Origin of the sequence: Mycobacterium sp. GA-1841 (genome assembly GCF_001954135.1) — a bacterium.
In the GTDB taxonomy this organism is placed as follows: domain Bacteria; phylum Actinomycetota; class Actinomycetes; order Mycobacteriales; family Mycobacteriaceae; genus Mycobacterium.
In genome coordinates, this window is record NZ_MBEQ01000034.1 from 1 (window position 1) to 52,284 (window position 52,284).

Below are 52,284 nucleotides of genomic sequence, written 5' to 3' on the forward strand. Positions count from 1 at the left end.
ACCACCACCACCCCGACAACGCCGGCGGATTCGACATCTTCGACTGAGTTCTGCCCTCCCGCGATGAGCGCACGACCCAAGTGGTCGTGCGCTCATCGCGTTTACCTGCGTAAACATGGGCGTCCCCGGTAAGCCCCTAGGTATCCCCTAATCCCCTATTGGGGTGGCCGAGTGCATCCCGGGTGGGGGTGATGAGGGGAGGGGAACCGACCCCATTTCCGGTGGGCTTGCCAATCCATAACGTTGTCTTCAGATCGCCGGAGAGCCCGGCAGAAACATCCGAAAGGTTGGAGAAATGACCACTCTGATCGACTTCATCCTGGACCTGTTCCGCAGCCCCGCCTCGGCAGCTTCGTTCATCGCCGACCCGGACGGCAGCCTGCGCGACGCCGGCCTGCCGAATGTGACCGCGGCTCAGCTGCACGCCGTCGCGGCCACCGCGGCCCCGGCCGGCGTCCTGCTCGGCGGCGGCAATCCGGTGCTCGGCCTGCAGCGCGCGGTCGCCGACCACCACAGCATCCCCGCCTCGTTCGGCAACCAGGTAGCTTCGCCCTTCTCCCCGCAGACGCAGTTCGCGCCGGAGGTGGCCAGCAACAACGACACCGAGTGGGCCAGCCACAACAACGTCCCCGTGATGAGCCCCAACCAGGACGCCGGCGCCAACGCCCAGCAGGGTGCATTCAACCTCGGCTTCGGTGACATCACCCTCGGCGACAAGAGCACCAACACCGCCACCAACGGTGGCGTGGTGGTCGACGGGGACAACAAGGGCGACATCGTCAGCGGCGACGGAGCGGTGCTCGGTGACGGCAACACCATGAACAACGGCGACATCTGGGCCGGCTCCGGCTCGCACGTCGCGGTGGGCAAGGACAACGCCATCGAGGACAACTCTCAGCACGCCGGTGGCGACCTGATCTCCGGCAACGACGGCCCGGTGATCAGCGACGTCGACATGAGCGGCGGCCACGGCGGTGGTGCGTCCGGCGGCGACAGCCTGATCGGCATCGGCAGCGGTGGCGCCTCCGGTGGCGACGGCGGCAACGCCGGTTCGATCATCCTGACCGATGCCTCGACCCACGCGGTCGGCGGAAACCAGACCACGGTCGACGGTGATTACGGCAGCCGCAACACCCAGGACAACTCGGTGAACACCTCGGTGCAGACCGAGACCACGCACAGTGTCGAGGACAACTCGTCGAGCTACACGTCGAACATCGGCTCGGGCAACGACACCGCGTTCGCGTCGAACAACGACACCCTGTCACACAACGACACGTCCTTCGGGTCGCACAACGACACCAGCTCCGCGCTGGGCTCGGGCAACAGCTACGAGTCCCACACGCAGTCGCACACCGATATCGCGTCCCACAACCCGATCGACACCGGGTTCGACGCCTTCTGATCCGATTCACACCGGGGCGGGGGCCATCCGTTATGCGGGTGGTCCCCGTCCCATTGGCGCGCCTACCGTTGAGCCGGGCAGGAGGGATTTCCATGACGCAGCCGAGTGCAGAAGCCAGACCGGCCGGCACGCCGGCCAGACCGGTCAAGGTGATCGTCGAACTCATCGACCACACCAGCACGATCGCCGCCACCTATGACCGCACCGACCTGGTCGAGCGGTTGCGGGTGGCCAAGGTGCGCATCAGCGACCCGCAGATCCGGGTGGTGATCGCCGGTCAGCTCAAACAGGGCAAGAGCCAGCTGCTCAACTCATTGCTGAACATCCCGGTCGCCCGGGTCGGGGACGACGAATCCACCGTGCTGGCCACCGTCGTCGGCTATGGCGAGCAACCGTCGGCCCGCCTCGTGGTGGCCCGGCCCGACGGTGCCGAACCCGAACTGATCGAGATCCCGCCGTCCGAGGTGACCAACGATCTGCGTCGCGCCCCGCAGGTCGGCGGTCGTGAGGTGCTGCGGGTCGAGGTGACCGCGCCCAGCCCACTGCTCAAAGGTGGATTGGCATTCGTCGACACCCCTGGTGTCGGTGGCCATGGTCAGCCGCATCTTTCGGCCACCTTGGGCTTGTTGCCCGACGCCGATGCCCTGCTGATGGTCAGCGACACCAGTCAGGAATTCACCGAGCCGGAGATGACCTTCATCCGCCAGGCGATCGAAATCTGCCCGGTGGCAACCATTGTCGCGACCAAGACCGACCTCTACCCGCGCTGGCGCGAGATCGTCGGCGCCAACACCGCCCACCTGCAGCGGGCCGGTATTTCGACCCCCGTCACTCCCGTCTCCAGTGTGCTGCGCAGCCACGCGATCCAGCTCAACGACAAAGAACTCAACGAGGAATCGAACTTCCCGGCCATCGTCAAGTTCCTGTCCGAAAAGGTGCTGACGCGTGAGACCGACCGCATCCGCGACCAGGTGGTCGCCGAAATCCATTCGGCAGCAGAGCATTTGCTACTGGCAGTGAACTCCGAGCTGTCGGCGTTCACCGATCCGAACGAACGTGAGCGGCTCACCGCCGACCTGGAACGGCGTAAGCAAGAGGCCCAGGATGCGTTGCAGCACACCGCGTTGTGGCAGCAGGTACTCAACGACGGCATCGCCGATCTGACCGCCGACGTCGATCACGATCTGCGTCACCGGTTTCGCAACATCACCACCCACGCCGAAAAGGTGATCGACTCCGGGGATCCGACCTTGCACTGGGCCGAGATCGGCTCCGAACTCGAGGAAGCGGTGGCCACCGCGGTCGGGGACAACTTCGTCTGGGCGTATCAGCGTGCGGAGGCCCTGGCGGCCGAGGTGGCCCGGACCTTCACCGAGGCGGGCCTGGAGGCGGTGCAGTTGCCGCAGATCGACGCCCGGGACATGGGCGCCGGATTCGGGGAGATGAAATCGCTGGCCCGGCTGGAGGCCAAACCGATCAAGGCCGGCCACAAGGTGATCACCGGTATGCGCGGTTCCTACGGTGGCGTGCTGATGTTCGGCATGCTCACCTCGTTCGCCGGGCTCGGCATGTTCAACCCACTGTCGCTGGGGGCGGGCCTGGTGCTGGGCCGCAAGGCGTACAAGGAGGACATGGAGAACCGCATGCTGCGGGTGCGTAGCGAGGCCAAGGCCAACATGCGGAGATTCATCGACGACGTCGCCTTCGTCGTCGGCAAGGAATCCCGGGATCGGCTCAAGGGCATCCAGCGTCAACTGCGGGACCACTACCGGGATATCGCCAACCAGACCACCCGCTCCCTCAACGAGTCGCTGCAGGCCACCCTCGCCGCGGCGAAGACCGAAGAGGCCGAGCGCACCACCCGGGTCCGGGAACTGGAACGTCAGAAGAACATCCTGACCCAGGTCGTCGACCACGCCCAGAAACTGGCCGCAGCCGGCAACTAAGCTCCAAGAGTTGACCGTCGGTAGGGAAAGGTACGGGACTCCGCAGCGTGAGCACGGCCGATCAGGTGCGCTCGATTCTGGGCGGCACCATCAAGGCGTACCGGGGTGACCCGGCCTATCGCAATCGGCCCGACGTGCACAACGAGCTCGACCGCATCGGGCGTCGGCTCAACCAGCCGATCCGCATCGCCCTGGCCGGCACACTCAAGGCAGGCAAGTCGACGCTCGTCAACGCCCTGGTCGGAGAGGACATCGCGCCCACCGACGCCACCGAGGCAACTCGCATCGTCACCTGGTTCCGGCACGGGCCCACCCCGAAAGTCACCGCCAATCACCGCGGCGGCCGCCGGTCGAATGTCCCGATCGCCCGGGGTGCCGGCGACCAGCCGGAAAACAGAGGTCTGACCTTCAGCTTCGCCGGGCTCGACGCCGAAGACGTGGTGGATCTCGATGTCGAGTGGCCGGCCGCCGAGCTCATCGACAGCACGATCATCGACACCCCGGGCACCTCGTCGCTGTCGCGGGACGTCTCGCTACGCACCCACCGGCTGCTGGTCCCCGAAGACGGTGTGCCGCGCGTCGACGCCGTGGTGTTCCTGCTGCGCACCCTCAACGCCGCCGACATCGCCTTGCTCAAGCAGATCGGCGAACTGGTCGGCGGTTCCTCCGGGGCGCTCGGCGTGATCGGGGTGGCCTCACGGGCCGACGAGATCGGCGCCGGGCGGATCGACGCGATGATGTCGGCCAAGGACGTGGCCAAGCGGTTCACCGAGGAGATGGACAAGACCGGCATCTGCCAGGCCGTCGTCCCGGTGTCCGGATTGCTCGCGCTGACCGCCCGCACCCTGCGGCAGAGCGAGTTCGTCGCGCTGCAGAAGCTCGCCTCGGTCGAGCCTGCCGTGCTGACCAAGGCGATGCTGTCGGTGGACCGCTTCGTCCGTGAGGACAGCGCACTGCCGGTCGATTCGGCCACCCGTGCGGCGTTGCTGGACCGCTTCGGCATGTTCGGGATCCGCATCTCGATCGCGGTGCTGCATGCCGGGGTGTCCGACTCCGTCGCGCTGGCCGACGAGCTGCTGGAGCGCAGTGGATTGATCGCGCTGCGTGACGTGATCGACCAGCAATTCGCGCAACGCTCCGAGCTGCTCAAGGCGCACACCGCGCTGCTGTCGTTGCGGCAGTTCGTGCAGCACAACCCGATCTACGCGACGCCCTACATCCTCGCCGACATCGACCCGCTGCTGGCCGACACGCACGCCTTCGAGGAACTGCGTCTGCTCAGCCTGCTGCGTTCCCGTCCCACGACCTTGAACTCCGACGAGATGGCCTCGTTGCGTCGCCTCATCGGCGGCTCGGGCACCGATGCGGCCAGCCGGCTCGGGTTGCAGCCCGACGCGCCGTTCGACGGGCCACGGGCCGCCTTCGCGGCGGCGCAACGCTGGCGTCGGCGGGCCGATCATCCGCTCAACGATCCGTTCACCACGCGGGCCTGCCGGGCCGCGGTGCGCAGTGCGGAGGCGCTGGTGGCCGCTTACTCGTCGCGCCACTAACGAATCGGGCCTCGCCGCCGACATACAGGTATGCGTGATTGCCTGGGGTTGTCCGTGGGGACGACCACTCTGGTGGCGATCGCCGGCCAGGCACCGCTCGTGCGTCCGGCGGTACTGCCCAACGGGTTGGCGTTCAGCGATGCCGTCGGGCGGGTGGGTGACCCGGTGCCGTTGATCGCAGCCGACGGTTCGGCGCACCGGGCCGAGCGGTTGTTGGCCGGGGCGATCGAAGCGTTGACCCGTGAGGCGCGCCCTGCACGCCGTCCGGACGAGTCGGTGGTGGCGGTGCCCGCGCATTGGAGCCCGGTGGCATTCGATGCGCTGCGCACGGTGTTGCCCGGCACCCGGGTGGTCCCGGATTCGGTTGCGGCACTGACGGCCATCCAGTCCCATCCCGGTCTACCGGCCCGCGGGGTCGTCGCTCTCTGCGATTCCGGTGCGTCCGGCACCAGCCTGACCCTGGCCGACGCTTCGGCAGGATTTGCCACCATCGGTCAGACGGTGCGATACGACGACTTCTCCGGCGACGTGATCGACCAGGAACTGCTGCGGCATGTATTGAACAATCTCGACGCCGAACCGAGCGGCACCGCCGCCGTGACCGCGCTGTCCCGCCTGCGTGATCAGTGCCGCGCCGCCAAAGAAAGGCTCAGCGACCAGAGCGCCACCAGCGTGGGCGGCCCCGGTTACGCGATCCGGCTCACCCGCGCCGAACTGGACGCTGCGGTGGACCAATCCTTCGGCGGCGTCATCGAAGCTCTCTTCGACTTGTTGCGCCGCAACGGTGTTCACCCGGCCCAGCTGGCCGCCCTGGTCACCGTTGGCGGCGGGGCACGGATACCTCTTGTCACACAACGACTCTCATCTGCCTTCCGGCTTCCGGTCACCACCGTGGCGCAGGCACAGGTGATCGCGGCGGTCGGTGCCGCGCTGCTGGCCCGCCGCGGCGCCGAGGAGACCGCGACGCAGGTGACGGTTGCGCCGACTTCCGGTCCCGTGCTTGGAACCGCCACGGTCGCGGCCTCGGCGCTGGCGTGGTCGGTGGAAGACTCGGTGGCCGACGTCGCCGCGTTCGTGCCGGAATCGGTGACTGACGATTCGGCCCGACCGGAATTCGTGTTCGCCGAGGCCCCTGTGCCGCCGGCGCCCGCGCGTCGCCCCTGGTATCGGCGCGGCGGCATCGTGGTCTACGCGGGGGTGTTCCTGGCCGTGGTCGGCACCGTCGGGATGGTGTTGTCAGCACGAGCTGACCGCCTCGATGCGTCGGCGGCCGGATCCAGTCTCATGGCGCCGCAGAACGTTCCGGCCGAATCGCCCTTGGCGCAGGACCTGCCGGCTCCACCGACCCGCACCGTGGTCGTGCGTGATCCGTCGTGGCCGGGGCCCGGCACGCGGGCCGCTGCTCCCCGGCCTGCGGCTGCGCCATGGTTGGTGCAGAGCGGCCAGAGCGCACCGCTTGCCCCGGCCCCGCAGGCGCCCCGCCCTCGACCGGCCGCTCCTGCGCCGGCTCCTGCGCCGGCTCCTGCGCCTGCGATGATTCCGCCGGCTGCGGTCCCAGCGATTCCGGTGCCGCCGTTGGTGTTTCCGCCGGTGACGCTCCCGCAGTTGCCGATCCCGACGTTCAAACCGCCGGTGTCCGAGCCGTCGCCTGCACCTGTGCCCAGCCCGACGCCTGCTCCGAGTCCCACGCCCACGCCCGAGCCCAACCCGCCGTCGACTCCTTCACCTCCGCCTTCACCTTCGCCTGAGCCCACGCACTCGCCTGATCCCACAGCAGCACCGGAGCCCACGCCCACCTCAGTTGCGCCGACACCCTGAGTTGCACTTACGCCGCGGATTACTGCTCGATAGTGGCTGCAATCCGAGGCTTTGATGTCTATGCAGCGCGGTGGAGCCCGGTGAACTCACACCCCGACCCACACGGATGACCGCCTACGGCAATCCCGTGCCGGTGCAACACCAGAGCGATCTTGCTCGCGGTCCGGCACGGCCGGCCAAAGACCTGGCCGTAGGACAGTCTGACGGTCGACCGGCCGTCGACCGCGGCGTCGAGATCGCGATCGAAATCCGCGTCCCGCCGCATCACTGAATCGTGATACATCTTGCCGTCGAGTTCGACGACGAGCTGTTCGTCGTACTCGGCGTCGCGATAGCAGACGCCGACGGATGAGGTGGACCGCTTTTGCCGAGTGGCCCGAGGCAAACCGTGCGGCCGCTCGACGCGAACAAGATAGCCGTGCTCAAGGACCGAGCAGGTGCCGTCGGCGATATCGACCAATACCGAGCGCAACCACCGGCGACGGCGGACCCGTCCACGAGAATCGAGCGCCTGCAGCAGCCGCCGCGCGGTCGTGCATCGCGATTGGCACGCATTGGCCAAGACGGCGATGGCGTTGACCTCGGAGGCGGCGCGACATGCGACGTCCAGCGCGGCTTCGTCATAGCGCATTCGCGGTGGGCCGACGTTCCACAGCACCCGCTCCTTCAGATGGGCGAGATGGTGAATGCGCACTCCTACCGGCTCAGCCAATGTCGTTCGTTGTCGCTCGACGGCGACATGGATGACAGACGTTTCAGTGCCCATGGCCGATTCGAAGCAGAGTGCTGCCGGGGCCGCGTAAAGCACTGCAGCCCAAGCCCGTTGTGACCAGGTCAACGGCCCGGTGTGGCCGACGTACACGCCCGCGTGAACCCGTGCCCACTCGTTGCGTCGAAGCAACCGCCGGATCTCGTGCTCCTGCACACCCGCGTCCAACGCCTGACGACGCGCGATCACCCCGTCCTGCTGCCGAAGCATCTCGATGACGTCCACCATTTCGATGTTCGTCGACCAGCGCGCCGGTGACCAGAAGCACTTCGAGCACCTGTGGATAACCGCCTACGCCGCGGATTACTGCTCGATAGTGACTGCAATCCGCGGCTTACCGTGCTCAGCCCTCTGTGGGCTCGGGCGCCGTCGTTGTCGTCGTCACCGGTGCGCTCGTGGTCTCGGTCGTCGTTGTCGTCGTCGTGGTGGTCTCGGTCGTCGTCGCCGGCTCGGTTGTCGTGGTGGTCGTCGGCTCAACCGTCGTGGTGGTCGGGGCCACGGTCTCGGTGACGGTTTGCGTCGGTGCCGGGACGACGGGCGCACTGGTCGCGATCGACGTCGTCGTAGTGGGGGTGGTCGAGGTGGTGGTCGTTGTCGTCGATGACGAGTCCGACGAGAACAGCTGGATCAACGCATAAATGACCAGCGCGGCGATGACGGCTCCAAGAGCGCCGAGCCCGATCAGCGCAGCCGGTCTGCGGTACCAGGGGACCGGCTCGGGTTCGGGCTGCAGCGGCGACTCCGAGTATTCGCCATAGCTGGGGGCGTACTGGGTCGGCTCGTCATCGTCGTAATAGTTCGACACGCGCCGATGGTAGGCGTGCTCAGCCGCCCGGTGCGGGATACACGGTGCGTGTCACGTTTGTGCGCGGCCGGTTGCGGGTCGTCGAGTATTCGTCGTCGTAGGGACTGCTCGTCTGAGTGTGTGGGGGATACGTCGTCGTCGATGTCTCGGAAGTCTCGGTGGGTTCCGATGTCCCCGTCGTCGTCGAGGTGGTGGAGGTGCCGGACGTGTCGGACACATCCGGCAGGCCGAACTCCGTGGTCTCCAACGGGCGGGTGGTCGTGGACCGGGTGGTGGTGGTCGTCGTCGTGGTCTTGGCCGACGTCGACGTGTAGGCGGGCGGAACAAAATCGATCGGTGCGTCCTCGGACTCCGGGCTCGTCAGCGCAATCGCGGCCCACACGACCAGGCCGATCACGGCCAGCGCGGCCGCACTGGCTCCCGCGACCGCCGGCGTCGAGTGATGCCACGGCGCCTCAGGAGGCTCCTGGTCATCCTTGTCAGCGGTCACGGGCACCGATAGTAGTGCCGAGCCTCGTCAGCGCAGCTGACGGATGACTTCACTGGCGAAGAGCTCGAGATGATCGAGATCCGACTGGTCGAGCAGCTGCAGGTAGACCCGCTGTACGCCGGCTTCCCGGAACGGGCCCAGCTTGTCCACGATCTCGGCGGGCGTGCCGACCAGCGGCGAATTGCTGCGAAGTTCGTCCACCTCGCGGTTGATCGCTGCTGCTCGCTTGGCGATCTCTGCCTCATCGCGGCCAGCGCAGAGAACGAACGCCGCGGAGTAGGTCACGGCGTCGGCCGGGCGTCCCGCGTCGGCGACCGCAGCGGCCACCCGGGCGAACTGTGTCTTGACGGTGTCCAGCGGCACGAACGGCACGTTGAATTCTGAGGCGAACTCGGCGGCCAGTGCGGGCGTGCGATTGGCGCCTTGCCCGCCGATGATGATCGGCAGGTTCGACTGGGTGGGCTTGGGCAGCGCCGGTGAGTCGACGACGGCGTAGTGCGTGCCGGTGAAATCGAACTTCTCGCCGACGGGTGTGTCCCACAGCCCGGTGAGGATCCGCAGCTGTTCTTCGAGCCGGTCGAACCGTTCGCCCAGCGGCGGGAACGGGATGGCGTAAGCCTGGTGCTCCTCCTCGAACCAGCCGGCGCCCAATCCGAGTTCGACGCGGCCACCGCTCATTTCGTCGACCTGCGCCACCGCGATCGCCAGCGGGCCGGGGTAGCGGAACGTGGCCGAGGTGACCATGGTGCCGAGTCGGATGGTCGAGGTTTCCCTGGCGATGCCGGCCAGCGTCACCCAGGAGTCGGTCGGCCCAGGCAGGCCGTCACCGCTCATCGCAAGGTAATGGTCTGACCGGAAGAAGGCCGAGTAGTCGAGGGCTTCGGCGGCCCGGGCCACTCCGAGCTGGTCTGAGTACGTTGCACCTTGCTGGGGTTCGACGAAAACACGGAAATCCACGGAGCCAGCCTAGAGCGCTACAGCCCGCGGTGTGCGGCGCGCAGAGCAGCCACGGCGTCGTCGTCTCCGGAGAATGTGACCTGAGCCGGTTCACGGCCGGCGGCGAACAGGAGCAACTCTCCGGGTTCGCCGGTGACCGTCACCTCGGGTCCAGAGCCGACGGTGGCCAGTGTCTTGCCCTGCGGGGTCGTCAGGGCCACCCTGGCCGGCGATTTGCCCATGGCCATCCGGGCCATGTTCGACACCTGCTTCGTCAGTGACGAGACCGTGTCCTGATCGAGAACCCTTGGTTCCCAATGAGGTTGGGCCCGACGCACGTCTTCGTTGTGGATGAACATCTCGGCCACGTTGACCAACGGGTCCAGCAGCTTGAACGGGGAGTACAGCGGGGGTCCCGCGGCGATCTGATCCACCAACTCGGTCCAGTCGGTGCCCTCGGTCACCTTCTGCTGCACGCGCTCGGTATAGCCGGCGAGCTGCGGTATCAGGATGCCAGGGGCGGCGTCGAGGCGACGCTCACGCACCACCAGGTGGGCGGCCAGGTCGCGCGCGTTCCAGCCCTCGCACAGCGTGGGCGCATCCGGACCGGCGGCCCGCATGGTCTCGACCAGGGCGGCACGTTCGCGCTGCGAGATGCTCATGCCCCAACTCTAGAAGGTTTCCACTCCTTCGACAGCGATGGACATTCCATGGCCCGTCTTGTCGTTACTGATCCTGGTGCCCTCGCTGCTCGCGTCGATGGTCCAGCCGACCGCGCGGTACCGGCGGTAATCGAGCGTGACGGCCGGAATGTCGCCGAGATTGCCCAGAACCCAGGAGATCTGACCGTCCGGGGTGAGCCTGACCCCGTTCGCATGCGCACCGTCGATCATCGGGGAGTTGCTGAAATCCGACTCACATCCCACTTCCGGGGTGGACAGCTGGCAGCGGGTCTTACCGGATTTGGTCTCGATGAAGACGTATCCGTTCTGCGGCTGGAGTTCGGTGGTGCCGCCAGGTGGGGCGGTGCGAGAGGAGCTGGGCGGAGCGGGGGCGGTGGTGCTCGGGGCCGGGCTGGAACGGCTGGGCCGCTGTGTCGGATAGCTCGGTTCGGTCGGCGATTGCGGGCTGGTCTGCGGCGTGCCGTCGACATTCGATTGGCAGCCGGACAACAGCGCACCCGCAACCAGCAGAGCGCCTAGTGATTGCCACGCCTTCACCGCGACAAGGCTACGCATCGGACGTGGTCAGAGTCGGTCATGACGCGCCGATCGGCGCAGCTGACGCAATCTTGGGAGATTCCCAGCTGTGTTCCCTACATTCGTCGCGTGATCGGCAAAGCCCTGGATGCGTTTCTGGACTCCCCGTTGTCCGGCGTCATGCCGTGGGCGTTGATGGCGATCCTGGCCGGTCCGGGGCGCTACGAGATCGCGGTATTGGGTGCGCTCGGTGTCACCGTGCTGGTACTGCTGCTCGCGTGGCGGCGCAACATTCCCGTCCACGTCCTGGAGGGGCTGGGCGTGACGTATTTCGTGGGGCTGGCGGCCGTCGGATTGGTGGCTTCCAGCGGTCAGAAGGCGTGGCTGGAAATGTGGTCCGGGGAGATCACCAATGCTTTGCTGGCCTTGTTCGCTCTCGTCAGCCTGATGATCGGGCGGCCCTACACCACCGCGTACGCCCGTGACGTCCATCCGCCCGAGCATTGGGACACGCCGCTGTTCAAGCGCACCAACATGGTGTTGACGGCGGTGTGGGCGGCGGCCTTCGGCTTCTCCGCGTCGGTCGGGTTTCTCGGTGACGTGCTCTTCGGCAGTACCGACAACTTCTGGACCGGGTGGATTCTGCAGCTGGCCTCGCTGTTCTTCGCGGTGGCCGTCACGGAGTTCTACCCCGAATACGCCCGGGCCAAGGCCCACACATCGCACCCGGCGCCATCGTGGTCACAGGTGTTCGAATGGCTACCACCGTTCGTACTGGCCACCGGTGTGGCCGGCTGGCTGTTGGCCGCGGTCAGCAGCGGCGTGGCGGCCGATCTGGTGGTCATCGGAGCGTTCGGCACGGCCCTGCTGCGGCTTCGGGGCCAGCGGGCCCGGGCGATATAGCCAGGTCCATGTGGCCAAGGCCATATAGCCGTCACGACGGGCTGGGTTGTGGCAGGAATTGGTTGTCGAGGAACCCGGCGTAGTCGGGCAGCTGTGTGTTCGGGTCGATGGACTTCTGCGTCTTCGCCCACGCCCCGAGGTCGGCCAGCTTCTCGGCCAGGTCAGGCTTCAGCTGAATGGTGAAGTCGAATTCGCCGAGCACGGTACGCAGCAGCCCGGGATCGAGCTGGGTGGCCTTGGCAACGGCGTCGGTGGCGGCGTCGTCGTGCCGGGACAGGGCAGTGCCGGCGTCGTCGAGCGCGGCCAGGAAGGCGGTGATCGCCTTGCCCTTGGTCGAGACGGCCGACTCGGTGGCGACGAACAGGCTGTGCTGGTTGTAGGTGCCGCCGGTCAGTGTCACGGCGTCGTCCCCGAGGGCCTGGATGGTCTGTGCCTGATAAGGCTGGAAAATCGACACCGCGTCGACGTTGTGTTGGGTGGCGGCGGTGACGATCGCCGACGGGGCGATCTGCACAAGGTTTGCCTTGATGGTGTTTTGTGCCAGAGCATTTGAGACGAAATAGGCGGCGCTGGTGCCCAGCGGTGTGCCGATCGACTTGCCGGCCAGATCGGCGACGGTGTTGATGCCGGCGCTGCGGCGGGCGACGATTCGTGAGCCCTCCCAACGTGAACCGTCGGCGATGACCCGCAGGCTCGGTGTGCGCGTCAGGGTTGCCGCCGTCGGCACGTCGGCCGCGGTGGTGATGTCGACCTGTCCGGCCGCGGCGGCCTGCAACGCTTCGACACCGGATTGGAAGTTCACCACCTTGACGTTCACGTCGTGCTTGCCGAACAGGGTGGTGTCAGCGGCGACGGGGATCTGCGCCCAGGACGGGTCGACGACGAATCCGACGGTGAGCTGATCGGGGTCTGTGGTGCTCGAGTCTGTGCATGCGGTGCCGGACACGGTGAGGGTGGCAGCGGCGACTGTGGCGGCGGCGAGGCGCCGAAGAGAAATTCTCACGGTGTGAGGTTCCTTTGGTCGATGCCGAGCTGGTGGTGCAGGGTTTTACGAATCTCGCTGTAGCCGAGCTGATCTGCCAGCGCGTCAGCCGGTCGGGGTCGGCTGAGTGGATTGCTGATCTGGTCGACGATTTTCCCGTCGCGCAGCACGCTGACCGTGTCGCCGAGCCGGATCGCCTCATCGATGTCATGCGTGACGAACACGATCGTGCGGTTCAGCCGGGTCCACAGGTCGATCAACAGATCCTGCATCCGTAGCCGGGTCAGCGCATCCAACGCGGCGAACGGTTCATCCATCAGCATCACGGTCGGTTCCCCGGCCAGCACGCGAGCGATGCTGACGCGTTGTCGCATACCGCCGGACAGTTCCCCGGGGCGCTGGATGGCCACGTCGTCGCGCAGCCCGACCAGATCGAGCAATTCGTGGATCATATTCCGCCGCTGGGCTTTCGGTAGTCGTCGCGCAGCCAGGGCGAAGTCGATGTTGTCGGCGACGGTCATCCACGGGAACAGCACGTCGCGTTGGAAGGCGACACCTCGGCGGGGATCTGGTGACGTGACCGTCTCTCCATTGTCGGTGACCGAGCCCGCCGTGGCGGTGATGAGACCGGCCAGGCAGTGCAGCAGTGTGGACTTGCCGCTGCCGGACGCGCCGACCAGCACCGAGAAAGAGCCGTCGGGAATGGTCAGGGAGATGCCCTTCAGCGTCGGCTCGTACCTGCCGGGGAATTTGACCACGAGATCATGGGTTTGGATGGCCATCTCAACGCTCCTCGTGAGCCCAGCGGGTGAACGGGGAGGTGGCGGAGGCCACCAGCAGGTCGCACACGGCGCCGATGACGCCCAGGACGATCAGGCAGAAGATGAGCCGATCCGCTTGGGAGAACAGCTGTGCCTGTGAAATCCGGTAGCCGATGCCGGCGGTGGTGCCCGTCATCTCGGCCACCACGATGAGCACGAACGCCATCGCCGCACCGACCCTCAGGCCCGACGCGATATCGGGAGCGGCTTCGGGCAGGACCACCTTCGTGAGCGTCTGCACACGGGTGGCGCCCAGGCAGCGTGCGGCCTTCAGATAGTCGATCGGTGTACTCGCCAGTCCGGAATGACTGTTGATCCACACCGGCACGAAAACGCCGAGCGCGATCACCAGGGTCTTGCTGTTCTCGCCCAACCCGAACCACAGAATGGCCAGTGGGACAAGCCCGATCGTCGGGATCGGCGAGAACACTCGAAGCACCGGTTGCAGCAGGTTTCGGCCGGCCGCCGTGGTCGCGGTGAGGACCGCGACGACGATGCCGACGGCTGCGCCGATCGCGAAACCGACTGCTGCCCTGCGCAAGCTGGCGACGATGTCGTCGGCGAGCAGGCCTTCGGCCCATAGGGTATGCCCCGCGGCCAGAATCTCGGGAACGCTGGGGAACAGCTGACGCGGGAACCGCCCGGTCGCCACCATCGCCGACCATGCGGCCGCGGCGATTCCCAGGCCGGCGAGTGTCCAGCCCAGGACGCCCAAGCGCGCCAGTGCCGACCGCAGACGAGGCGGGGTGGCGCGACCGGACGCGCTCGACGACGTCGTCGAGACAGCCAAATCGGTGGTCACGGAGAGGTTTCCGGCTCGGGCCCGACCACGCGCAGCGGGGATCTCGGGGTGTCCTCAGGGGCCCAGTCGAACGGGACAGCCTGGGACCGGTAGACCAGGGTGGTGAGAGTGAGCCGGTCGACCCCGGGCACCCTGGTTTGCTTGACTTCGGGTTCACCGGCCACGCCGTAGCCCTGGTAGGGGCTGTGGTACTCCCACACCACATCACCGTCGGAGGTCACCTGGAACAGCCGCCCGTGCATCCCTTCGGTGATCAGGGTGTTGCCGTTGGGCAGCCGTTGGGCATTGCTGACGAACGAGCTGAAAAAGGTCCAGGTGGGAAGGCCGGAATCCTCAGCGGTGTACTGCCAGACGATTTCCTTGGTGGTCGGGTCGATCTCGAGCACCCGAGAACCGGCGTAGATACCGAGCGGCGCGGCCGGATAGCCGGCACCGCCCTGATTGTCGAACACCAGGATGTTGCCCGCGCCCGGTAGACCCGCGGCGATCATGTGGGGATTGTGTTGACCTGAGGTCTGATCAACGGGACGCGGCACCTTGTGCACGTTGATCCGCTGATGCTGTGCGCCGTACTCGGCGTCGTAGTAGGGTCCCAGCTTCCACACGACCGCGCCGGATGACTTGTCGATCAGTGCGATGATGTTGGCCTTGCGGAAGCTGATCAAGATGTTGTCGGGATGGAAGGCCGAGTCGGGATCGTCGAGGTACCACCGGTTGGGGCCGAGAGTCTTGGCGCTGTTCATTTCCAGGTAGCCCCACGGGTCGTCGGGGTCGCGGGCAACCGCCTGGCGCAAGCCATCCCATCCGGTCGGTGAGAATCCGAACTCCTCGAGATGATCTCCGGCCAGCCACTGCCAGACGATCTCTCCCGCCGGCGTGACCTCGTAGAGTCCCTGGTCTCCGGCCGTGTATTCGCCCAGGCCTGGTACGACGCGGGGAACCGTCACCAGGATCAGGCGGTTGCCGTTGGGCAACAGCTCCCAATCATGGTTTTGGCGAGCCGCTCCATCCGGCGCCTGCCGGCCCCACTCCCAGATGACCTCCCCGTCCCAATCGAGTTGCCCGATCGTGCCGTTGGCGTAGATGCCACCGCGGGCATCGCCGCTGTCGGACAGCTGTACCCCGACATCGCCGAGGCGGCCGCCGTTGAGCGCTGGGTCCAGGATCCGCGGTGGCACACCGGCATACGGCCATTCGTGTACCACGGTGCCGTTGAGGTCGATCAGTCGGGTGATGCCGTCGGCGCCGGTGAACAGGACATAACTGTCAAAGGCGAGGCCGGGGTCCAGATGACTGACCCCGGTGGGCCGTACGAATGCCATGTCAGCTACTCCACCAATCTCCTGTTACCAGCACGGGTCCTCCTCGTTACGGTTCTAATCGATTAGCGTAGGCAGGCCAGCCGTGCGCGGAACCGTCACAATCGGGGTGATTCGAACTCTTTCGAGCAGTCGACGACGAGCGGAGGGTCCACCCGTTGTGAGTGCGAAACGACCGACACTTGCCGACGTGGCAAGCCACGCCGGCACCTCGACCGCGGTGGTGAGCTACGTGCTCAACAACGGCCCCCGGCCGGTGTCGGAGGTGTTGCGCGCCAAGGTGATCAACGCGATCGACGAGCTGGGCTATCGGCCCGACGGCCGGGCCCGCGCGTTGCGCCGACCGCGGCGTTGGCGACAGATCGGCCTGTTGGTCCCCGATGTCACCTTGCCGTTGTTCGGTCAGTTCGTAGAGCAGATCGAGGTGCAAGCCCGCGCCCGTGAGCACCTCATCCTCATCGGCAACACCGGGTACGACCCGGAACGGGAGATCGAGTTCGCCGCGGCCTTTGCCGAGGTCGGTGTCGACGGCCTACTGGTGATCGGCGCCGCAAACGCACCGCAGACGGCGAAACTGTGTCGGCAGGAACGTATTCCGGTGGTGTGGATGCACAGCGTCCGTGGTGACGTTCCCGCCGACATCGTGGGTGTCGACCATTCCCATGCCGGCGAACTGATCACTCGGCATCTGATCGAGGGCCACGGGTGCCGAGACATCGTCTTCGTGGGTGGTATCGCCGAGGCCGATGTGCGCCTCGGTGACCGTGAAGCAGTGCAGCAGCGGCACGCCGGGGCGCAGGTGGCCGTCGGGGGGCGGGTGCCGGTCATCCGAACCGATCTCACCCCGGCCGCTGCCTATGCCGCCGTCGGCGACTTCCTGCGTCACTCCGCTCGCCGGCCGAAGGCGTTCGTGGTGGGCACCTATGGGCAGACCGCGGCGACCATTCGTGCGGTGCTCGACGCCGGGCTGGAGATTCCCGCTGACATCCGCGTGGTCGGGTTCGACGGCACCGTCAACGACTTCCGTGGTTACGGGCAGTTCCGGCTCACCGCGGCGCAGCAACCCGTCGGCACGATCGCGTGTCAGGCGCTGAGCCGGCTGATGGGGGATCCGCAACCGCTCGAGGTTCTGGAGCCGACACTTCAGATCGGCAACTCGTGCGGCTGTTGACCCTCACAGACAGGCGTGTGCCCATACCTGTTTGATCGATTCAGATACATCCGAGCCGCCGGGAATATTCGTGGTTTTCAGCGGGAACAAATTCCCCGAAGCCCAACGTTGACCACATCGACAGCAAGTTGAGTGAACATGACTCAAGTCTAGGTTGACAATCCGGGCTCCCCAGGAGCAGGCTTGAGCGCAGTCCGCTCAGACCCCATCTCTATCAGGAGGCATCACTATGGCTCGTGCGGTCGGTATCGACCTCGGGACCACCAACTCGTGCGTCGCGGTTCTGGAGGGCGGCGACCCCGTTGTCGTCGCGAACTCAGAGGGCTCCCGGACCACCCCGTCCGTTGTCGCGTTTGCGCGCAACGGTGAGGTGTTGGTCGGTCAGCCCGCCAAGAACCAGGCGGTCACCAACGTCGACCGGACCATCCGTTCGGTCAAGCGCCACATCGGCACCGATTGGACCGTCGAGATCGACGGCAAGAATTACACGTCGCAGGAGATCAGCGCGCGCACGCTGCAGAAGCTGAAGCGCGACGCCGAGGCGTACCTCGGTGAGGACATCACCGACGCGGTCATCACCGTGCCCGCGTACTTCAACGACGCCCAGCGTCAGGCCACCAAGGAAGCCGGTCAGATCGCCGGCCTCAACGTCCTGCGCATCGTCAACGAGCCCACCGCGGCGGCCCTGGCCTACGGCCTGGACAAGGGCAGCAAGGAACAGACCATCCTGGTCTTCGACCTCGGTGGCGGCACGTTCGACGTCTCGCTGCTGGAGATCGGCGACGGTGTCGTCGAGGTGCGGGCCACCTCCGGTGACAACCACCTCGGTGGCGACGACTGGGACGACCGGATCGTCGATTGGCTGGTCGACAAGTTCAAGAGCACCTCGGGCATCGACCTGACCAAGGACAAGATGGCCATGCAGCGGCTGCGTGAAGCCGCCGAGAAGGCCAAGATCGAACTGAGCTCCTCGCAGAGCACCTCGATCAACCTGCCCTACATCACCGTCGACGCCGACAAGAACCCGCTGTTCCTCGACGAGCAGCTGACCCGCGCCGAGTTCCAGAAGATCACGCAGGATCTGCTGGACCGCACCCGTCAGCCGTTCCAGTCGGTGATCAAGGACGCCGGCATCTCGGTTTCCGAGATCGACCACGTCGTGCTCGTCGGTGGCTCGACCCGTATGCCCGCCGTCACCGATCTGGTCAAGGAACTGACCGGTGGCAAGGAGCCCAACAAGGGCGTCAACCCCGACGAGGTTGTCGCCGTGGGTGCCGCGCTGCAGGCCGGTGTGCTCAAGGGCGAGGTGAAAGACGTTCTGCTGCTCGACGTCACCCCGCTGTCCCTCGGTATCGAAACCAAGGGTGGCGTGATGACGAAGCTGATCGAGCGCAACACCACCATTCCGACCAAGCGGTCGGAGACCTTCACCACCGCTGACGACAACCAGCCGTCGGTGCAGATCCAGGTCTTCCAGGGTGAGCGCGAGATCGCTTCGCACAACAAGCTGCTCGGCTCCTTCGAGCTGACCGGTATCCCGCCGGCCCCGCGCGGCGTGCCGCAGATCGAGGTCACCTTCGACATCGACGCCAACGGCATCGTGCACGTCACCGCCAAGGACAAGGGCACCGGCAAGGAAAACACGATCAAGATCCAGGAAGGCTCCGGCCTGTCCAAGGAAGAGATCGACCGGATGATCAAGGACGCCGAGGCACACGCCGAGGAGGACAAGAAGCGTCGCGAAGAGGCCGATGTCCGCAACCAGGCCGAATCGTTGGTCTACCAGACGGAGAAGTTCGTCAAGGAGCAGCGTGAGGCCGAAGGCGGGTCGAAGGTTCCCGAGGAGACGCTGTCGAAGGTCGACGGGGCCATCGCCGAGGCGAAGTCGGCTCTGGAAGGCACCGACATCTCGGCGATCAAGGACGCCATGGAGAAGCTCGGCGTCGAGTCGCAGGGTCTGGGCCAGGCGATCTACGAGGCCACCCAGGCCGAGCAGGCTGCCGGCGGAGCAGACGGCGGTGCGCCGGCTGACGACAACGTGGTGGACGCCGAAGTCGTCGACGATGACCGGGAGAACAAGTGACGCAACCTCAAAACGGCGGCGACGATCCGCAGGAGCCGGTGACCATCACCGACAAACGGCGCATCGATCCCGACACCGGTGAGGTGCGTGAGCAGGCGCCGGCCCCTAGCGGGCCGGCGTCGGCCGCATCGCCTGCCGGAGAGTCGGGGAGCGAAACCGACGAGGTCGCCGAACTCAAGGCCACCCTGCAGCGCGTCAAGGCCGAATACGACAACTACCGCAAACGGGCGCTGCGCGACCAGCAGGTCACCGCAGACCGTGCCAAGGTCGCGGTCATCACCCAGCTCCTGGGCATCCTCGATGACCTCGACCGGGCCCGCGCTCACGGTGACCTGGAATCCGGGCCGCTCAAGTCGGTTGCCGACAAGCTCGTCAGTGTTCTTGAGGGCCAAGGGCTTTCCGGCTTCGGTGAAGAGGGTGACGAGTTCGACCCGTCGCTGCACGAGGCTGTGCAGCACGAGGGCGAAGGCAACCACCCGGTGGTCGGGACCGTGATGCGCCGGGGTTACCGGGTCGGTGAGCAGGTGGTCAGGCACGCCATGGTGGGCGTGGTCGACACCGTCTCCGATGCCGACGGCAGTGCGGATAACGCTGACGCCGCAGATGATCAGGCCGCAGAATCAGACAACTAGACACAACGACTAAAGAGAAGAGGTAAGGAGGTGGCGCAGCATGGCCCAACGCGAGTGGGTCGAAAAGGACTTCTACAAAGAACTCGGCGTCTCCTCTGACGCCAGCGCCGACGAGATCAAGAAGGCCTACCGGAAGCTGGCCTCTGAACTGCACCCCGACCGCAATCCCGATGCGGGAGCGGCCGAGCGGTTCAAGGCGGTTTCCGAGGCGAACAGCGTCCTGTCGGACCCCGCGAAGCGCAAGGAGTATGACGAGACCCGGCGGTTGTTCGCCGGTGGTGGGCGCCGGTTCAACCCGGGTGGGAACTTCAGTGGCGGATTCGGTTCTGACGGAGCCGAATTCAACCTGGGAGACCTGTTCGACGCGGCCGGCCAGAGCGGCGGCGCCAATATCGGTGACCTCTTCGGCGGGCTGTTCGGCCGCGGTGCACAACCGCGGCCGAGCCGGCCTCGTCGAGGCAACGACCTGGAAACCGAGACCGAGCTTTCGTTCCTCGAAGCCACCAAGGGCGTGGCCATGCCGCTGCGGCTGACCAGTCCGGCACCCTGCACCAACTGCCACGGCAGTGGTGCGCGGCCGGGCACCAGCCCCAAGGTGTGCCCGAACTGCAACGGCTCCGGTGTGGTCAACCGCAACCAGGGGGCGTTCGGATTCTCCGAGCCCTGTACCGAATGCCGGGGCAGCGGCTCGATCATCGAGCACCCCTGCGAGGAGTGCAAGGGCACCGGCGTCACCACCCGGACCCGCACCATCAACGTGCGGATCCCTCCGGGCGTCGAGGACGGTCAGCGCATCCGGCTGGCCGGCCAGGGCGAAGCCGGGTTGCGGGGCGCACCCTCCGGTGACCTCTACGTCACCGTGCATGTGCGCCCGGACAAGGTGTTCGGGCGTGACGGCGACGACCTGACGGTCAGCGTTCCGGTCAGCTTCCACGAATTGGCTCTTGGCACAACGCTTTCCGTTCCCACCCTGGAGGGCAAGGTCGGGGTGCGGGTGCCCAAGGGTACCTCTGACGGCCGTATCCTGCGGGTACGTGGGCGCGGGGTGCCGAAACGCTCCGGCGGGCACGGCGATCTGCTGGTGACGGTGAAGGTCGCGGTGCCGCCGAACCTGGAAGGCGAAGCGGCCGAGGCGTTGGAGGCGTACGCGAAAGCCGAACGGGACAGCGGGTTTGACCCGCGGGCCGGATGGGCTGGCAACGTATGAGCCGGCGTCAAGAGGAAGCCCGCACGTTCCTGATTTCCGTGGCCGCCGAGCTGGCCGGTATGCATGCGCAGACCCTGCGCACATACGACCGGCTCGGTCTGGTCAGCCCACAACGCAGTTCCGGTGGTGGGCGCCGTTATTCCGAACGTGATGTCGATCTGCTCCGCGAGGTGCAACGGTTGTCACAGGACGAGGGCGTCAACCTGGCCGGCATCAAACGCATCATCGAACTCACCAATCAGGTGGATGCGTTGCGCACCAGGGTGTCCGAGTTGACGCAGCAGGTCGAACAACTCAGCGACCAGCGCCGCGACGTTTCGGCGGCGTCGAAGGCTGTGGTGTTGTGGCAGCCCGGAGCCGCTCGGCGGCGACATTCGCAGTAGTCGAGGTGCCCGCTAACCAACTCTGATCGAAAAGATGGCCGTCTCCGGTTTTCCGGGGGCGGCCATCGTGTAATTGCCCTGGCGCAGAGCGTTAGTGGGTGCGGCCATCGGCTCGATCCCCACCACGGCGTCGTTGCCCGGTGCGAACAGTTGCGCTGCGGCGTAGCCCTTTTCGAAGGTGACCTCGACCCGGTGTCGCCCGCCGGAGAGGGCAAAAACCGCACCTGCATCGACCTCGTCGAATCCTTCGTCGAGTTCGGTGTTGCCCAATTGTGTTGTCCCGCCTGGCCACTCTCCGCACTCCCCGGTGGGCAACCCGTGGTCGTCCACCAGCCGGTGCCGCATGGCCGGAGTCTCTAGGCGCCAGTCCTCCCGGGGCACACCGGGAATCGTCAGATACGGATGGTAGCCGTAACACAGGGGCACGGGTTGCGTCCCGGTCGACGTTACCGTGGTGGCCACGCTGAGGGTCCGGTCGGCCAGCGTCGCCGTCAACGTCAACCGGTGCGGGAACGGGAACGTCGCCAGCAATGTCGGCTCGGCAGCCCAGTCCAGCGAGGCCACCAGCATGTTCCCGGAACGTTCGATCACCTGCCAGTCCGGGTTCGCGGCGAGCACACCATGGATGGGTGCGCCGTGGGGGTCGGCACGTACACCGTCGGCACCGGGAGTCAAATTCACGCGCGTGTCGCCCACGTGGTATTCGTTGGCGCTCAATCTGTTTGCCCACGGATAGAGGATCGGGATGCCCATCGTCTTGCCGTCGGAAATGTATGCCTGAAGGCCACGTCGCTGGCCCAGATATTCGACATCGCCGTCAGCGCGGTTGTCGGCCAGGGAGCTGCACACCATCCCGGCACCCGGAACGTAGGTGGCAGTCAGCGACGACGACGGATCCTGCAGGGTGACTGGTTGAACGTCGGCCATGGCGCCAGTGTGGCACGCGTCAGCGGGTCAGCGGATCGTGCTGGATGCGATCGGCGGGCGCACCCCGCTCGATCAGGGCGGATTTGGTGGCGGTGACCATCTCGGGGCCGCCGCAGACGAGAATCTGGCGATCGCCCCAGTTGCCGTATCGGGTCACCACCTCGGCCAGCGTTCCGGTTTGGCGCACGTGCAGGCCACGTGGGGGTTGCACGTCGGGGTACTGGCCGGCCCACGGCGGATCGGTGCTGTACTCCGACACCGGCGTCACCGACAACCACGGGTTGGTCGAGGCGATGTGCCACAAGGTTTTCAGGTCGTACAGATCGCACGGGTAGCGGCCACCGAAGAACAGGTGTACGCGCGGGTTTTCACCGTGCAGCGTCATGTCCATGATGATGTTGCGCAGCGGAGCCAGACCCGTGCTGCCGGCCACCATCAGCACGTCTTCGCCGTCACGGTCGACGTGCAGCCCGCCGTGCGGGCTGGACAGCCGCCAGCGGTCACCGATCCGGGTCTCGGCGACGATGGCGGGGCTCACCATGCCGCCGGTGACCGAGCGGACGTGGAACTCGATGGCCCCGGATCGGTCCGAGGGAATGGCCGGGCTCAGATAGCGCCATCGCCGCGGCCATTGCGGCACCTCGACGGTGACGTACTGGCCGGGGTGATAGAACAGCGCCTGGTCGAGTTGGAGCCGGATCACCGAGACGTCGCGGGTGACCCGGTGATGTTCGATGACGGTGCCGTCGCAATAGGCGGGGGAGTCCTCGGCGTCGGCGGCGCCCCGCATCACGCCGATGATCAGGGCCACCGCATCGCGGGCGGCTTCGGCCAGCCGGTCGTCCCACTGGGCTTCCAGATGATCGCGCAATGCGTTGTACAGAGCGTCCTGCATCGAGTCGTAATGGCTCTGGACCACGCCGTACTTGCGGTGATCTCTGCCCAGCTGGGCCAGGAATGCCACCGGCTCCTCGGCGCGCTGGGCGATCAGCTCCCCGAACAACCAGGTCAGGGCGCGGCCGAAGACCTCGCGTTGGCTGGTCATGTCGGGAGGAAACAGGTCGCGGGCCGAGAGGTCGGTGGCAAACCACCGGGTGTAGAAGTCCAGGATCAGGGCGTGCGAGCCGTGCTCAGGGTCGACGGCCCTCTGCAGTGTCTGCAGCGCTTCACGGTCATCGAGTCCCACGGAGCTGCATCATAGGCGTGGTTCGCGTGGGCTGCCGCAAACCCCCGATGACCACCAACGATGCATGGGAGCTGCGATTGCCTGACCCCCAAAGCGTCAGTGGTGCTGCTCGGAGTGGCGGGCGACGAGTGCAAGTTCTGCCTCGCCGGCCTGTTCCGGGGTGGCGAACGGCATGTTGGTCTCCACGAAGTTCCTGGCCTCCTGAAGACCAACACCCTGTTCGACCATCATGTTGACGACACCTACGTGCACCACCGCTGTCGCTTTCTTGGCGGCGACGCCAGCCACAAACCTAATTTCGTCAGCCAGTTGAGCCTCGGTCAAAGTGGTGACCTTCGGATCCAGATCCACCTGGGCGACCGAGCCGTTCAGGTACGCCGTAACGGCGACCGTGCCCGGTGGGTTGACGGCCTGCACCACCGAGGTCTGCTCGCCATCTTCGACCCCGTCATCCGTATCAGCGACGCCAAAGTCGTCGTGCCCGTCGTCGGGTGACTCTGCGTTATCGGTGAAGGTGCTGTGCATGACGTCGTCGTAGTCGCCGCCCAGTTCGGCGATGTCGTCGTCGCTGCTGTCCTCGACGAATTCCGAAAGCGCGTCCAGACCGGATTGATCTTCGTGGATCTCAGGGGTTGCGAAATCTAGAGCATTCAAGTCGTTGCCGGAACCGAAGAACTCGTCGTCCGGATCGTGAGGGATCACGTTTCAGCACTTCCGATTTCTGTGTGCGGCGCGCATGAGCCTGTGCGGTTGTTTCGATGCGAAGGTTATCGCCGACAGTGACGCACCGTCGACTGGCATTTAGCGTGGATGCATTTCTTTGTCGAGCTTGCCGGCACCTTGAGCATCTGCACGGTCGTATTGTGACGCGGCGGACCCCAGTTTTGTGGAGAGGGACGCGGACACTGAGTTCAGCTTGGCACAGGCAGCGGCCCTTGCTTGCTCAGCAATCAGTACGGCTGTGTTGGACGTCATGCACACCATGCCGTGATTGGCCATCATCGATGTGCCGACACCTTGTGCCGCGGCGGCGGCCGCGAGTAGTTGCTGCGCTGCTTTTTCTTGCAATTCAGCAAGTTCCAGCACATGGGAAGTATTCACCTTCAAGAAACCGGACATGGACATTTCCCTCGGTCAGCGTGCGGTAGTGGAAACTCGGTTGTACATACCGGTCGCCTTGGCAACTTCGAGGCCGTTCATCGCTGCCTCGATGCCCAGTTTTGTCATGGCTGCCATCGCGATCGGTACCGAACCTGCGACGGCGCCGATCTGGATCGACATCGAGATCGCCGGTCCCGCGGGAACGAGGGGGTAGGCGGCCATTGCGGGTGCCACCATGATTCCCAGCGCTACGGAGCAGGCGTCCAGCACCGTGCGCGTATTTGTGACCTGTCCCGCTTGCTTCTTGACTACGGATTCGATGATGCTGTCGGCCTGAGCCATGAGCTGAGAGCGATCCTGCTGTTTCACATCCTGTGCGGTATAGGCATTCGAAGCGCTGCCCTGCCAGTGTTGGCTTGGCATAGCCGATTTGAGGATTTCACCGACGTTACCGAATTCCTTGTTACCGTTTCCGAACCGGTCGCCGCTGTCGGGCGTTCCGATCCCGCAGTGCAGTGTCATCGCTGCAATGGCCAGCAGGCCGCCTTGGATCACGGGGGTCTGTGGACATTTGGGGATCAAGTTGGGAGAAAATTTGTTGGCTATCGCGGGACCTACGGTCCCGGCCAGCTGTGTAATCCCTATCGCATCGGATGCGGTGGTCAAGACATTCGTGACCGGATGTACGTCTGTGTCTTGCGCAGTCTCCACATGGCTCTTTGCGGACCACACTGTGTTTATCCCGCCGAGGATATCGTCGAGTCTTGCCACCATGACCTCCTGTCCTGGGGGAGCCTAACAGCGCTCTACAGCCTCCCTCTGCGGCAATTTCGGGTGTCCGGCACGCGACTCAGCGTTGGGCAAGGTTGCCTCCGCTCAGTTGCTGGGCGACTTCCAACGCGGTCCTCCGAGCGGACCACCCATCTGAATTCGGTCGTACATGTAGTGAGCAAAAGCGACAGTCAACATCAGAACCGGAAGTGGACGTGAGGTTGGGGTGGCGCAATCGAGGGTGTAGTCGTAATGCGGATTGCGTGATCCGGTGTTTGGGTGCCACTGACGATGGACGTGGCCGATCACTGAGCCGGTCGCGTCGTAGATGGGTTCGTGTACCTTCTTGTCCATCTGCATGATGGTGGTGCCCACGTTGGACGATCCGAGAGTTGTTCCGTGGGACTCCATCGCCATGGTCAGGGTGTAAATTCGCCAGCGCGACCCACCTCGACGCAGACGGCCCAGGTCCTGCCCGTTGGGGTCCTGAACCTGAATGGTCGCTCTGAATCCCCCTGAGCTGGTGAAGTACAACAACGGCGCCCCATCGGGGCGCATCATGACGAACGACATCGCCTCCGCACCCCGTGTGAGCCAGCCAATTTTCGTCGTCGGTTGGATCAACCCGATCTGCTTGCCGTCCTCGGCCTCAACCCCGCACATGATGCTGGCATCGTGTGGGGTCGCAATTGCCCTGAGGATCAGGACCTTTTGTCCAAACGGATAACCCGAATCCCATGCGTAGTCGGAAGGTGACACCGGGCTGGGCGAAGCCTCAGGAGATGTGTGGTCAGTCCACTGCCAGCCGTCAAAGTAGCGCAGTTGCTGAGCGTTCCATGGATCAGTGAACCAGCCGGGTGGCCCGGTCGGTGGAACATTGTTGTCGATGATTGCCCCTTCGGATCCGCCACAGAGATTCGCTCAAGGCTGCGCCAGGTCTGTCGATGCTATCGGGACCGCTGAATTTCCTTGCGCGTAGAACCCGTCTCACCTGCCCTCGAAATGATTGTGTCCGAGCGTGTCCACAAACGAAGGCCCGCGCCGGTCGAGCTCGCCCAGATAGTCGTCGGCCCACGTACCGAATGGCTTGTGCGCCAGGTATTCGTTGCGGAACCGGTCGTCTTCGGAGACCTCGGAAACGCAGAATGACGGAATTGCGAGATCGACCACGGGTCCGCCCCGCTCGACTTCGGAGAGCAGTAGCGGTGCGTTTCGGCCGAGGAACTGGTCGATGATCCAGCCGTCTTCACCCAGCCACATCGAGTATCGAACTTTGGCGACCACATGCTCAGATCGGCCGACGATCTGAGCGGCGACCAACGGATCGAGTTCGCGTTCGGCCTCATAGCGGGTACCGCCGACGGCGGGGCCTTTGGCGGTCATGGTTCCCAGTGATTCCTCGCCCAATGCCTCGACGAGTTCGGCCGCCGTGGCGTCCAATTCGGCGGGCGCCGGCCCTTGCACGCGCACTCGGACCGCATAACCGTCGGATGCGAACAGATACGCCTGCACGATCAGGGCGGGCGTCGGGTCGGAGGCCGCCGCCGCGGGCAATTCGCGGACAAAGAACTTCCGCTCGAATTCGAAATCACCGAAGCCGGATTCGGACATGGCCACACCGTAGCCCGAATTGCGTCGAATGCGTTACCTATAGCGCGTGAATTCCCTTGTAGAGCACAAGCAGGCCGATCACCACCAGAATTCCCGCGACCAGCACGGCGTGTTGGCGTTCCATCCAGTCCTTGAGCCGGGCCAGTGCGGGGTCGAGACGGTTGCCGGATACCGCGTAGGCGAGGATCGGCAATGCGACCGTCGAACCCGCCGCCGCCACGTAGTACAGCCCGGCGGCCCAGACCCCGGGCTGGCCGAGGCCGGCACTGCCGATCGCCAATCCGGCTGCTGCACAGATGAACAGCACTTTGGGGTTCACCACGGTGAGCACCGCGCCGGCGGCCCCGGCCCGGACCGTGGTGAGCGTGCTCAGCCTGGTCATCCATCCCGGCATGTGTTCTGACTTGGTTCGGGTAAGGAAGCGGTAGCCGCCGAAGATGACGAGCGCGGTACCCACCAGGATGCGAAACCACGACGCCCACGTCGGCGGTTTGTCGAGCCCGCCGAGCAGCCCGGAGACGCCGACGAAGATCGCGGTCAACCCGGCCAGACCGATCAGCCAACCTGCCAGAAACGCCAGACCGGTGGAACGCGGCTGAGCCGTGTGCAACACGAGAATCGCCGGAATGATGGACAGCGGTGACAACGCCACCACCATTGCCAGCGGAATGAGTTCGGTGAAAACCGAGCTCCAGTTCTCCGTCATCGCCAAAACCTAGCAACGCCGAAACCCGGGCGCCGGCACTTACCACCCACCGGCTGCGATGTCTTCGACGGCGTCGGCGGCATACTGTGGCCCACCGTGGGCACGGATCTCTGCCCTGATGGCATCGAGCCGCAATCGGATCTGTTGATCGGCCGCCACGCCGAGCACGGCGTCGCGGATCTGCGCCACGCTCGGCACTGGGTCTGACAAATGCCTGCCGACGCCGATGGTTTCCAGCCGGGCCGCATTCGCGGGTTGATCGACCGCCTGAGGAATGGCCACCATCGGCACCCCGAACCACAATCCCTCGGTGCACGAGCCCATCCCGGCGTGGGTGATGAAGCAGTCGGCCTGCGCCAGCACCGCCGGCTGGGGAACCGACTCGCGCAGTTGGACCCACGGCGGAACGGGCCCCACCTCAGCGCGTCCGCGCGACAGCACCAGTCGCCAGCCGTGCCCGCCCAGCGCCTCGATCACGTTGCGGTACACGTCAGCCCGTTCGGTATAGGCAGTACCGAAGGCCAGCAGGGCCAGCGGGCCGTCCCCGGCCGGCGGACGCCACCCACCCGCATCGAGCCGCCGAGGGTCGATGCAGGGCCCGACGAAGCGGTATCGGTCACCGACGCGGTCGGCGTGACGTTGCATGACCCGCGGGATCAACACCAGGCAGCGTCGCGGTGCGCCGGTCACCTCGTCGAAAGTCAGGCCTGATCCGGAATCGGCGAGCCAGGCGTCGAACGCCTCGCGATAGGCCAGTCCGCTCGGACTGTTGAGGATGGGGCCCAAGATCTCGGCCATGTCGTCGTGATAGCCGTCCCACGCCACCTCGCTGGGCGACAACTGCGCGGCGGGCACACCCCAGTGGGCAGCGGCGACCGGACCGGCCATCCCGCCGATGTCGTACAACACCAGATCGGGGCGGTCAGCGTCGAGGGCGTTGCGCACCTGCGGCAGAACGTGAATTGCCTCGTCGAGGAAGATCCGCATGCCTGCGGCCGGGTCGGTCTCGTCGAATGTCTCCGGGGCGCCGGGAGCGCCCGGTAACACCGAGGTGCACGGGATCACGTCGGCGCCGGTGGGTTGGACCAGATTGGTCAGGTGACCCCCGACCAGATAGCTGACCCGGTGCCCGCGGCGCACCAGTTCGTGGATAACCGCGAGATGTGGGTACATGTGGCTGGGAGCGGAAGCAGCGACGACGGCAACGTGTAGGGCGGAGTCCACCTGATCGAGTCTGCCGATCGAAAAATTTTAAACTTGAGCGGAACAGACTCAACCTTGACTACGTTGTACATCGCGACAAGCATTTTCTCTATCGGAAAAGGGAGGTGTCGTGGACTCGTTCAACCCGACGACCAAGACTCAGGCGGCGCTGACCTCAGCGTTGCAGGCGGCCAGTTCTGCCGGCAACCCGGAGATCCGTCCCGCCCACCTGTTGATGGCACTGCTCACTCAGAATGAAGGCATTGCCGCACCCCTGCTCGAGGCCGTCGGCGTGGACCCCGCGACGATCCGGACCGAGGCGCAGCGGTTGCTCGACCGGCTGCCCAGCGCCAGTGGCGCCAGCAGCCAACCCCAACTGAGCCGGGAATCGCTCGCCGCGATCACCACGGCCCAGCATCTGGCCACCGAGATGGACGACGAGTACGTCTCCACCGAACATCTGATGGTCGGGCTGGCCACCGGCGACTCCGAGGTCGCGAAACTGCTGACCGGCCACGGCGCTTCACCCGAGGCGCTTCGGGAGGCGTTCACCAAGGTGCGTGGCAGTGCCCGGGTGACCAGTGCCGATCCCGAGGGCACGTATCAGGCGTTGGAGAAGTACTCCACCGATCTGACCGCGCGCGCCCGGGAAGGCAAACTGGACCCGGTCATCGGGCGTGACAACGAGATTCGTCGCGTCGTGCAGGTGCTCTCGAGGCGTACCAAGAACAACCCGGTGCTCATCGGTGAGCCCGGCGTCGGCAAGACTGCGATCGTCGAGGGCCTGGCCCAGCGCATCGTGGCCGGCGACGTGCCGGAAAGCTTGCGGGACAAAACCGTCATCAGCCTGGACCTGGGCTCGATGGTGGCCGGTGCCAAGTACCGCGGTGAGTTCGAGGAACGGCTCAAGGCCGTCCTCGACGACATCAAAGACTCGGCCGGGCAGGTCATCACGTTCATCGACGAGCTGCACACCATCGTGGGCGCCGGCGCCACCGGTGAGTCGGCGATGGACGCGGGCAACATGATCAAGCCGATGCTGGCCCGTGGCGAGCTGCGGCTGGTCGGCGCGACCACCCTCGACGAGTACCGCAAGTACATCGAGAAGGACGCCGCGCTGGAGCGTCGCTTCCAGCAGGTGCTCGTCGGTGAGCCGTCGGTGGAGGACACCGTCGGCATCTTGCGCGGGCTCAAGGACCGCTACGAGGTGCACCACGGCGTGCGCATCACCGACTCCGCTCTGGTGGCTGCGGCCAGCCTGTCTGACCGCTACATCACCAGCCGCTTCCTGCCCGACAAGGCCATCGACCTGGTGGACGAGGCGGCATCGCGGCTGCGGATGGAGATCGACTCCCGGCCGGTCGAGATCGACGAGGTCGAGCGGTTGGTCCGACGCCTCGAGATCGAGGAGATGGCGCTGTCCAAGGAGGAAGATGACGCCTCCAAGGAACGGCTGGAGAAACTGCGCGGTGAGTTGGCCGATCTCCGCGAGAAGTTGGCGGAGTTGACGACGAGATGGCAGAACGAGAAGGGCGCCATCGATGTGGTGCGCGAGCTCAAGGAGCAGCTGGACAGCCTGCGCGGTGAGGCCGACCGGGCCGAGCGTGACGGTGACCTGGCCAAGGCCGCCGAGTTGCGGTACGGACGTATCCCTGAGGTCGAGAAGAAGCTCGATGCCGCTTTGCCGGTGGCCGAGGCTCGCGAGAACGTGATGCTCAAGGAGGAAGTCGGCCCCGACGACATCGCCGAGGTGGTGGAGGCGTGGACCGGCATCCCGGCCGGGCGCATGCTCGAAGGCGAGACCGCCAAGCTGCTGCGCATGGAGGAGGAGCTGGGCAAGCGGGTCATCGGTCAGAAGAAGGCCGTGACTGCGGTGTCGGATGCGGTGCGCCGCAGCCGGGCCGGGGTCGCCGACCCCAACCGGCCCACGGGTTCGTTCATGTTCCTGGGCCCGACCGGCGTCGGTAAGACCGAGTTGGCAAAGGCCTTGGCGGAGTTCCTGTTCGACGACGAGCGCGCCATGGTCCGCATCGACATGAGCGAGTACGGCGAGAAGCACTCGGTGGCTCGGCTGGTCGGTGCGCCTCCCGGATACATCGGCTACGACCAGGGCGGTCAGCTGACCGAGGCGGTGCGGCGGCGTCCGTACACGGTGGTGTTGTTCGACGAGATCGAAAAGGCCCACCCGGACGTGTTCGACGTGCTGCTTCAGGTGCTCGACGAGGGCCGGCTGACCGACGGTCAGGGCCGCACGGTCGACTTCCGCAACACGATCCTGATCCTGACCTCCAACCTGGGTGCCGGTGGCACCGAGGAACAGGTGATGGCGGCGGTGCGCGCTGCGTTCAAGCCGGAGTTCATCAACCGGCTCGACGACGTGATCCTGTTCGACGCACTGAATCCCGAGGAGCTGGTGTCGATTGTCGACATCCAGCTGCAGCAGCTGGCCAAGCGGCTGTCACAGCGCCGGCTCACCCTCGAAGTGTCGTTGCCCGCCAAGACGTGGCTGGCCGAGCGTGGGTTCGACCCGCTCTACGGGGCCCGTCCGCTGCGCCGGCTGGTGCAGCAGGCCATCGGTGACCAGCTGGCCAAGATGTTGTTGGCCGGTGAGGTGCACGACGGCGACGTGGTGCCGGTCAACGTCAGCGCGGACGGCGAAGGCTTGGTCCTGGGCTGAGTCAACGGCGTCATCGCCGACGAGTCCCGCCACACTTCGGTGTGGCGGGACTTGTCCACATTTGAGGGTTTTCTGGCCGGACTGGAGCGGCGCGGACCTCTGCTGCGCACCAGCATGGATGGCATGGAAGAAATCATTGCAGGGGTGGAAGTACCGGAATCGGCGGCGGTCGTCGAGGCCACCCGCCTGATTCGGGACACGACCACCCCACTCATCTATCACCACTCGCGCCGGGTGTACTTCTTCGGCCGGATTCACGCTCGGCGCCTCGGTATCCAACCCGACCCTGAGCTGCTCTACCTGGCCGCGCTGTTCCACGACGCCGGGCTGCTCACGCCGTTCTCCGACACCGAGCAGCGTTTCGAGGTCGACGGGGCCGACCACGGCCGCAAGTTCCTGATCGAGCATGGCTTCTCGACTACTGCGGCCGACACGGTGTGGACCGCCATCGCGCTCCACACGACACCGGGAATCCCGGGCCGGATGGGCCCGGAGATTGCCGCTACCCATCTCGGCGTACTCACCGATGTGGTGGGTTTGGGCGTCGACGGTCTGCACCCCGACCAGGTGGACGAGATCCTCACGGCGCACCCGCGGGGGGACTTCAAGAACGAGTTCTTGAATGCCTACTTCGACGGGTTGAAAGACCGTCCGGAGACCACCAACGGGACGGTGAATTCCGATGTTCTTGAGCACTTCATCCCCGATTTTCAACGCACCACCAGCGTTGAGCGCATCATCGGCTCGCCCTGGCCGAGCTGACTGGACTTGCCGGTCCAAAAAGCTCGCGCCACGATGGTGGCAGCGGCGAGAAAGACACGGAGGAACGCGATGGATTTCGGAAAGTACGGCGTGTGGCAGCCGGCCTACGCGACCACACCGGACATGGCCAGACATCTGGAGAGACTTGGGTTTACGGCGCTATGGTTGGGTGGCCCGGAAGCCGATCTCGCCGGAATCGACGATCTCCTCGCGGTCACCGACAATCTGGTCGTCGGGACCAGCATCTACAACATCTATCGCGGTGATGCGGCTACCTTGGTAGACGCCTATCGGCGTATCGAGGACAAGTTTCCCGAACGGCTGCTACTCGGTATCGGTGTGGGTCATCCGGAGCAGACGAAAGGCTATGGCACACCGCTGGCGACGTTGCAGGCGTTCCTCGACGACCTCGACACCGCAGGATTGCCGCGTGAGCGACGCGCGTTGGCCGCGCTGGGGCCCAAGATGCTGGATCTGGCACGCGAGCGCGCGGGCGGATCTGTCCCTTATCTCGTCACTCCCGAGCACACGCGTCGATCCAGAGTGGCACTCGGCCCGCAAAAGTTCCTGGCCCCCGAGCAGAAGGTGGTGCTCGAGTCGGATGCCGCTCGGGCTCGCGCCCTGGCTCGGCCTCGAATCAAACATCCGTACCTGGGTCTGGTCAACTATCGAAACAACCTGCTCCGGCTCGGGTTCACCGACGCGGATCTTTCCGGTGACGGCAGCGACCGCCTGATCGATGCCCTTGCCGTGCACGGTGAACCCTCCGACATCGCGCGAGGATTGCGCGCGCATCTCGACGCCGGAGCAGACCATGTTCAAATCCAGCTGGTCAGTGCGAATTCGGCGCCGCACCCGGCGATGTCTGAGGTGCTGCTACAGGTATACGACGAGGCTGCCATGCGCCTGTATGAATCGCTTGCCGATGAGTTGGGGCTCTAGCCGAGGTTCAAAGTGCGAACCGGCCGGCGAACCCACGCAGTGGTACGTCGGCGCTCGTCAGCAACCCGGGCGGCGCCTTGACCACCGAGGCGATGGCGTTGAGTGCGGGCAGCCCGGTCACCGTCATGCCGATCGAGGCAAACGAATCCGGATCGGACAGGTCCACACCGGGTTTCGGGAAGATCATGTGTTTGTTGTAGACACAGGGATCGCCCTTGATCTGAGTGATGTAGCAGCCCTTGATGTCCCAGCTGGGGTCGGTGTGCGGGGTCATCTGCCACTCCAGGTGCGTCTCCACCCGCGGTACACCGTCGATCAGCCCCTGGTACTTGATGTAATTGCCGCCCAGTGATCCTTTGGGCAGCTGGTACCAGCCCAGGTCGACGTCCTTGGTGCAGGCCCCGAGTTCGGCACTGAACTTCACCTCGTCGAGCTCGAGGCCGAAGCAGTCGGCCATCATCAGCACGCTGTCGGCGAACACCCGGGTGTACTTCTCCAACTTGCCCGGGATCGACGGGTCGTCGACCGGCAGCCCATAGCCGACCTCGATCCAGGTGTCCTTGCTGTGATGGCATGACACGTCGACGGATTCGATGGTGGTGACGTTCTCGATCTCGGCGACGTCGGCCGAGCACACCACGCCCAGGATCTGGTTCACCCCGGGATTCATGCCGGTGCCGTAGAACGTAGAACCACCTTTCTCGCACGCCTCGGCGAGTAACTGCGACACCGGCTTTCCGGACGGGTGTGGGTGGTTGGTGTCGCGGTGCCAACCGGTGATCCAGTCGGCCGTGGTGACGATGTTGATGCCGGCCTCAAGGACTTTCACGTACAGATCCTCGTCCGGGAACACGCCATGGAAAGTCAGTACGTCGGGACGTGCGGCGATGATGTCGTCGATCGACCCGGTGGCGACAACTCCGATCGGATCGATCCCGGCGATCTCGCCGGCGTCACGACCCACCTTTTCCGGTGTGTAGCAATGCAATCCGATCAATTCGAGATCGTCACGCTTGATGAGCCGCTTGATCATCTCGGTGCCGACGTTGCCGGTCGCCACCTGGAATACACGGCTCTTCTCGGTCATACGGTGTCTGCCTTCCTGGCGTCCGGATAGAACTGCATGGCCCACTTGCGGATTGCGGTGAAGCCCTCGTATTCGGCGGTGGCCAGCGCCGGCGGATCGGAGTAGCGCTGATGCGACCAGATGTGGATGTCCTGGGTGAATTGCCGGATCACCTCGTCGCCGAACTCCGCGGCCTTCGCGGCGGCCCGATCGGATTCTTTCCCGGGGGTCCGGCCGATGTAGACCATGAACCGCACATCGGAGGTGGACTCGTCGACGGGGGTGACCGCCGAGATCGTGCGGTTGTCGATCATTCCCCAGCTCTTGGTCACCGCAATGCCCAGACCGCCGTTGATCGCCTCGACGCCGCTGCGGACATCCTCGATCGACTGTTGGTCGTCGCCCTCGAACGTGATGGTGAAGTCGACGTAGGAGATCGGCGCGGCGAAATCGTGCCGGGTGAACACCGGCACGATCGGGGTCTGGTGCACGAATTTGAAGTGCGCGAAGTCGACGCCGTTCTCCAGCACGTACTGCGGATGCAGCTCCAACCCGGAGCGGAACAACCGCTGCTGCGGGTAATAGTCGGCGGCGCTGCTGCCGTCGGCGAAGGACGCGAACACATCCGGTGCGTCGAAGAACGGCTCACGTCCCTCGGCGTCGTGCCAGATGTAGATGGCTTCGTTGCGTTCGGCGACGGGATAGGTGCGTATCCGGCGACCTCGGTTGGGTCGGTCCTGGTACGGGATGCACACGTTGCGGCCCTCGGCGTTCCACTGCCAGCCGTGGAACGGGCACTGGATCACCTCGCCGACCACTTGGCCGCCGAATCCCAGATGGGCGCCGAGATGTTCGCAGTACGCGTTCATCACGGTCACCTGCCCGGATTCCGAGCGCCACGCGACCATCTCTTCGCCGAAGTACTTCATGGCGTGGACCGCACCCGTCGACACCTCATCCGACCAGGCGACCTGGAACCATCCCGTCGGTTTCATCGACAACGGTGGTTTGGCCATGTCGCGAATCGTAGGAGCATCGGTGAAATTTTGGAAGAGGGTTCTGTGAAACTGGGATAGCCTCGAAGGGTGACCGATGCCGAGGTGAGTACGCGCCGCACCAACCGGCGCGGCCACGCCACCCGGGAGAGCATGCTGGAGGCCGCCCGCAAGGCGTTGGCCACCGGAGATCCGACAGCGGTCTCGGCCAATCGGATCGCCAAAGAGATCGGCGCCACCTGGGGCGCGGTGAAGTACCAGTTCGGCGACATCGACGGGTTCTGGGCCGCGGTCCTGCGCCGCACGGCGGAACGTCGCGCGGGCATGCTGGCCCGCCGCGATACCGGTGCGCCGCTGCGGCAACGCGTCGCTGCGATCATCGACCTGCTCTACGACGGCCTGACCGCCAGTGATTCACGCGCGATCGAGAACCTGCGGGCCGCGTTGCCGCGGGAGCGTGCCGAACTCGAACGGCTCTATCCGAAGACCGCGGCGGAATTGTCGTCGTGGGGGCAGGGCTGGCTGCAGACCTGTCAGCAGGCCTTCGCCGATCTTGACGTGGACCCCGAGCGGGTGCGTGAGGTGGCGTCATTCATCCCGGGGGCGATGCGCGGCATCACCTCCGAGCGTCAACTCGGCACGTACACAGATCTCGACTTGGCCCGGCGTGGACTCACCAATGCGATCGTCACGTACCTCGAGGAGTCCCGGCCGCAGCCTCCTGAGCACCAGTAATCGGGTTGTGACCTCACAAGGCTGGGGCATTGCCCCGGTCAACAAGTAGGCTAGGCCCGATGGTCCCGCTCTGGTTCACGCTGTCCGCACTCTGTTTCGTGGGTGCGGGAGTGCTGCTGTACGTCGACATCGATCGTCGACGTGGGTTGGGACGGCGCCGCAAATCGTGGGCGAAGTCGCATGGCTTCGACTATGAGCATGAGTCGCACGAGATCCTCAAGCGCTGGAAGCGCGGGGTCATGTCGACCGTCGGTGACGTCACGGCCAAGAACGTCGTGCTCGGCCAGATTCGTGGCGAGGCGGTGTTCATCTTTGACATCGAAGAGGTGGCGACGGTGATCGCGCTGCACCGCAAGGTCGGCACGAATGTCGTAGTCGATCTGCGGCTCAAGGGCATCAAGGAGCCCCGCGAGAGCGACATCTGGCTGCTCGGTGCGATCGGTCCGCGGATGGTGTACTCCACCAACCTCGACGCCGCGCGTCGGGCCTGCGACCGCCGGATGGTCACGTTCGCCCACACCGCTCCCGACTGTGCCGAGATCATGTGGAACGAGCAGAACTGGACGCTCGTCAGCATGCCCGTCACCAGTACCCGCGCCCAATGGGACGAAGGCCTGCGCACCGTGCGTCAGTTCAACGACCTGTTGCGGGTGCTGCCGCCGGTTCCGCAGAACGGTGTGGCGCCGCAGTCCGGTCAGGGCAGTCAGGCTGCGCTGACCCGTCGTGCCGGCTCTCCCAGCCGCCCGCTCGCCCCGACTCCGGCCGGGCGCCGCGAGTTGCCGCCGGGCCGCGCCGACGCTGCGCCGGGTCGCGGTGACGTCAGCCGTTACACCCAACCCCGCCAGGAGCCGGGCCGTCCGGATGCGATCCGTCGGCCTCCGCCACCGGCACGCAACGGCCGGCACGCCCCGCACTACCAGCGCTGAGGCGCGGCAGACTAGTTGACTACGCTGTCGGCATGCCTCGTCCCGTCGCGCTGATCACCGGACCGACCTCGGGACTGGGCGCCGGGTTCGCCCGGCGATACGCCCGCGACGGGTACGACCTCGTGCTGGTGGCACGTGATGGTGAGCGCCTCGAACAACTTGCCGCAGAGCTGCGCGACGAGGCCGGTGCCGGCGTCGAACTGCTCCCCGCCGACCTGTCCTGCGCGGCCGACCGCGCCAAGGTCGCCGAGCGGCTCCAGGCCGGGGTGCAGGTCTTGATCAACAACGCCGGGTTCGGCACGTCGGGTGAGTTCTGGACCGCGGATCTGGCCCAGTTGCAGGCCCAGTTGGCGGTCAACGTCACCGCGGTGATGGAGCTGACCCATGCCGCCCTACCCTCAATGGTCGACGCGGGCGCCGGCACCGTGATCAACGTGGCCAGCGTCGCGGGTCTGGTGCCCGGGCGCGGATCGACATATTCGGCCTCCAAGGCCTGGGTCGTCTCGTTCAGCGAGGGGTTGGCCAATGGGCTGGGCGGCACGGGGGTCGGCGTGCACGCGCTGTGTCCGGGCTTTGTCCGCACCGAGTTCCATGCCCGCGCCGGTATCGACATGGCGGGCACGCCGTCGTTCATGTGGCTGCAGGTCGACGATGTCGTGCGGGATTGTCTGTCCGACGTCGCCGCGGGCAAGGTGGTCATCGTGCCCGGCCTGCAGTACAAGGTGCTGACCACCGGAGGCCGGCTGGCTCCCCGAAACCTGGTGCGCGCCATGACAAAAGCAGTGGGAAAAGGTCGTGGGAGAACTTAGAACAGAACTTTCGTACCGGTGCGGGCGCTGATCGCGGCGGTGACGGCGATACTCCTCGTCGTCACCGCGGGCTGTGCGTCCGATCAACCGGCACGAACCTATGAGGCGTCGACCGCCGCGCTCGGTGAGTCGTTGGACATCCTGGGTTGGCACCTGAAAGTCTCGGATCTGCGGTTCGATTCCGAACGTGTACTGATCGACGTCGAGGGCTCGGCCGCCGGCGATTCCCCGGCCAAGCCCGAGGACATCAGGTTCGGTCTGTACGGCGCGCTGGCCCATCCGATCGAGGCCGACGCCCTGCATGGTTGTGACGGGGTGGCCAATCTGGGTCTGCGGCCTCTGTCGGCGCCGTCGCCCGACAAACTCTCGGGCACAGTGTGTTTGGGGCCGTTGCGCGATCAGAGCCAGGTGCGCGGGGTCTACGCCTATTCGCCGCGCGAACGCATCGCCGGAACCACCGTCGCGTATCCGGCCGCGTTCCCGGTCGGGATGCTGCCGACCAATGTCAACGACACCGGCGTCACCGTCAAGACCACGAGTGTCGACGGGTTCAGTGCCGACGGTGCCCAACTGGCGCCGACGGCGATCGGTGATCCCACCGCGTTCAGCGGCAAGGGGTACATGCTGCTCGGCCTCGAAATCGACGGGGCCGCATCACGTTACCGCCAGGATGCGGCCGCGCGCGGCGGTCCGCTCATGGTGGTGGTCGGCCCGACGTTGCCCCCGCCGGGGCTCAGCCACATCTGCTCGGTGTACGGCTCCTCGGTGCTGATCCTGCCCGAGGCATCGCGGGACGCGGTCAACGTGCGGGTCTCGCTGTGCTCTCAGGGGGAGATCAACGCCGCACTGCTGTATGCATCGGTGTCGGTGATCGGGACACACGCTGCGCTGTGGACGACCGGTGGTTGAGACTGTCGGCCCCACCGAGTGGGGTGAGTCGCCGGGCGTGGGCCCGTGGGAGGGGCCGCTGCCTGCCGGGGACGACGCCGCGCGTTATGACCCGGATCTGCTGCGCGACGGGGATACCCGCAATGTCGTTGACGCCTACCGGTATTGGACCCGTGAGGCGATCACCGCCGACATCGACCGGCGCCGGCACCGGTTGCACATCGCGATCGAGAACTTCGGCAGCGATGCGAACATCGGCACCGTGGTCCGCACCGCCAACGCCTTCGCGGTCGACACCGTGCACATCGTCGGACGGCGGCGGTGGAACCGGCGCGGCGCCATGGTCACCGATCGCTATCAGCGGTTGCGCCATCACGACACCACCGCGGAGTTGCTGTCGTTCGCCGCCGAGGCCGGGTTGACCGTCGTCGCGGTGGACAACGTGCCCGGATCGGTGCGGCTCGAGCAGACCGAGCTGCCCCGCGACTGTCTGCTGATCTTCGGACAGGAGGGTCCGGGCATCACTCCGGAGGCGCAGGCCGGGGCCGCCGTCACGGTTTCCATCGCCCAGTTCGGGTCGACCCGAAGCATCAACGCCGGAGTCGCCGCGGGAATAGTCATGCACGCGTGGATCGCTCGACATGCCGACATTTCGGCGGCCTGGTAGGGCAGGATCGTTGTCATGGATCAGCTATGGGCCAACCGCGCGGCCAGCGCCGAAGCTGCGATCACCCAACGGCATCTGACCAAACTCTGGCACCTTCCGGGCACGCAGCTCGGCGTGACGGCGTGGCCGTCGACCAAGAAGTACCGTCAGTTCGGAACCTGGCATTACTGGTGGCAGGCGCACCTTCTCGACTGTCTGGTCGACGCGCAGGTACGCGATCCGCAGCCGGAGCGCAAAACCCGCATCGAACGGCAGATTCGTGCGCACTGGCTGCGAAACACGGGGTGGGTCAACAGCTACTACGACGACATGGCGTGGTTGGCACTGGCGCTCGAGCGGGCCGGACGCCTGGCCGGAGTGGAAAAACCCCGTCCACTCGACAAGTTGTGCGATCAGTTCGTCAACGCCTGGGTGCCCGAGGACGGCGGCGGCATCCCGTGGCGTAAGCAAGACCAGTTCTTCAACGCCCCGGCCAACGGGCCGGCCGGGATCTTCTTGGCCCGCTATGACGACCGGCTGCGGCGGGCCCAGCAGATGGCCGACTGGATTGACGACACCCTGATCGACCCCGAAACCCATCTGGTGTTCGACGGCATCAAGGCCGGTTCGATGGTGCGCGCCCAGTACACCTATTGCCAGGGTGTGGTGCTCGGTCTCGAGGTCGAACTCGCGGTGCGCACCCAGGATTCCCGCCACGGGGAGCGGGTGCGCCGCCTGGTGGCCGCGGTGGACAAGGAGATGGCGCCCGACGGCGTCATCAAGGGCGCCGGCGGTGGCGACGGTGGGCTGTTCAACGGCATCACGGCGCGTTACCTGGCGTTGGTGGCGACCACGCTGCCCGGTGACACCGAGGCAGACGAGGCGGCGCGTCACACGGCCCGCACGATCGTGCTGAAATCCGCGGAGGCGGCGTGGAACAACCGGCAGACCGTGGACGGGCTGCCGCTGTTCGGGCCGTTCTGGGACCGGACCGCCGAGGTGCCCGAGGCCCTTGATGGAAAAGCCGGAAAAGCCGGTGACAGCGCGGAGGCCCAGTTCGTCGACGGCGCGGTCAATGCCTCGGCGATCCCCGAACGTGATCTCTCGGTCCAGCTGTCGGGCTGGATGTTGATGGAGGCCGCACACACGATGAGGAGTAGGCGTTGACGAACGCACAACGGGCCACGATCGATTTCGGAAGCCGGATCGGGGTGTGGTGGGCCAGTGAGACCTGGTCGATGCCGGACGCGCAGGAGGTGGCCCGAGAGATCGAATCGCTCGGTTACGGTTCGTTGTTCCTGCCGGAGGTGACCGGTAAGGAATGCCTGACGCAGTCGGCGGCCTTCCTGGCCGCGACGCAGCGCCTGGTGGTGGGCACCGGTATCGCCAACATCCACGTGCGGGTGCCGAGTGCGGCCGAGACGGGAGCCCGTACTCTCACCGCGCTGTATCCCGGCCGGTTCGTGTTGGGTCTCGGGGTCAGCCACGGACCGCTGGTCGAGCACGGTCTGCAGGGTGTGTATCAGAAGCCACTGGCCACCATGCGGGACTATCTCGACCGGATGGCCGCGGTGCCCGAACAGATCGAACCGGGCGTCGGCCGTCCGCCCCGGCTGCTGGCCGCGTTGGGCCCGAAGATGATCGAGTTGTCGGGCACGCATGCCGACGGCGCACATCCGTATCTCGTCACTCCGGAACAAACTCGGGTCACCCGCGAGATTCTCGGACCGGACAAGTGGATCGTCTCGGAGCAGGCGGTGGCCATCGGCGCCACCGACGAGGATCAGTTGCGTCGCGCCCACGCGCACCTCGACGTGTACAGCGGTCTGCCGAATTACCGGAATTCGTGGCTGCGACAGGGCTTTGACGAGTCCGACCTCGTGCGTGGCGGTTCCGACCGGCTGGCCCGCGGCGTGGTGGGAATGGGATCGGTCGACAGCGCGGCGAAAGCCGTGACGGCGCACCTGGACGCCGGTGCCGACCACGTCGTGGTGCAGGTGCTCGGCGACAACCCGACGGCGGATCCGCGGCCGGCGTTGCGCGAACTCGCCGGTGCTCTCGAGCTGGGGTAGTGCTCAAGCCTTAGATTGAACGGCGTGAGAGACGTGCTGAGCACCTTGTCAGCGGTCTGGCGGGCCGGCGGCACCGCCGGCGTCGGGACCGTGGTGCGCACCTTTCGGTCCGCGCCGCGTCCCGCGGGGGCGGCGATGCTCGTCGCGCCCGACGGCACGGTCACCGGATCGGTCTCTGGTGGTTGCGTCGAGGGTGCGGTCTATGACCTGGCCATGGACGTGATGGCCACCGGGGTCCCGGTGCTGCAGCGCTACGGTGTGAGCGACGACGACGCGTTCGAGGTCGGGCTCACCTGCGGCGGCATCCTCGATGTGTTCGTGGAGCCGGTGTCGCAGGAGACGTTTCGGCAACTGGGTGCGGTGGCCGACGACATCGAGGCTCACCGCCCGGTCGCGGTGGCCACCGTCATCGCCCACCCGGACACTTCCTGGGTCGGCAAACGGTTGGTGGTGCGCAGCGACGATCACGAGGGCTCGCTCGGCTCGGCGCGGGCCGACGCCGCCGTGTCCGACGATGCCCGCGGGCTGCTGGCCGCCGGCCGCAGCGAGGTGTTGACCTACGGCCCGGACGGGCAACGTCGCGGCGGGGGCATGGAGGTGTTCGTGGCCAGCCACGCCCCGCGACCGCGCATGTTGGTGTTCGGGGCGATCGACTTCGCGGCGGCCGTCGCCCAACAGGGCACGTTCCTGGGCTACCGGGTTACGGTGTGCGACGCACGTCCGGTGTTCGCCACGCCGGCCCGGTTTCCGACGGCCGACGAGGTGGTCGTCGACTGGCCGCACCGCTACCTGGCAGCCCAGGCCGAGGCGGGCGCGATCGACGCCCGCACGGTGATCTGTGTGCTGACGCACGACCCCAAGTTCGACGTCCCGCTGCTGGAGGTGGCGTTGCGGCTACCCGAGAACGCGCGAGCCGCCTACATCGGGGCGATGGGGTCAAGGCGCACCCACGAGGATCGGGTGGCGCGGCTGCGTGAGGCGGGGATGACCTCCGAGGAGCTGTCCAAGCTGAGCAGCCCGATCGGGTTGGACCTCGGCGGCCGCACGCCCGAGGAGACAGCGGTCTCGATCGCGGCCGAGATCATCGCCCAGCGGTGGGGCGGAGGAGGACGACCGCTGGCCCAGACCGACGGCCGTATCCACCACTAGACCTGTGGTGCGGCGGCCTTCTTGGCGGCGCGGCGGCGCTTCAACCACTCGATGAACATCGGTGCGACCGAGGCGACCACGATCAGGATGAAGATCGGCTCGAGCAGCTTCTGGATGATCTCGAACTGGCCCAGCGAGTAACCGAGTAGTACCAGGCCGACGCCCCAGATGATCGCTCCGAGAACGTTGAACGTGGTGAACACCGAATAGCGCATCTTGGCGGCGCCGGCGACGATCGGCGCCAGGGTCCGCACGATCGGCACGAAGCGGGCGATGACGATGGCGAACGGGCCGCGCTGTTCGAAGAACGCGTGAGCTTCGTCGAGATACTTCTGCTTGAGCACCCGCGCCTCGGGTTTGAACATCGAGGTGCCGATGGTCCGTCCGATGATGTAGCCCACCTGGCCGCCGAGGATCGCAGCGATCGGGATGAACACCAGCAGTTGCCAGAGCTGGAAGTTGGCGTCCACCGCCGTGCCCTGCGCGGCAGTGCCCGCGGCCAGCATGCCCGCGACGAACAGCAGGGAGTCGCCGGGGAGTACCGGGAACAACACTCCGGATTCGACGAAGACCACGACGAGGATGCCCACGAGGGCCCACGTGCCGAAAGATCCGATGAGGTGCAGCGGATCCATGAAATCCGGCATGAGTGCCAGATTGGTCGTCGCGGCAGGGAGGGCGGTGTCGATCACGGCTCCCAAGGGTACCTGGGGTGCCGTCACCGGCGGTCAGGGCGCAGATTGCCCTGGTCCGATTTGCCCTAGCCCGATTTGCCGTAGCCGAGGATGCCGGCGATCTCCTCGTCGTCGAGCGTGTGCACCCGGATGCCGCCCTCCTCGTTGCCGCCGACCGTGGTGATCGCCTCGCCGTCCACCGCCACAACGAAATTCGTGTGCAACCCGAGCGGACTGCCTTCGGTGTACATCGCCACGTCGCCGGTCTGCGGGCGGTAACCGTCGGCGGGAACGAATTGCCCGGTCGCCTGGTAGTACTCCTGCAGCGTGTACACGCCCGGGATGCGCCAATGTCCCGAGTTCGGGTTGGACAGCGGTTGGCCCGCCTCCTTGAGCACCCAGCTGACGAAGTCGGCGCACCACGGCTCCTCGATGCCCTCGGAGTAGTGGCTGCCGCCGGGTTGCGCGTCGTACTGCGCCTGCAGGACGTCGATGATCCGAACCTGGTCCGGGGCCAGCGCGGTGCGGTCGATCTGGGGAAAGGCGGGTTTGCCGGGCAGGATGTCGAGCGCGGAGTCGGGAAGCCGGACCAGCAGGGCCGCCACTCCGACAACGACGACGGCGCCGAGTGCGCAGAGCGCCGGCCAGAGTTTCGAGCCCCCCGGTTTCACCCGATCAGGCTAGCCGGTCGGGGCCTGGCAGATCTTCCACTGATTGTCGCGGAACTGCAGGTCGAAGCTGCGGGTGGAGCGGGTTTGCGGCGCAAAGGCCATGAAGCTGGTGACGTTGGCCTCGGCGTGATCGCCGTTGACCACGACCTGGTCGATGCTCGCGACCACCGGATACTGCTTCGCCGACTCCACGCGGGCATGGGTTTCATCCCAGGCCTTCTGGTCGTACTTCACATAGTTGTCGCGGGTGGTGCCGCAGGTGATCGACCTCAGGGCGGCCAGGTCGCCGCGCTGGATGGCCGAATCGAAGTCCTGGATCGTGGCACGGACGTCGTCTTCGGAGGATGTCGACGCCGACGAATTACGGGTCAGCAGGACGGTGCCGAGCACCGCGATCGCCACCAGTGCGGCGATCACCAACACGACCGCGACCACCCATCCCCAGCTGCGCCGAGCAGTGGTTGCCGACGGCTCGGCCGATTCGTCTCGGGGCGGGATGACTTGCGGTGCCGCACCTTTGGGTACTTCCGCGGCGACGGTGTCGCCATCGGCCGGCGGTGCGAACACCTCGGTCTCGGGATCGGGCGGGGTATCGATCTTCTGTGTGGATCCGTCGAAACCAGACGGCGCCGTGAACCGTCGATCCTCACTGCGCGCGACCGCCTCGGTGACCTCGTCCGGCGAGCCGATGATTTCGGTGGCCGGATCGGTCACCTCGGACGGCCGGGGTATCTGGACCTTCTCCGTCGGTGCGTCACTGTGATGGTCTTGCCGGCCCGGCGTGCGGTCCTCGTCCGGTCCCGATGGGTTCGACATCCCTGCTGCGGTCCTCCCGTACGTCGGTACGGGTGGAGCTTATCCGTCGGTGCACAATAGGGCCCATGACACGGATGGGTGATTTGTTGGGGCCGGATCCGGTTCTTCTTCCCGGGGACCCGGAAGCCGAGGACGAATTGGCCGCTGGAGAGAAGGCCGCTGTGGTGGCCGCCGCGCACCCGTCGGCATCGATCGCGTGGGCGGTACTCGCGGAGTCGGCGCTGGCCGAGGACAAGGCCGTCACCGCCTACGCGTATGCCCGCACCGGTTATCACCGCGGGCTGGATCAGTTGCGCCGCAACGGCTGGAAGGGCTTCGGTCCCGTTCCGTTCGCCCATGAGCCGAACCAGGGGTTCCTGCGGTGCGTGGCAGCGCTGGCCCAGGCCGCCGACGACATCGGTGAGACCGACGAGTTCCAGCGGTGCCTGGATCTGCTCGACGATTGCGACCCGTCGGCTCGCGGAGAACTCGGGCTTTCCTGAATTCAGTCCTTGGCGTCGCAGGAGCAGTCTCCTGCGGCATCGGGCGGTTCGACCTGCACGGTGGCGTGGGCCAGTCCGCGGGCGGTGAGGACCGCACGCGCGTCGTCGAGCACCCGCGCGGTGTCCGCGCTGCTGGTCAGGTGTGCGGTCACCATGTCCTTGCCGGGGACCAGCGTCCACACATGCAGGTCGTGTACGCCGGTGACCCCGTCGACCGCGCCGAGCGCGTCGCGTAACTCCTCGACGTCGATGTGGCTCGGGGAGGATTCGGACAGGATGCGCAGCGCGGCCCGGGCCAGCGCGATGGCCCGGGGCAGGACCCACAGGGCGACGAGGACCGCGACCACCACATCGGCGTAGGGCCAGCCGGTGGTGACGGTGACGATGCCGGCGATCAGGACGCCGATGCTGCCGACGGTGTCGGCCACGACCTCCATGTAGGCGCCCTTGACGGCCAGGCTGTCCTTGGAGTGTGACCGCAGCAGCAGGACGACGACGGCGTTGGCCGCCAGGCCGGCCAGGGCCACCACGATCATGGGCACACCGGGCACGTCAGGCGCGTGGCCGAGGCGTTCGACGGCCTCGTAGAGGATGAATCCCGCGACCCCGAGCAGCAGGGCCGCGTTGGCCACCGCGGTGAAGACCTCGGCCCGGTGCCAGCCGTAGGTCCGGGCCGGGGAAGTGCTGCCGCGCTTGGCCAGCAATACCGCCGTCAAACCCATGAACATGGCGACGAGGTCGGTCAGCATGTGACCGGCGTCGGCCAGCAGGGCGATCGAGTTGATCAGTAGGGCGGTGACGAGTTCGAGCACGAAGAACGCGCTGAGGATCGCCGCAGCGATGACCATCCGGCTGACGCGGGCATCGCTGTGGTGACTGTGATCGTGGCCGGCACCCATGCCCGAAATATATGCGGAAGTTCGCATATGTGGCAAGGGGTTGGGGGATCAGAGCCAGGCAGACCAGAACCGGGTCAGCTGGCTACCGATCGCCACCAGCTGGCTCGGCACCCCGGACAGATCGACGAACCAGAACACCACCGAGAAGAACCATCGGTTGAGCGCCGGGGCGAACAGCAGGATCAACACGACGAACAAGCCCCACTGTTTGGCCGGCTCCAAGGCTCGTTGGGTGTCCGGGCTCAGATGCGGTTCCAAAGCGCCGTAGCCGTCCAGCCCGGGAACCGGGAGCAGGTTCAGCACCAGCGCAGTGACCTGCAGGAATCCCAGGAAGGCCAGGCCCGACCAGAACACGGGGTGGTCGGGGTCGTAGAACACCGCGGTGATGCCGAGCAGCAGCACCGCCAACACCAGGTTCGCGGCCGGGCCGGCCAGGCTGACCAGGGTCTTCTGCCGCGCCGTCATCCAAGAGGTGCGGACGTAGACCGCCCCGCCGGGCAGGCCGATCCCGCCCAGCGCGATGACGAGCAGCGGAAAGCCCAACGACAGCAGGGGATGGGAGTACTTGAACGGGTTGAGGGTCAGATAGCCCCGGCCAGCCACTTCGCTTTTCATGGTGGCGTCCCCGAACCGCCAGGCGGTGAATGCATGGCCGAATTCGTGCAGGCACAGCGACACCAGCCAACCCGCGATCACCAGGACGAACACGCCCACATACGACATCGCGGTCCGCTCCACGCCGGCCAGCCAGGCCAGTACCCCGCCGGCTGCGGTGAGCGCGACGACGGCCAGGAAAACCGGGCTCGGCCGGACCGACTGATGCAGCGGGCGGATGTTCACGATTCGACGCTACCGGGTGCTGCCCCTGCTCAGCTGACGCGGAGCCAGCCCTCGGTGTGCCGGTAGAACGTCGAGCGTCGTGCGGTCCGCGGGGCGGGCACCCCGTCCCGGATCACCTGCGCACCCGGGGTGCCCAGCTGTGCGGCGCGCCCGACGACCCAGCCGCGCGGGCGGCCCCGATCCGACAGCACGCTGGCGCGCAATCCGGGCATGTCTGACGTGGGTTCGATGCGGACACCGGGGGCCTCGCCATCGAACAACACGCAGTCGTCGACGATCGCTTCGCCCTGCAGCGGTGCGCCGTCGACTCCGTGCCACTGGGCCGCCGTGACCAGCACGGTTCCGGTTTCGTCACGGATCAGCGGGACACGCCGGGCCGGGGCGCGCAGGGCACGTCGGGCCGACCAGCTGCCGGACACCGGCGCCACCTCGACATCCAGTCGATCGGCGCGCAGCAGCGTCGTCAACACGGCCGCCAGCTCGGCGTCGCCGCCGGTCACGACCACTCTGCGGTGTGTCGTCAGGTCATCGACCGTGATCCTCGGCAAGGATCGGAGGGAATGCGGAACCGACGCCGTGCCCACCACCGCGATCCCATGTGAGGGGGTCAAAACTGCACCTCGCCCGTGAGAGAAAATGTGTTCCCAGCGTGTGCTGGGATAAGGTGACCTACCGGCTGCACCACACTAGTGCGGAAGATTAGGCGGGAGATTACGCCATGCCGGCAATCGTCCTCATCGGCGCCCAATGGGGTGACGAGGGCAAAGGTAAAGCCACCGACCTGCTCGGTGGCCGCGTGCAATGGGTCGTTCGCTACCAGGGGGGCAACAACGCGGGGCATACCGTGGTGCTGCCGACGGGGGAGAACTTCGCGCTGCACCTGATCCCTTCGGGCATCCTCACCCCGGGGGTCACCAACGTCATCGGTAATGGCGTGGTGGTCGACCCGGGTGTGCTGCTCACCGAGCTGCAGGGACTGGAGGATCGCGGCGTCGACACCTCGAGGCTGCTCATCTCGGCCGATGCGCACCTGCTGATGCCGTATCACGTCGCCATCGACAAGGTGGTGGAGCGATATGCGGGCAGCAAGAAGATCGGCACCACCGGTCGCGGCATCGGTCCCTGCTATCAGGACAAGATCGCCCGCATCGGTATTCGGGTCGCCGACGTGCTCGACGAGCAGTTGCTGGCCGAAAAGATCGAGGCGGCACTGGAATTCAAAAACCAGGTACTGGTCAAAATCTACAATCGCAAGGCGCTGGAGACAGCCGAGGTCCTGGAGAACCTGCTCACCCAGGCCGAGGGTTTCAAGCACCGCATCGCCGATTCCCGGCTGCTGCTGAACCAGGCGCTGGAAAACGGGGAGACGGTGCTGTTGGAAGGGTCGCAGGGGACCCTGCTCGACGTCGACCACGGCACGTATCCGTTTGTCACATCGTCGAATCCGACGGCCGGCGGCGCTGCGGTCGGTTCCGGTATCGGACCGACGCGGATCACCACGGTGCTGGGAATCCTCAAGGCGTACACCACGCGGGTCGGCTCCGGTCCGTTCCCGACCGAGTTGTTCGACGAGCATGGGGCCTACCTGGCCAAGACCGGCGGCGAGGTCGGCGTGACGACCGGACGCGCGCGGCGCTGCGGCTGGTTCGACGCGGTGATCGCTCGGTACGCCACCCGGGTCAACGGCATCACCGACTACTTCCTGACCAAGCTCGACGTGCTGTCCAGCCTGGAGACGGTCCCGGTGTGCGTCGGCTACACGGTTGACGGCAAGCGCACCAACGAGATGCCGATGACCCAGGCCGACATCGCGAAGGCCGAGCCGATCTACGAAGAGTTGCCCGGCTGGTGGGAGGACATTTCCACCGCTCGTGAGTTCTCTGATCTTCCCGCCAAAGCGCAGGACTACGTACTGCGGCTGGAAGAGCTTGCCGGCGCTCACGTTTCGTGCATCGGCGTGGGACCCGGGCGTGAGCAGACCATTGTGCGGCGCGACATCCTGGCCGCTCCGTGAGTGAAGAGCGGCCCGAGTCGGTTTTCGAACAGCACGGTGGTTTCCCGGTTTTCGAGCCGGCCGATCCCGGGCCGGGATTCGAGCGATTCCTGACGGCGATGCGCCGCGCGCAGGACCTGGCCGTATCGGCCAACCCTGACGGCGACACCTGGGATGACGCGGCCGATCAGGTCGAGGAGCTCGTCAAGATGCTCGAGCCGTATCAAGCGGCCGAGGGCGTCGGCCCGGCCAACCGGGTTCCCTCACTACCGGGTGCGGGCAGCCTGCTGATGCCGCCGTGGACCATGTCGAAATTCGAACCCGAAGGCGTCGAATTGCACGTGCAGTTCAGCCGTTTCCACGTCGGCGGCAACTATGCCGTGCACGGCGGGGTGCTGCCGTTGTTGTTCGACTCGGTGTTCGGCATGGTGATCCACGCGGCCGGCCGCCCGATCAGCCGCACCGCGTTCCTGCATGTCGACTACCGCAAGGTGACGCCGATCGACACGGTCCTCACTGCGCGGGGATGGGTGCGAGAAGCCGAGGGGCGCAAGGCTTTCGTGAATGCCGAACTGCGTGACCCAGAGGAGAACCTGCTCGCCGAGGCCAACGGACTGATGATCAGATTGTTGCCCGGACAGCCTTAGACGGCACTCCGGCCGCCGTCGGTCGGTAGCACCGCGCCGTGGATGAAGCTGGCGTCGTCACTGACCAAAAACGCGATGGCGCGGGCGATTTCGTCTGGTTCTGCCGGGCGTCGTGCCGGAGCTTTCGCCGCGAGCGCGGCCAGCCCGTCGGCACCGTATTGGGCGGTGGTGCCTTCGGTGACGGTCGGGCCTGGCGCAACAGCGTTGACCCGGACGCCTTTTGGGCCGTATTCGGCAGCCCAGGACTTGGTCAGCAGGTTCAGCGCGGCCTTGGACGACGCGTACACCGCCGAACCCGGGGCGCCGAACATGGAGACCATGGTGCTGACGTTGACGATCACGCCTTCGCCGCGTGCGGCCATGGCCGGTGCGATCGCCCCGACGAGGAAAAACGGGATCTTCACGTTGAGGTCGTAGCAGGCATCGAAATCCGGCTCGGCGATCTTCGCCGTCGGCCCGAAGACTGCGATGGCGGCATTGTTGACCAGGATGTCGATCTGCCCGGCGACGGTCAGCGCATTCTGCACCAATGCGTCGGCACTGGCGGCGTCGGTCAGCGTGGCGCCCAGGAAGTCCGCAGTGCCACCGGCCTCGCGGATCTCGGTCACCACGTGGGCGCCGCGGTCCGCGTCGCGACCGCTCACCAACACATGTGCGCCGCGCGCGGCGAGAAGTGTTGCGGTGGCGCGGCCGATGCCACTTGTCGCTCCGGTGACCAACGCTGTTTTCCCGCCCAGTGACATCGGGTCATCGTAAATGTCACGATGAGCCGTGGTTCAACGACCTTTGCACCGTTTGTCGACGCCGCATGCGGCCGCATTTGCCGGTGTCGTGTTCGCCGTGTTGTTCGGGGTGGCCCTGGTGCTGATCCGTACCGCGCTGCCCGAAGGCGCGGAGCCTGGTTCGCAATGGATCGACGGTGCGACCACCCGGCTGCGCGTCGCCTCGGTGTTGATGCCGTTCGCCGGCATTGCGTTCCTGTGGTTCATCGGCGTGGTGCGCGACGGCTTCGGACGTTACGAGGACCGGTTTTTCGCCACCGTGTTCCTGGGCAGCGGCATCCTGTTCTTGGCCACGATGTTCGTATCCTCGGCAATCGGCGCGGGATTGATCGCCGCCCGGGCGGGCATGACGGATGGCACTGTCTACAGTCACGTCGCCACGTTCGGCCAGATGGTGTTGATGGCGTTGAGCAAGACATACGGCGTGCGCATGGCGGCGGTGTTCATGATCTCGCTGGCCACGATCTGGCTCAAGACCGGTTTGATGCCCCGGCCGCTGGTCTATGCCACCTACCTGTTTGCGGTGGCACTTTTGATCGGCGGCGATGTCAGCATGTGGATCGTGCTGGCGTTCCCGGTCTGGGTGCTGGCAGTCAGCCTGCTGATCCTCATCCGCGCCGGGGTGATCGATCTGCCGGGCGGAGAGCGCGAGCATTCGGCCTGACCAAAAGGCTGCGCGTGTCACCTCGCGGTGGCATAATCGAACATGTGTTCGACAGTGATTCTGATGCCGCTCTCATCGACGCGATGAGTGCTGCCGCGCGAGCGGAATCGAGCGCGATCGCCCACCGCCTGGCAGCCATCGGTGAACTGGACACCCGCCGGGAACGGGAACTGGCTGAAACGGTGTACTGGCGCACCGACCCGTTCGAAGCGGTTGCCGCCGAAATCTCAGCGGCGTTGAACATCAGCCGCCACCGCGCCGGCGAACAGATCCGCCAAGCCCGCGTCCTGCGCGACCGCCTCCCCCACATCGCCGCCCTGTTCGCTGCCGGGGACATCGACATGCGGATGGTGTTGGCAATCATCAACCGCACCGACACCGTGGACCCGTCGGCCTGGGCTGCCGTCGACCAAGCCCTGGCCGCCCGCGCCGCGTCCTGGATGCGGTTGTCCAAACCCAAACTGCGTGACCGCATCGATCAATGGGTGGCACGACTGGACCCCCACGGTGAACGAGTCCCCCCACAGGTCGATGAGGGCCGGCACTTCACCGTCGAAGCCGGCACCATCCCCGGCATGGCGATGGTGTGGGGACATCTGCGCGTCGGGGACGCCGCCGCCCTCGACCAACGCCTCGACGCCCTGGCAGCCACCGTATGCCCCGACGATCCGCGCACCCTGGATCAGCGGCGCGCGGACGCCGCCGGGGCGTTGGCCCGGCTACAAGATCACCTGCCGTGTCTGTGCCGATCCCAGGACTGCCCAGCAACCGGCACCCGGGCTGCTGCCGACGCGGCGGTGTTGCACGTGCTGGCTGATCAGGCCACCCTCGACGCCGACAGTTCCACCCCCGGCTACCTGCCCGGCTACGGCATCCTGCCCGCCCACAGTGTGCGTGACCTCGCCGCGAATGCGACCAGAAAACCCGTGCGCCTACCCGAAGACACCCAAACCCGCGAGGACGACACCAGCGCCGGTGAGGCCAGCGGCACCGCGGACACTTCCCAGACCAGTGAGCCCGCCGACACCTCCGATGCCAGCGAGGTCAACGGTGCCGCGGATACCAGCGAGCCCACCACCAAGTCCCCGGCCGGTGCGGCGGGGTATCGCCCCTCGGCCGCGCTGCGGGAATTCATCACCTGGCGGGATCTGACCTGCCGATTCCCCGGCTGTGACCGGCCCGCCCAGTACTGCGATGTCGACCACACCGTGCCCTATCCGACCGGCCCTACCCACCCGTCGAACACCAAACTATATTGCCGCACACATCATTTGGTGAAAACCTTCTGCCCCGGCTGGAACGACCACCAAACCCCCGACGGCGCCATCGTGTTCAACACACCCACCGGGCACACCTACAGCACCGAGGCCCACGGCGCCACCCTGTTTGGCGCCCTGGCCACCCCCACCGAAGACCTCAATCT

54 protein-coding genes and 1 pseudogene are annotated in these 52,284 nt (G+C 66.1%); 26 read left to right on the forward strand and 29 right to left on the reverse strand.

Annotated elements, in window-relative coordinates; genetic code table 11:
- Positions 1 to 295 precede the first annotated feature (295 nt).
- From A5740_RS09215 to A5740_RS09230, 4 genes are all read left to right on the forward strand, one after another.
- Entirely contained in the window at positions 296 to 1,405 is a 1,110-nt protein-coding gene (locus tag A5740_RS09215) for an IniB N-terminal domain-containing protein (RefSeq protein ID WP_076193366.1), read from the forward strand.
- Positions 1,406 to 1,497: 92 nt separating this feature from the next.
- On the forward strand, positions 1,498 to 3,351 hold the full coding sequence (iniA, locus tag A5740_RS09220; protein ID WP_076193368.1) for an isoniazid-induced dynamin-like GTPase IniA: 1,854 nt from the start codon (positions 1,498 to 1,500) through the stop codon (positions 3,349 to 3,351).
- A 47-nt stretch (positions 3,352 to 3,398) separates the two neighbouring features.
- Positions 3,399 to 4,901 (forward strand): dynamin-like GTPase family protein, encoded by a 1,503-nt coding sequence (locus tag A5740_RS09225; protein WP_076193370.1) that lies wholly within the window; start codon positions 3,399 to 3,401, stop codon positions 4,899 to 4,901.
- A gap of 30 nt (positions 4,902 to 4,931) precedes the next feature.
- A complete protein-coding gene (locus A5740_RS09230) occupies positions 4,932 to 6,719 on the forward strand; it encodes an Hsp70 family protein (protein ID WP_076193372.1) in 1,788 nt (595 codons plus the stop codon).
- 58 nt (positions 6,720 to 6,777) lie between these two features.
- Here the strand turns inward: A5740_RS09230 and A5740_RS09235 are convergent, their stop codons facing one another.
- The 6 genes from A5740_RS09235 to A5740_RS09260 form a co-directional block, all read right to left on the reverse strand.
- Complete coding sequence (locus A5740_RS09235) at positions 6,778 to 7,713, reverse strand: type IV toxin-antitoxin system AbiEi family antitoxin domain-containing protein (protein WP_076193440.1); 936 nt, start codon at positions 7,711 to 7,713, stop codon at positions 6,778 to 6,780.
- 118 nt (positions 7,714 to 7,831) lie between these two features.
- On the reverse strand, positions 7,832 to 8,293 hold the full coding sequence (locus A5740_RS28725) for a hypothetical protein (RefSeq protein WP_076193374.1): 462 nt from the start codon (positions 8,291 to 8,293) through the stop codon (positions 7,832 to 7,834).
- A gap of 19 nt (positions 8,294 to 8,312) precedes the next feature.
- Positions 8,313 to 8,783 (reverse strand): hypothetical protein, encoded by a 471-nt coding sequence (locus A5740_RS09245; RefSeq protein ID WP_083653990.1) that lies wholly within the window; start codon positions 8,781 to 8,783, stop codon positions 8,313 to 8,315.
- Positions 8,784 to 8,810: 27 nt separating this feature from the next.
- Positions 8,811 to 9,740 (reverse strand): LLM class F420-dependent oxidoreductase, encoded by a 930-nt coding sequence (locus tag A5740_RS09250; RefSeq protein WP_076193378.1) that lies wholly within the window; start codon positions 9,738 to 9,740, stop codon positions 8,811 to 8,813.
- Positions 9,741 to 9,757: 17 nt separating this feature from the next.
- Complete coding sequence (locus tag A5740_RS09255) at positions 9,758 to 10,381, reverse strand: TIGR03085 family metal-binding protein (protein WP_076193380.1); 624 nt, start codon at positions 10,379 to 10,381, stop codon at positions 9,758 to 9,760.
- 9 nt (positions 10,382 to 10,390) lie between these two features.
- Positions 10,391 to 10,939, reverse strand: a complete 549-nt coding sequence (locus A5740_RS09260) for a hypothetical protein (protein ID WP_139335030.1) — start codon at positions 10,937 to 10,939, stop codon at positions 10,391 to 10,393.
- A gap of 108 nt (positions 10,940 to 11,047) precedes the next feature.
- Here A5740_RS09260 and A5740_RS09265 point away from each other — a divergent pair, with 108 nt between their 5' ends.
- On the forward strand, positions 11,048 to 11,821 hold the full coding sequence (locus A5740_RS09265) for a hypothetical protein (RefSeq protein WP_083653992.1): 774 nt from the start codon (positions 11,048 to 11,050) through the stop codon (positions 11,819 to 11,821).
- Positions 11,822 to 11,852: 31 nt separating this feature from the next.
- Here the strand turns inward: A5740_RS09265 and A5740_RS09270 are convergent, their stop codons facing one another.
- From A5740_RS09270 to A5740_RS09285, 4 genes are read right to left on the reverse strand one after another with little or no spacing between them, the layout of a single operon-like run.
- Entirely contained in the window at positions 11,853 to 12,824 is a 972-nt protein-coding gene (locus tag A5740_RS09270; RefSeq protein ID WP_076193384.1) for an ABC transporter substrate-binding protein, read from the reverse strand.
- Complete coding sequence (locus A5740_RS09275) at positions 12,821 to 13,585, reverse strand: ABC transporter ATP-binding protein (RefSeq protein ID WP_076193386.1); 765 nt, start codon at positions 13,583 to 13,585, stop codon at positions 12,821 to 12,823. The genes A5740_RS09270 and A5740_RS09275 overlap by 4 nt, the downstream gene beginning before the upstream one ends.
- Before the next feature lies 1 nt (position 13,586).
- The gene (locus A5740_RS09280) at positions 13,587 to 14,426 is read right to left on the reverse strand and encodes an ABC transporter permease (RefSeq protein WP_076193387.1); all 840 of its coding nucleotides are present in this window, start codon (positions 14,424 to 14,426) and stop codon (positions 13,587 to 13,589) included.
- Positions 14,423 to 15,748, reverse strand: coding sequence for an aryl-sulfate sulfotransferase (locus A5740_RS09285; protein WP_076193389.1), 1,326 nt, complete (start codon positions 15,746 to 15,748; stop codon positions 14,423 to 14,425). The genes A5740_RS09280 and A5740_RS09285 overlap by 4 nt, the downstream gene beginning before the upstream one ends.
- A gap of 187 nt (positions 15,749 to 15,935) precedes the next feature.
- On the opposite strand from A5740_RS09285, the gene A5740_RS09290 reads away from it, so the two are divergent.
- The 5 genes from A5740_RS09290 to A5740_RS09310 all read left to right on the forward strand — a co-directional run bounded on the left by A5740_RS09290 (position 15,936) and on the right by A5740_RS09310 (position 21,221).
- A complete protein-coding gene (locus A5740_RS09290) occupies positions 15,936 to 16,916 on the forward strand; it encodes a LacI family DNA-binding transcriptional regulator (RefSeq protein ID WP_076193444.1) in 981 nt (326 codons plus the stop codon).
- 229 nt (positions 16,917 to 17,145) lie between these two features.
- Positions 17,146 to 18,999, forward strand: coding sequence for a molecular chaperone DnaK (dnaK, locus tag A5740_RS09295; RefSeq protein WP_076193391.1), 1,854 nt, complete (start codon positions 17,146 to 17,148; stop codon positions 18,997 to 18,999).
- Positions 18,996 to 19,631, forward strand: coding sequence for a nucleotide exchange factor GrpE (gene grpE, locus A5740_RS09300; protein ID WP_076193392.1), 636 nt, complete (start codon positions 18,996 to 18,998; stop codon positions 19,629 to 19,631). The genes dnaK and grpE overlap by 4 nt, the downstream gene beginning before the upstream one ends.
- 40 nt (positions 19,632 to 19,671) lie before the next feature.
- Complete coding sequence (dnaJ, locus tag A5740_RS09305; RefSeq protein ID WP_076193394.1) at positions 19,672 to 20,838, forward strand: molecular chaperone DnaJ; 1,167 nt, start codon at positions 19,672 to 19,674, stop codon at positions 20,836 to 20,838.
- Entirely contained in the window at positions 20,835 to 21,221 is a 387-nt protein-coding gene (locus A5740_RS09310; RefSeq protein ID WP_139335031.1) for a heat shock protein transcriptional repressor HspR, read from the forward strand. Before dnaJ ends, A5740_RS09310 begins: the two co-directional genes overlap by 4 nt.
- 12 nt (positions 21,222 to 21,233) lie before the next feature.
- Here A5740_RS09310 and A5740_RS09315 read toward each other — a convergent pair whose 3' ends face one another.
- The 10 genes and pseudogenes from A5740_RS09315 to A5740_RS09360 form a co-directional block, all read right to left on the reverse strand.
- Positions 21,234 to 22,148, reverse strand: a complete 915-nt coding sequence (locus A5740_RS09315) for an aldose 1-epimerase (RefSeq protein WP_076193398.1) — start codon at positions 22,146 to 22,148, stop codon at positions 21,234 to 21,236.
- A 19-nt stretch (positions 22,149 to 22,167) separates the two neighbouring features.
- Positions 22,168 to 23,334 carry an FAD-binding oxidoreductase gene (locus A5740_RS09320; protein WP_076193399.1) on the reverse strand — a complete coding sequence of 389 codons (1,167 nt, stop codon included), beginning with the start codon at positions 23,332 to 23,334 and terminating at the stop codon, positions 22,168 to 22,170.
- A gap of 96 nt (positions 23,335 to 23,430) precedes the next feature.
- Complete coding sequence (locus A5740_RS09325) at positions 23,431 to 24,036, reverse strand: hypothetical protein (protein WP_139335032.1); 606 nt, start codon at positions 24,034 to 24,036, stop codon at positions 23,431 to 23,433.
- A 99-nt stretch (positions 24,037 to 24,135) separates the two neighbouring features.
- Positions 24,136 to 24,453 (reverse strand): ESX-1 secretion-associated protein, encoded by a 318-nt coding sequence (locus A5740_RS09330; RefSeq protein WP_076193401.1) that lies wholly within the window; start codon positions 24,451 to 24,453, stop codon positions 24,136 to 24,138.
- A 15-nt stretch (positions 24,454 to 24,468) separates the two neighbouring features.
- Positions 24,469 to 25,206 carry an EspA/EspE family type VII secretion system effector gene (locus tag A5740_RS09335; RefSeq protein WP_139335033.1) on the reverse strand — a complete coding sequence of 246 codons (738 nt, stop codon included), beginning with the start codon at positions 25,204 to 25,206 and terminating at the stop codon, positions 24,469 to 24,471.
- 105 nt (positions 25,207 to 25,311) lie between these two features.
- Positions 25,312 to 25,965, reverse strand: coding sequence for a hypothetical protein (locus A5740_RS09340; protein ID WP_076193404.1), 654 nt, complete (start codon positions 25,963 to 25,965; stop codon positions 25,312 to 25,314).
- Between the two features lie 12 nt (positions 25,966 to 25,977).
- Positions 25,978 to 26,097: pseudogene (locus tag A5740_RS29315) on the reverse strand (DUF2510 domain-containing protein); the annotation flags it as partial.
- Positions 26,098 to 26,193: 96 nt separating this feature from the next.
- Positions 26,194 to 26,817 (reverse strand): hypothetical protein, encoded by a 624-nt coding sequence (locus A5740_RS09350; RefSeq protein WP_076193448.1) that lies wholly within the window; start codon positions 26,815 to 26,817, stop codon positions 26,194 to 26,196.
- Positions 26,818 to 26,854: 37 nt separating this feature from the next.
- A complete protein-coding gene (locus A5740_RS09355; protein ID WP_076193406.1) occupies positions 26,855 to 27,523 on the reverse strand; it encodes a GAP family protein in 669 nt (222 codons plus the stop codon).
- 39 nt (positions 27,524 to 27,562) lie between these two features.
- Complete coding sequence (locus A5740_RS09360; RefSeq protein WP_254849127.1) at positions 27,563 to 28,747, reverse strand: macrolide family glycosyltransferase; 1,185 nt, start codon at positions 28,745 to 28,747, stop codon at positions 27,563 to 27,565.
- Positions 28,748 to 28,856: 109 nt separating this feature from the next.
- Here A5740_RS09360 and clpB point away from each other — a divergent pair, with 109 nt between their 5' ends.
- The 3 genes from clpB (at position 28,857) to A5740_RS09375 (ending at position 33,107) form a co-directional block, all read left to right on the forward strand.
- Complete coding sequence (gene clpB, locus A5740_RS09365; protein WP_076193409.1) at positions 28,857 to 31,403, forward strand: ATP-dependent chaperone ClpB; 2,547 nt, start codon at positions 28,857 to 28,859, stop codon at positions 31,401 to 31,403.
- 123 nt (positions 31,404 to 31,526) lie between these two features.
- On the forward strand, positions 31,527 to 32,165 hold the full coding sequence (locus A5740_RS09370; protein WP_076193449.1) for an HD domain-containing protein: 639 nt from the start codon (positions 31,527 to 31,529) through the stop codon (positions 32,163 to 32,165).
- 69 nt (positions 32,166 to 32,234) lie between these two features.
- Positions 32,235 to 33,107, forward strand: a complete 873-nt coding sequence (locus A5740_RS09375; protein WP_076193411.1) for a TIGR03620 family F420-dependent LLM class oxidoreductase — start codon at positions 32,235 to 32,237, stop codon at positions 33,105 to 33,107.
- A 7-nt stretch (positions 33,108 to 33,114) separates the two neighbouring features.
- On the opposite strand, the gene A5740_RS09380 is transcribed toward A5740_RS09375, so the two are convergent.
- Both A5740_RS09380 and A5740_RS09385 read right to left on the reverse strand, forming a co-directional pair.
- The gene (locus A5740_RS09380; protein ID WP_076193412.1) at positions 33,115 to 34,194 is read right to left on the reverse strand and encodes a dihydrodipicolinate reductase; all 1,080 of its coding nucleotides are present in this window, start codon (positions 34,192 to 34,194) and stop codon (positions 33,115 to 33,117) included.
- Entirely contained in the window at positions 34,191 to 35,189 is a 999-nt protein-coding gene (locus A5740_RS09385; protein WP_076193414.1) for a Rieske 2Fe-2S domain-containing protein, read from the reverse strand. The genes A5740_RS09380 and A5740_RS09385 overlap by 4 nt, the downstream gene beginning before the upstream one ends.
- Before the next feature lie 132 nt (positions 35,190 to 35,321).
- On the opposite strand from A5740_RS09385, the gene A5740_RS09390 reads away from it, so the two are divergent.
- The 8 genes from A5740_RS09390 to A5740_RS09425 are packed head-to-tail and all read left to right on the forward strand — an operon-like array spanning position 35,322 to position 42,393.
- The gene (locus A5740_RS09390; RefSeq protein ID WP_076193451.1) at positions 35,322 to 35,903 is read left to right on the forward strand and encodes a TetR/AcrR family transcriptional regulator; all 582 of its coding nucleotides are present in this window, start codon (positions 35,322 to 35,324) and stop codon (positions 35,901 to 35,903) included.
- A 59-nt stretch (positions 35,904 to 35,962) separates the two neighbouring features.
- Positions 35,963 to 36,829 (forward strand): trehalose monomycolate transport factor TtfA, encoded by an 867-nt coding sequence (gene ttfA, locus A5740_RS09395; RefSeq protein ID WP_076193416.1) that lies wholly within the window; start codon positions 35,963 to 35,965, stop codon positions 36,827 to 36,829.
- Positions 36,830 to 36,861: 32 nt separating this feature from the next.
- Positions 36,862 to 37,638, forward strand: a complete 777-nt coding sequence (locus tag A5740_RS09400) for an SDR family oxidoreductase (protein ID WP_076193417.1) — start codon at positions 36,862 to 36,864, stop codon at positions 37,636 to 37,638.
- Between the two features lie 18 nt (positions 37,639 to 37,656).
- Positions 37,657 to 38,547 (forward strand): hypothetical protein, encoded by an 891-nt coding sequence (locus A5740_RS09405; RefSeq protein WP_076193419.1) that lies wholly within the window; start codon positions 37,657 to 37,659, stop codon positions 38,545 to 38,547.
- Positions 38,540 to 39,193 (forward strand): RNA methyltransferase, encoded by a 654-nt coding sequence (locus tag A5740_RS09410; RefSeq protein WP_076193420.1) that lies wholly within the window; start codon positions 38,540 to 38,542, stop codon positions 39,191 to 39,193. The genes A5740_RS09405 and A5740_RS09410 overlap by 8 nt, the downstream gene beginning before the upstream one ends.
- A 15-nt stretch (positions 39,194 to 39,208) precedes the next feature.
- Positions 39,209 to 40,339 carry a glycoside hydrolase family 76 protein gene (locus A5740_RS09415; RefSeq protein WP_076193421.1) on the forward strand — a complete coding sequence of 377 codons (1,131 nt, stop codon included), beginning with the start codon at positions 39,209 to 39,211 and terminating at the stop codon, positions 40,337 to 40,339.
- The gene (locus A5740_RS09420) at positions 40,336 to 41,244 is read left to right on the forward strand and encodes an LLM class F420-dependent oxidoreductase (protein ID WP_076193423.1); all 909 of its coding nucleotides are present in this window, start codon (positions 40,336 to 40,338) and stop codon (positions 41,242 to 41,244) included. Before A5740_RS09415 ends, A5740_RS09420 begins: the two co-directional genes overlap by 4 nt.
- A gap of 24 nt (positions 41,245 to 41,268) precedes the next feature.
- A complete protein-coding gene (locus A5740_RS09425; protein WP_076193425.1) occupies positions 41,269 to 42,393 on the forward strand; it encodes an XdhC family protein in 1,125 nt (374 codons plus the stop codon).
- Here the strand turns inward: A5740_RS09425 and A5740_RS09430 are convergent.
- From A5740_RS09430 to A5740_RS09440, 3 genes are all read right to left on the reverse strand, one after another.
- Positions 42,390 to 43,040 carry a VTT domain-containing protein gene (locus A5740_RS09430; RefSeq protein ID WP_076193453.1) on the reverse strand — a complete coding sequence of 217 codons (651 nt, stop codon included), beginning with the start codon at positions 43,038 to 43,040 and terminating at the stop codon, positions 42,390 to 42,392. The two genes, A5740_RS09425 and A5740_RS09430, sit on opposite strands and share 4 nt — an antisense overlap.
- 113 nt (positions 43,041 to 43,153) lie before the next feature.
- Entirely contained in the window at positions 43,154 to 43,738 is a 585-nt protein-coding gene (locus A5740_RS09435; protein ID WP_076193426.1) for a CHAP domain-containing protein, read from the reverse strand.
- A 9-nt stretch (positions 43,739 to 43,747) separates the two neighbouring features.
- Positions 43,748 to 44,554, reverse strand: a complete 807-nt coding sequence (locus tag A5740_RS09440; protein WP_076193428.1) for a DUF4878 domain-containing protein — start codon at positions 44,552 to 44,554, stop codon at positions 43,748 to 43,750.
- A gap of 65 nt (positions 44,555 to 44,619) precedes the next feature.
- Here A5740_RS09440 and A5740_RS09445 point away from each other — a divergent pair, with 65 nt between their 5' ends.
- On the forward strand, positions 44,620 to 45,036 hold the full coding sequence (locus A5740_RS09445) for a DUF3151 domain-containing protein (protein ID WP_067764568.1): 417 nt from the start codon (positions 44,620 to 44,622) through the stop codon (positions 45,034 to 45,036).
- A 2-nt stretch (positions 45,037 to 45,038) separates the two neighbouring features.
- On the opposite strand, the gene A5740_RS09450 is transcribed toward A5740_RS09445, so the two are convergent.
- From A5740_RS09450 to A5740_RS09460, 3 genes are read right to left on the reverse strand one after another with little or no spacing between them, the layout of a single operon-like run.
- Positions 45,039 to 45,935 (reverse strand): cation diffusion facilitator family transporter, encoded by an 897-nt coding sequence (locus A5740_RS09450; RefSeq protein WP_076193430.1) that lies wholly within the window; start codon positions 45,933 to 45,935, stop codon positions 45,039 to 45,041.
- A gap of 48 nt (positions 45,936 to 45,983) precedes the next feature.
- The gene (locus A5740_RS09455) at positions 45,984 to 46,775 is read right to left on the reverse strand and encodes a site-2 protease family protein (protein ID WP_076193431.1); all 792 of its coding nucleotides are present in this window, start codon (positions 46,773 to 46,775) and stop codon (positions 45,984 to 45,986) included.
- 29 nt (positions 46,776 to 46,804) lie between these two features.
- A complete protein-coding gene (locus A5740_RS09460) occupies positions 46,805 to 47,386 on the reverse strand; it encodes a hypothetical protein (RefSeq protein ID WP_076193433.1) in 582 nt (193 codons plus the stop codon).
- 107 nt (positions 47,387 to 47,493) lie between these two features.
- Between A5740_RS09460 and A5740_RS09465 the strand changes: the two genes are divergently transcribed.
- Together A5740_RS09465 and A5740_RS09470 are read left to right on the forward strand one after the other, a co-directional pair.
- A complete protein-coding gene (locus A5740_RS09465) occupies positions 47,494 to 48,789 on the forward strand; it encodes an adenylosuccinate synthase (RefSeq protein ID WP_076193435.1) in 1,296 nt (431 codons plus the stop codon).
- Positions 48,786 to 49,415, forward strand: coding sequence for a PaaI family thioesterase (locus A5740_RS09470; RefSeq protein WP_076193437.1), 630 nt, complete (start codon positions 48,786 to 48,788; stop codon positions 49,413 to 49,415). Before A5740_RS09465 ends, A5740_RS09470 begins: the two co-directional genes overlap by 4 nt.
- Here the strand turns inward: A5740_RS09470 and A5740_RS09475 are convergent.
- Positions 49,412 to 50,158: an SDR family NAD(P)-dependent oxidoreductase gene (locus A5740_RS09475; protein ID WP_076193438.1), complete on the reverse strand. Its 747-nt coding sequence runs from the start codon at positions 50,156 to 50,158 to the stop codon at positions 49,412 to 49,414. The genes A5740_RS09470 and A5740_RS09475 overlap by 4 nt on opposite strands.
- A gap of 52 nt (positions 50,159 to 50,210) precedes the next feature.
- Here A5740_RS09475 and A5740_RS09480 point away from each other — a divergent pair, with 52 nt between their 5' ends.
- Both A5740_RS09480 and A5740_RS27975 read left to right on the forward strand, forming a co-directional pair.
- Positions 50,211 to 50,861 carry a hypothetical protein gene (locus A5740_RS09480; protein ID WP_076193455.1) on the forward strand — a complete coding sequence of 217 codons (651 nt, stop codon included), beginning with the start codon at positions 50,211 to 50,213 and terminating at the stop codon, positions 50,859 to 50,861.
- Between the two features lie 44 nt (positions 50,862 to 50,905).
- A partial coding sequence (locus A5740_RS27975) for an HNH endonuclease signature motif containing protein (RefSeq protein WP_254849128.1) occupies positions 50,906 to 52,284 on the forward strand: 1,379 nt, incomplete at its 3' end.

What these genes read in the sequence shown, in the direction of transcription:
- A5740_RS09450 (WP_076193430.1), bottom strand. Translation starts at nt 45,935, where the DNA reads ATGGGTGCCGGCCACGATCACAGTCACCACAGCGATGCCCGCGTCAGC.
- ttfA (WP_076193416.1), top strand. Translation starts at nt 35,963, where the DNA reads ATGGTCCCGCTCTGGTTCACGCTGTCCGCACTCTGTTTCGTGGGTGCG.
- A5740_RS09230 (WP_076193372.1), top strand. Translation starts at nt 4,932, where the DNA reads ATGCGTGATTGCCTGGGGTTGTCCGTGGGGACGACCACTCTGGTGGCG.
- iniA (WP_076193368.1), top strand. Translation starts at nt 1,498, where the DNA reads ATGACGCAGCCGAGTGCAGAAGCCAGACCGGCCGGCACGCCGGCCAGA.
- A5740_RS09215 (WP_076193366.1), top strand. Translation starts at nt 296, where the DNA reads ATGACCACTCTGATCGACTTCATCCTGGACCTGTTCCGCAGCCCCGCC.
- A5740_RS09275 (WP_076193386.1), bottom strand. Translation starts at nt 13,585, where the DNA reads ATGGCCATCCAAACCCATGATCTCGTGGTCAAATTCCCCGGCAGGTAC.
- A5740_RS09315 (WP_076193398.1), bottom strand. Translation starts at nt 22,148, where the DNA reads ATGGCCGACGTTCAACCAGTCACCCTGCAGGATCCGTCGTCGTCGCTG.
- A5740_RS09400 (WP_076193417.1), top strand. Translation starts at nt 36,862, where the DNA reads ATGCCTCGTCCCGTCGCGCTGATCACCGGACCGACCTCGGGACTGGGC.
- A5740_RS09390 (WP_076193451.1), top strand. Translation starts at nt 35,322, where the DNA reads ATGCTGGAGGCCGCCCGCAAGGCGTTGGCCACCGGAGATCCGACAGCG.
- A5740_RS09385 (WP_076193414.1), bottom strand. Translation starts at nt 35,189, where the DNA reads ATGGCCAAACCACCGTTGTCGATGAAACCGACGGGATGGTTCCAGGTC.
- A5740_RS09350 (WP_076193448.1), bottom strand. Translation starts at nt 26,817, where the DNA reads ATGTCCGAATCCGGCTTCGGTGATTTCGAATTCGAGCGGAAGTTCTTT.
- A5740_RS09445 (WP_067764568.1), top strand. Translation starts at nt 44,620, where the DNA reads ATGACACGGATGGGTGATTTGTTGGGGCCGGATCCGGTTCTTCTTCCC.
- A5740_RS09285 (WP_076193389.1), bottom strand. Translation starts at nt 15,748, where the DNA reads ATGGCATTCGTACGGCCCACCGGGGTCAGTCATCTGGACCCCGGCCTC.
- A5740_RS09255 (WP_076193380.1), bottom strand. Translation starts at nt 10,381, where the DNA reads ATGAGCATCTCGCAGCGCGAACGTGCCGCCCTGGTCGAGACCATGCGG.
- dnaK (WP_076193391.1), top strand. Translation starts at nt 17,146, where the DNA reads ATGGCTCGTGCGGTCGGTATCGACCTCGGGACCACCAACTCGTGCGTC.
- A5740_RS09430 (WP_076193453.1), bottom strand. Translation starts at nt 43,040, where the DNA reads ATGCCGGATTTCATGGATCCGCTGCACCTCATCGGATCTTTCGGCACG.
- A5740_RS09465 (WP_076193435.1), top strand. Translation starts at nt 47,494, where the DNA reads ATGCCGGCAATCGTCCTCATCGGCGCCCAATGGGGTGACGAGGGCAAA.
- dnaJ (WP_076193394.1), top strand. Translation starts at nt 19,672, where the DNA reads ATGGCCCAACGCGAGTGGGTCGAAAAGGACTTCTACAAAGAACTCGGC.
- A5740_RS09355 (WP_076193406.1), bottom strand. Translation starts at nt 27,523, where the DNA reads ATGACGGAGAACTGGAGCTCGGTTTTCACCGAACTCATTCCGCTGGCA.
- A5740_RS09415 (WP_076193421.1), top strand. Translation starts at nt 39,209, where the DNA reads ATGGATCAGCTATGGGCCAACCGCGCGGCCAGCGCCGAAGCTGCGATC.
- A5740_RS09330 (WP_076193401.1), bottom strand. Translation starts at nt 24,453, where the DNA reads ATGTCCGGTTTCTTGAAGGTGAATACTTCCCATGTGCTGGAACTTGCT.
- A5740_RS09370 (WP_076193449.1), top strand. Translation starts at nt 31,527, where the DNA reads ATGGAAGAAATCATTGCAGGGGTGGAAGTACCGGAATCGGCGGCGGTC.
- A5740_RS09475 (WP_076193438.1), bottom strand. Translation starts at nt 50,158, where the DNA reads ATGTCACTGGGCGGGAAAACAGCGTTGGTCACCGGAGCGACAAGTGGC.
- A5740_RS09375 (WP_076193411.1), top strand. Translation starts at nt 32,235, where the DNA reads ATGGATTTCGGAAAGTACGGCGTGTGGCAGCCGGCCTACGCGACCACA.
- A5740_RS09380 (WP_076193412.1), bottom strand. Translation starts at nt 34,194, where the DNA reads ATGACCGAGAAGAGCCGTGTATTCCAGGTGGCGACCGGCAACGTCGGC.
- A5740_RS09440 (WP_076193428.1), bottom strand. Translation starts at nt 44,554, where the DNA reads ATGTCGAACCCATCGGGACCGGACGAGGACCGCACGCCGGGCCGGCAA.
- A5740_RS09310 (WP_139335031.1), top strand. Translation starts at nt 20,835, where the DNA reads ATGAGCCGGCGTCAAGAGGAAGCCCGCACGTTCCTGATTTCCGTGGCC.